Raw genomic sequence first — 42,834 nt, forward strand, 5'->3', positions numbered from 1 at the left:
GCGGGCCTTCGTCGTTTTCGGGCTCGCGATCCGCGCGGATTCGCGCGCCCATCGCGAAGCGGGCACGGAGGCCTGCTTCAACCGACCCATGCGGGCAGGGAAGGCCGCAGAGGAGACCCACCATGTGTTCGATATTCGGCCTGTTCGACCTGCAACCCGGCGACGATCTCGCCGGGCTGCGCGCGCGCGCGCTCGAGCTTTCGCAGCGGCAACGCCACCGCGGCCCGGACTGGAGCGGTGTCTACGTCGACACCGGCGTCATCCTCGTCCACGAACGACTCGCGATCGTCGATCCCGCGAGCGGCGCGCAACCGCTGCGCTCGCGCGACGACACGCTCGCGCTCGCGGTCAACGGCGAAATCTACAACCACGGCGAATTGCGCGCGGAGCACGCCTACGACTACACGAGCGGCTCCGATTGCGAAGTCATCAACGCCCTGTATCGCGCCGCTGGCACGCAGTCGCCGGCGACCTGGCTCGGGCAGCTCAACGGCATCTTCGCGTTCGCGTTGTGGGACTCGGCGGCGCAACGCTATCTCATCGCGCGCGACCCGGTCGGCGTCTGCCCCCTGTACTGGGGTCATGACGCCGAAGGACGCCTGTGCGTGGCCTCGGAGATGAAGGCGCTCGTTGGCCTGTGCGCCGACATCGCGGCGTTTCCTCCCGGGCACGTCTACGACAGTGCCGATGGCAGCCTGCACCGCTGGTACGAAAAGCCGTGGCGCGAGCACGCGTACACGAGTGGCCGCCGGGTCGAGCCACGGGTGTTGCGCGATGCGTTCGAGCGCGCCGTGCATCGCCAGCTCATGACCGACGTGCCGTACGGCGTGCTGCTCTCGGGCGGCCTCGATTCCTCGCTCGTCGCCGCGTGCGCGGCGCGCTACGCGCGTCAGCGCATCGAGGACGGCGACCGCAGCGAGGCGTGGTGGCCGCGCCTGCATTCGTTCGCGATCGGCCTGGAAGGCTCCCCCGATCTCGCCGCGGCGAAGATCGCCGCCGACGCGCTCGGTACCGTGCACCACGGCTTCGTCTATTCGTTCTGGGAGGGACTCGACGCATTGCCCGAAGTCATCCGGCACATCGAAAGCTACGACGTCACCACCGTGCGCGCATCGACGCCGATGTACCTGCTCGCGCGGCGCATCAAGGCGATGGGCGTGAAGATGGTGCTGTCGGGCGAGGGTTCCGACGAGATCTTCGGCGGCTACCTCTACTTCCACAAGGCGCCGTCGGCGCAGGCTTTCCACGAGGAAACCGTACGCAAGCTCGACGCGCTGCACTGCTACGACTGCCTGCGCGCGAACAAGGCGATGATGGCGTGGGGCGTCGAGGCGCGCGTCCCGTTCCTCGATCTCGAATTCCTCGATGTCGCGATGACGATGGACGCGAGCGAGAAGATGGCCGGCATGAACGCCGACGGCAGCCGGCGCATCGAGAAGGCGGTGCTGCGCGAAGCGTTCGCGGGCGCGCTGCCCGACGCGATCCTCTGGCGCCAGAAGGAACAGTTCAGCGACGGCGTCGGCTACGGCTGGATCGACGGGCTCAAGGCGCATGCGGAGCAGGTGGTCGGCGACCGCGAGTTCGCCGCAGCCGCATCGCGCTGGCCCTCAAACGCGCCGGTGACGAAGGAGGCGTACCTGTACCGGCGCATCTTCGAGCGCTATTTCCCGGGCGAGGCGTGCGCGGCGACCGTGCCGGGTGGCAAGTCCATCGCGTGCTCGTCGCCGGCCGCGCTCGCCTGGGACCCGGCGTTCGCGAAGGCGGCCGATCCCTCTGGCCGCTCGGTGGCCGGCGTGCACGAGGCCGCCGTCGCGGCCGCCTGAGCGCCGGCCGACCTGCGGCCGCTGTGGCCGGCGGCAGCGGATCGGCCACCGACAGCCGCAGCGGCCGTGCCCGGCGTGCGTCAGCGCTGGCGCATGCGCTCGATCACCGCGAGCGTCGCGCGGGCGCGATTGAGCGTGTAGAAGTGCAGGCCCGGCGCGCCGCCGGCGACGAGACGGTCGCACAGTTCCGCGACGACCTCGGCGGCGAATTCGCGAATCGACTCGACGTCGTCGCCGTAGGCGTGCAGGCGCTTGCCGAGCCAGCGCGGGATCTCCGCGCCGCAGAGGTCGGAGAAGCGCTTGAGTTGCGAGAAGTTCGCGATCGGCATGATGCCGGGCACGATCGGCAGCGTGATGCCCGCGCGGCGCGCGGCGTCGACGAAGCGGAAATAGGCGTCGGGGTTGTAGAAGTACTGCGTGATCGCCCCGTTCGCCCCGGCCTCGACCTTGGTCCTGAAGTGGCGCAGGTCCGCGTGTGCATCGTCCGATTGCGGGTGCACTTCCGGATAGCACGCGACTTCGATGTGGAAGCGGTCGCCGCATTCCTCGCGGATGAAGGCGACGAGGTCGCTCGCGTAACGGAAATCGCCGTAGCTCGCCATGCCCGACGGCAGGTCGCCGCGCAACGCGACGATGCGCCGGCAGCCCATTTGCGCGTAGCGCTCGAGGAGGGCGCGGATCTCCTCGCGCGTGCCGCCCATGCACGAGAGGTGCGGCGCGGCGTCGAGGCCATGTTCCTCGCGCAGGTGGCGGATCGTCTCGGGCGTGTAGCTCAAGGTCGAACCGCCGGCGCCGAACGTGCAGCTGACGTACTCGGGCGCGAGCGCCTTGAGCTTCGGCAGCGCGGCTTCGAGCGTCGCGCGCTGCTCGTCGGTCTTGGGGGGGAAGAACTCGAAGGAAATCGGAGCGGGGCTGGCCATGAATTGGATCGGCGACGGCGGATGCGCAACTATATCTCTTTGTCCGGATAGAGAGATAGATGGCCGGATGATGTGCGTCCAGCCGACCGTGATCTCCGGCCTGTGCGCGCGCGCCATGGCAGCGGGCAGAATGGCCGCTTTGGCGACGGCGGGGGAATCACGATGCGGCAGGTCGTGCGAATGGCGGGCGGGATCCTGGCGGCGGTTTTCGCGACGGCGCTGCAGGCGGCGCCGTCGCCCGCGGACAAGGCGGGCGGTGCGGTCGCCGGTTTCACGGTGGCGACGCGCGGTCTGTCGTCGGTGCCGGGCTTCTTCGACGTGTATCGCGACGAGGCGAAGGGACGCGTGCTGCTCGGCGTGCGCGCGTTCGGCCAGCCGTTCCTCATGACGAGCTCGCTGCCGTGGGCGCTCGGCTCGAACGACGTCGGGCTCGACCGCGGCCAGAGCAGCGACTCGCATCTGGTCGAATGGCGCCGCGTCGGTGCGCGCATGCTGCTGGTCGAGGACAACACCCGGTTCCGCGCGGTGTCGGACAACGCCGATGAGGTGCTCAGCGTGCGCCAGGCCTTCGCCGAGTCGGTGCTCTGGGCCGGCGATATCGTCGCCGAACGCAAGGACGCGGACCCGGAGGTGCTCGTCGACGTGAGCGCGCTGCTCGTCTCGGACCGCCACGGCATCGCCGAGCGGCTCGAACAGGCGAAGCAGGGGAAATACGAAGTCGACGACAAGCGCAGCGCGCCCTCGCTCGCCGACGCGAAGAGTTTTCCCGACAACACCGAACTCGAAGGCCTGCTCACGTTCCGCGGCCCCGCCGAGGGCGCGTTCGTCAAGGACGTCGCGATGGACCCGCGCAGCCTCACCGTGCGCCAGCACCTGAGTTTCGTGCGCCTGCCGTCGCCGGGCTTCGTGCCGCGCGCGTACCATCCGGCATCCGGCGGGCTCAGCGTCGGCTGGTACGACTATGCGCAGCCGCTCGCATCGGCCCTCGATCGCCGCGTGCAACCGCGCTTTCGCCTCGAAAAGACCGATCCCGCCGCGGCGTCGAGCCCGGTGAAGAAGCCGATCGTGTTCTACCTCGACCGCGGTACGCCCGAGCCGGTGCGCTCGGCGCTGCTCGAAGGTGCGAACTGGTGGAAGAGCGCGTTCGAGAAGGCCGGCTTCAAGGACGCCTACCGCGTCGAGCTGCTGCCCGAAGGCGTCGACCCGATGGACGTGCGCTACAGCCTCATCACCTGGGCGCATCGCCACACGCGTGGCTGGTCGTATGGCCAGCCGATCGTCGATCCGCGCACCGGCGAGATCATCCGCGGCAACGTCACGCTCGGTTCGCAGCGCGTGCGCCAGGACATCCTGATTGCCGAAAGCCTGCTCGCTCCGTACGACAAGCCGAACGCTGCCGAACTGAAGGACGAGGCCGAGCGCATGGCGCTGGCACGCCTGCGCCAGCTTGCCGCGCACGAAGTCGGTCACGCGCTCGGTTTCGCGCACAACTTCGCCGCGAGCCGCCACGGCAACGGCTCGGTGATGGACTACCCGCATCCGCTGCTCGCGCTCGGCGCGGACGGGCGCCTCTCGCTTGAGCATCCCTACGGTGTCGGTGTCGGCCCATGGGACGACTTCATCGTCGCGCATGCGTACGCGCCGTTCGCGCCGGGCAGCGAAGCGGCGTCGCTGGCCCAGCTGCGCGCGGACATCGCCAGGGCGGGCTTCCGCTACGTGAGCGACCAGGACGCGCGCAGCCCCGGCGATGCCGAGCCGGACGGCCTGCTCTGGGACTCCGGCCCCGATGCGTTGAAGACGTTCGATGCGCTGATGGCCGCGCGGCGCGCGGCGCTCGCGCACTTCTCGATCGGCGTGTTGCCGCCGGCGCGCCAGGTCGGCGAACTCGAAGCGCGCCTCGTGCCGGTGTACCTGCTGCATCGCTACCAGACCGAGGCGGTCGCGCGCCTGCTCGCGGGTGCCGCCTACGCGTATTCGGATGCGGGCGATCGCAGCGCGGGTACGACGCCGGTCGCCGCAACGACGCAGCGCGCGGCGCTCGATCGCCTCGTCGCCAATCTCGGTGCGCACGAACTCGCGCTGCCGGCGAACGTGCTCGACCTCGTCACGCCGCCCGGCAATGACTACGCGCGCAACCGCGAGTATTTCGCGACGAAGGCGGGTCCCGTGTTCGATCCGCTCGCGGCGGTGGAAGCCGCAGCGGCGCAGACGACGGCGTTCCTGTTCGCGTCCGAGCGCCTCAACCGGCTCGCCTGGCAGCACGCGCGCGACGCGCAGCAGCCCGGCGTCGCCGACGTGCTCGCGGCCGTGTTCCGTGGCACGTGGCAGCAGGATGTGCGTGGCGCCGACGCGCCGGGCGCGGCCGCGGTGCAGGACGCCGCGAACTGGGTCGCGCTCGATACGCTGCTGCACGTGCTCGACGACGGCGGCCTGCACGCGCAGGTCGATGCCGAAGTGCGCACGTCGCTGCAGCAATGGCAGGACTGGCTTCGCAGGCAGGCCGGCAACGACTCGACTGGCGCAAGCCGCGCACTCGCCGCGGAAACCATCCGCAAATACCTCGCCGACCCCAAGTCGGTGAAGCTGCGCCCGCTACCCACGATCCCACCCGGCGCGCCGATCTGAGCGCGCAAGCGCCACCCTGCGGCCCTCGGACCTCAGCCCTCAAGAAGCATGACCATCGCCCTCACCGCCTTCGCCCGCCGCCGCCTGTTCCCACGCGATCGCCGCATCACGGCGATCCAGGACTGCACCGCCGAGGCGTTCGTGCAGCACCTCAACCGGGAGCCGCCGCTGCGCGTGCTCGACGGCTACGCGCCGTTCTGCAAGCTGCACGTGCACCGCAACTGGACTTCGACGCGCTGCTCGGTCGTCGCGATCACCGACGACAACCGGCACCGGCTGCGTTCCGCCTACGAGGCTCGTTCGGATGCCGAACTGCCGGTGCTCGTGCGCTGGTTCGAGGGCATCGAGCCGCCGGTCGCGCGCTACCTGCTGCCGATCCTCTACGACCGCGCGCAGCTCGCGAGGGAGGGCACGCCGATCGACGCCGAGTGGGGCATCGTCGGCTGTCTCTACACGATGGAGCCGCAGGAAATCCCGATGGTGCCGATCACGATGATGCGCAATGCGCTCGGCGTGGAGGAGGGCGGCTCCGGCGTGCCGATCGATCGCGATGCGTATCGGCGCAGCGTCGACTTCTGGGAGCGCCACGCGAACTGGCGGCCGTGATCGCTTGCCAGCCGCGGGCGCAATACGGAATTTCGTCGATGCGTGCTGCCATCGCGCGTGCGCCGTCGGCAGTGACCGGGCGCCCGCGCATCTGCGCTGGTGAAGGGTAGCGGCGATGACGCCGCGACGCTCAGAAGACGGAGGCGCTGCGCGCCTCCGCCAGGCCATCAGAAGCTCATGTCCAGCGTCAGCACCACGTTGCGGGGTTCACCCGGCATGATCTCGAAGTGCTCGCGGTCGGAAATAGTGGCGATACGACACGTTGTCGAGGTTGAGCCGCACGCTGAAGCGTTCGGCGTGGTCGTACGACATCAGGTCGGGCGCGCGCGTTCTTCGAGCCTTCGCTCGGCAGCGCCGGGTTCTCATTGAGCGCATGCGTGAACCGCGTCGTGAATGGCCTTACGTGGCCCACCGGCAAGTCCTGGTCCGGCGCGCCGAAGAACGTGCCGCGCGGAACCCGATGCAGTCGCAGGGTGCGGATGCGAGTCGCGCCGCCTACCCCGTCGGCTACGAGGGCGTCCCCCAGTTCACGCGCGAGTACGGCCGCATGTTCGGCAAGCCTCCGGTCACCGACGCGCGCGAATCGAGAGCGCGCGTGGGGGATGCCGCGTGAAACGAAACGGGCGCCTCGCGGCGCCCGTTCCGTTTCCCGTATCGGCCAGCACGCCGCTCAGTAGCGGTAGTGGTCCGGCTTGTACGGGCCCTCGACCGCGACGCCAAGATAGGCGGCCTGTTCGGCGGTCAGCGTGGTGAGCTTCACGCCGATCTTCTCGAGGTGCAGACGCGCGACTTCCTCGTCGAGCTTCTTCGGCAGGATATAGACCTTCGGCTCGTAGGTGTCCTTGTTCGCCCACAGGTCGATCTGCGCGAGCGTCTGGTTCGAGAAGCTGTTGGACATCACGAAGCTCGGGTGGCCGGTCGCGCAGCCGAGGTTGACGAGGCGGCCTTCGGCGAGCAGGAAGATCGAGCGGCCGTCCTTGAACGTGTACTTGTCGACCTGCGGCTTGATGTTGGTCCTGACTGCGCCGGACGCGTTGAGGCGATCGACCTGGATCTCGTTGTCGAAGTGGCCGATGTTGCAGACGATCGCCTGGTCCTTCATCGCCTGCATGTGCTCGAGCGTGAGCACGTCCTTGTTGCCGGTGGTCGTCACGTAGATGTCGCCGCGACCGAGCGTCGACTCGACCGTGTTGACCTCGAAACCTTCCATCGCGGCCTGCAGCGCGTTGATCGGGTCGATTTCGGTGACGACCACACGTGCGCCGTACGCGCGCAGCGAGTGCGCCGAGCCCTTGCCGACGTCGCCGTAGCCGCACACGACCGCGACCTTGCCCGCGAGCATCACGTCCATCGCGCGCTTGAGGCCGTCGGCGAGCGACTCGCGGCAGCCGTAGAGGTTGTCGAACTTCGACTTGGTGACCGAGTCGTTGACGTTGATCGCGGGCACGAGGAGCTTGCCGGCCTCGGCGAGCTGGTACAGGCGATGCACGCCGGTGGTCGTCTCTTCGGAAACGCCCTTCCATTCCTTGACCACGCCGGCCCAGAAACCCGGACGCTCCTTGGCGACGCGCTTGAGCAGGTTCTTGATCACCTGCTCCTCGTGGTTCGACGAGGGCGTGTTGACCCAATCCGAGCCGTTCTCGAGCTCGTAGCCCTTGTGGATCAGCAGGGTCACGTCGCCACCGTCGTCGACGACGAGCTCGGGGCCTTTGCCACCGGCGAAGCTGAGTGCGTCGAGCGTGCAGTCCCAGTATTCCTCGAGGGTCTCGCCCTTCCACGCGAACACGGGCGTGCCCGACGCGGCGATCGCGGCGGCCGCATGGTCCTGGGTCGAGAAGATGTTGCACGAGGCCCAGCGCACGTTGGCGCCGAGATCCTTGAGCGTCTCGATCAGCACCGCGGTCTGGATCGTCATGTGCAGCGAGCCGGTCACGCGCACGCCGGCGAGCGGACGGGCGGCGGCGTACTTCTTGCGGATCGACATGAGGCCGGGCATCTCCTGCTCGGCGATGTCGATTTCCTTGCGGCCCCAGTCGGCGAGGCCGAGGTCGCGCACTTTGTGGTCGTGCGCAGGCGGGTTCTTGGCGACAGCGTTCATTGGTCAATCTCCGGGTTTTTTCGCAACGCCGCGCGCGCACGCGCAGCCGTGGCGAAGGATTCGCGTCGGCGAACCCGGGGCGCCCTTGCAATGGGATGCATGCCCGCCGAGCGTCGCGGGAAACCCGCTGCAGCGCCCCTCGGCGGAAGGCAGGGGCGGATTATATCGCTTGTTCCGGATAAAGAGATACGTGGCGCGCGAAGCCGCCTGGGGCAGGCGGGCGCGACGTGTGTCGGGGCGGAGAAACTCGGAGCGTCGAAAAAGAAACGGGCCGCGCAAGGCGGCCCGTTTCCCTGGAACAGGTCAGGCGATGCCATTTACTGGCAGGCTTCGACCTTGACGTTGTCGATGGCGAGGCCGTTCGGCGCAGCCGCCGCGGTATTCGAGTCGGTCACCATGCGGAAACGCAGGTTGATCGACTGGCCGGCGAAACTGTCGAGATCGACCACCGCGTGCGACGGCGCCGAGGTGCCGGCCGGGCCCGGGAAGCACCAGCTCAGGCGACCGGCGAGCGGCGCGCCCGGGGAGGACGTACCGTTGTACGGGTCGGTGAACATGCGGCTCGCGTCGAGGTAGTCGAACGTGGTGCCGTTCGTGCTCGCCTCGAGCGAAGAGCTGTCCCAGCAGCCGCTCGGCGGATCCTGCTCCGACTTGTGGTACGCGTCGTAGGACAGGATGATCGACTGCGCACCGGCCGGCAGCGCGATCGCCGGCGAGGTCAGCGTGCGGTCGCTGTTCACGGTGTTGTTCGGCACCTTCCAGACCGGCGTGGTGAAGCCCGTGCCGGCCGGGGCCGCGCCCTGGGTCCAACCCGTGCCGCCGGTGCCCGCCGCGGTCCAGCCGCCGGCGCCTGCATCGAAGTTCTCCTGGTAGACCGTGTTCGCCGTCGTGCCGGCCGGGCAGGTGCCCGGGGTGCCGGTCGTGAACGAGAACGTGGCCGACGGAACGCTCGGGCCGCAGTAATTGCTCGGCGTGACGCGCCAGTAGTACGTGGTCGTGCTCGACAGCGTCGTGTCGACGGTCCAGGTCGTGCCCGTCACCGTGGCACTGGCGATGATGTTGCTGAAGCCCGAGTCGCTGGCGACTTCGACGAGGTACTCGAGCGCGTCGCTGCCGACCACGATCGGCGGCGGGGCCACGCCGTCGAAACCGTCGGCGAAGATGCGCTCATTGGCAGCGACCGTGCCCCAGTTGAGCTGCGGGCGCACCTTGACGCCCGCCGCAGCGTCGGCCGGCGCGATGAGCGTGACCTGCGCCGGGGCTGCGGCCGAAACGCCGAGTTCGAGCGCGATGCTGCGCGAGAGCGAACCGCTCGTCGCTTCGACGCTGAAGTCGTACTCACCCGACGGCAGGGTCGACCCGCCGGCGAGCGTCAACGTGGTGGAGCCCGGCGCATTGACGGGATTGCTCGAGAACTGCGCCGTCGCACCCGCGGGCAGGCCGTTGGCGACGAGGTTCACCGGACCGCTGAAGCCATTGAGGACGCCAACGCGCAGGCCGTAGCTCGGATCGCCGCTGGCGGTCGCCTCGCACATTTCCACGCGCTTGGGCGTTTGCGCCACGAGCGCGTAGTTCGGATCGCCGCAGTTGTCGAACTTGAACGAGCACACGCGCGTGTGCCAGGTGCCACCGGCGGTGGTCGGGTAGTACTCGGTCGTGAAGTAGAACGTGCACTGGTCGACCGGGTCGACCGACATCGACGAGTAGTCGCCCCAGCGCGCGCTCGTGCTGGTCTGCGAACCATTGGCGATCGTGTCGGTGCAGCTCGATTCGTCACGCAGCGTGCCGGCCGGATCGTCGAGCGTGCGGCCGGTGATCTCGATCTGCGGATGGATCGACGAGCTCGACTTCGAGAAACCGACGCCGATGTTGGCGCTGCCGTCGATCGCGATGCCACCCATCCAGCGCGTGTTGCTGTCGGGTGCGTACACGCCCTCGTCGACGATGTGACGGTCGAGCGGCGTCGGCGTCGGCGGGTTGGCGCCGTGGTCGTCGAGGTCGAAATGGACCCAGTTGATGCCGCCCTGTTGCACGTCACCCTGCACGACGTGGTTGACGACGAGCGAGACGCGCGTCGGCGCGTCGGCCGGGAACGCTCGCGCATTGGCGCGATACATGATGTGCGTGCCGAACGAATCGAGGCCGGACGCGGTGCCCTGCTGCGGCACGTCGTCGAAGAACGGCACGAACGGCGCGCCCTGGATGCGCGTCGGGTTCGAGGTGATCGTCGAACTCGCGGGCGTCGCCCAGTTGATGCACATGTCCCAGAACAGGTATTCGCTCGAGACCGAGTCGAAGTGCACGAAGCTCGGGCAGGCGTTCGTCGGGGCGTTCAGCGTACCCATGAGGTTGATCGGCTCGACGCCGTAGGCATCGAAACCGGGGAAACGCACCGCTGCCGCCGTCGGATCGCCGGCGAGCATCTTGTCGCGCTGGAACGCGATCATCGACGCGCCGAGGAATGCGTTCGAGCCGGAAAATTCGTGCGTCGTGAGCAGGTACGCGTTCTGGCTGCCGCCGTCGGTCGTCCACACGCCCATGTGCGGGTAGTCGCCGAAGTTCGGCCAGTTGAACTCGTAACGCGCGTAGGTGCCGAACGGATCTGACGTCGTCGACACGGCGACGCACTGCGCGAACGGCGAGCTCGTCACGAACTGGCTCATGACCCAGCGCTGCGCGCGCGGATCCCACACGGCCAGCGGGTCACCCGAATTCGTCGTTTCGCACTTGCCGCCGAAACCGACGAAGAACGAGTTGCCCGGACGCGGCGTCAGCGTGTTCGGGTCCGGCACGCCGGTGACCTTGTTGAACGCCTGCCAGGAGGAGTTGACCCACTGGATGTAATGCGTGTCGCTGACGTCGCCGTTCGTATCCGGCGGCAGGCAACCGCAACCGGAGGTGATCGAGCTGATCGCCTCGAAGCTGAGGTCGACCGTCGGGGCGGGCACGCCGGTCCCGTGCGTCTGCATGCGCGAGTAGTCCGGCACGAAGGAGCTGGCGCGGCCCGCGGGCTTGAGCAGGATGTTCGGGATCTCGAACGGCTCCTGCTCGGTGCCCATCGGCGAAGCCGGCGGCATGTTGCGCAGGATGTCGCGCAGCGGTGCGGAGATGTCCGCGCGGGCCGCGTGCATGACGGTCGGAAGGATTTCAGGTGCGCTGGTGGTCGGCGTGGTCACCGACACCGGCGCGGCCGTTACGCCGAACGCAGCGCAGACGGCCGTGCCCAGCGCAGCGGGCAGGATACGCGATAGAACCATGATGCAACTCCCCAAGACGATGGCGGCTCTTTGCTTCTCCGCTGCGGCAGGCGGCCGTCACCTGCCCCGGGAATGGACGATCAGTCGGCTCCGCCTTTCCGCGCCTTCAGCTTCGAGTCCATGATGTCGAGGCGGCGCAGATGATCGTTCAAGAATGTGCGTGTCCGGTCCGCCAGCTCCGGTTCGGCCAGCGCGGCGCGTATCGCGTCGCGTTCGTCCGAAGCGGAGTGTTTGCGCAGGATCAGACAAGCCCGCTCGGCCACCGGCGGAGTCGGACTGCGCACCCAATGCGAAAGTGCATCGGAGGGCACCGCGACCGCGTGCTGGTCGAGCTCCTCGAGCGCCAGCAGGATGAGTTCCGCCAGCGCCGAAGAATGGCCAGAATATCCGCCTGGAGGCGTAGTTGTCACTACGTCGAGCGCGGCCGCGCGCCACCAGTCGCCGAGGTCGCCGGGGCGTTCGGCGGCCGACTTCAGCAGGGAGGCGCGGACATTCGGCGGCGTATGTTCGTCGCGGGCGACCTTTTCCACGAGCGCGCGCGCGCTCGAGTCCTCGAGCCGCTCGCCGATTTCGCGTTCGAGCGCGATTTCCCCGGCCGCGAGGTTCTGCAGGGACGCATCGCCACCCGCGAGCCCCTGCATGAGCAGGTCGAAGAAGCGCCGCGACTCGCGGCCGTGCTCGCTGCGTCCGGCCTTGAGGATCGACCGCGCCAGCGGCGTATCGTCGAACAGCGCGGGGTCGAGGCCGATGCTGGTCAGGAGGATCGCGCCGCGCGGGTCGGCCACCGTGCGCAGCGGATCGCGCGCGTCGGCGCGGGCGAGCGAGTAGCCGAAGATGTAGCGGCCACCCGGCTTGACCCGCGCGATCGCGGAAGCGGACGCGCGCACATCGATCTGTTCGGGCGGGCGCCCCTTGCCGAGCACGTCCTTGCGCTCGAACACGATGCGACCCGCCTGCTCGTCGACCTCGAGCACCTTGCCGGCGACGAGGAAATTGCCCGGCGCATACAGCAGCTCCACCGGCGGTTCGACGCGCCCGGCGCTGGCCGGCGGCGCGAACGAGGCCATGAAGGCGAAAAGGAGGGCGAGGGCGCGTGGCGGATGCAGCGAGAGGCTGGGCGGCATGGCGGAGTGCTTTCGGTACGGGGAGGGAGGCTCTGCGTCCGAGCGGCCGAGCCTTCGGACCAAGGCTACCGGACTCGTCCGGATGCGTGAAGCCGCTGGGTCCGGTCGCCGCCGGGTTTCGGGGATCGCCAGCGAAACCACGTAGTGGATTGACGCAGACCGATCCACGACCCGGGAGTCCCGAACATGAATGTCGCACCGATCCTCCGCACGCAAACCTGCGCGCTCGCGCTGTGGAGCATGGCCATGCTGGCCGGTCCCGCCCACGCCGAGTTCATCTACGCACGCCTCGTGCCCGGCGCCGGCATGCAACCCGATGGCGCCTCCTCGGCGGTCGACCTGTCGTCGAACGGCAAGACCGTGGTCTTTTCCAGCGCGGCGAAAAACTGGATCGCCGGCGACACCTACAACGGCGACCGCGCGGTCGCGATCGACATGGACACCGGCCTCGTCGAGGTCGTGTCTGCGACGCTACAGGGCGAGGTCATTCGCGGCGAGACGCCGGCCGCGTCCGGCGATGGGCGCTACGTTGCCTTCCTGACCCTCGGCGGCCCGCTCGGCGCCAACTGGCAGGTCGCGCGCAAGGATCGCCAGACCGGCGCGCTCGATCTCGTCAGCGCGACCGCAACGGGCGAGGCGGCCAGCTCGGGCACCGACGACGATACCGTGTCGATCTCGGCGGACGGCCGCTACGTCGCGTTCGAGACGTCGGCGGCGAATTTCGGCGTGCCTTCCGGCAGCTGGCCCGAGACGTTCGTGAAGGACATGCAGACCGGACAGGTCGAGATGGCTTCGGTCAAAGCGGACGGCAGCCCGTCGGGCGGCGAGTGCGCGATTGACCCGCACGCGCTGTCGGACAGCGGCCGCTACCTCACGATGATCTGCGGCACCGCGATGGTGCCCGGCGCGACGACTGGCCAGGTCTACGTGCGTGACCTGCAGGCGAACACGACCGAACTGGTGAGCCGCGGCGCCGCCGCGGCGAACGGTTCGAGCGCACTCGCATACCGCGCGGCGATCTCGCCGAGCGGCCGTTTCCTGAGCTTCCAGAACCGGGGCTACGGCGGCCTCGGCTATGCGAACGGCGTCGACAGCACCGGCAACAGCGGCGTTTACCTGCACGACCGCCAGACCCAGACGACGATCGCGATCCCGCGTCCGGCCCTGGTTCCCGCCGACGAGTACGACAACTGCTCGACGTCGGCCGTCTCGGACATCGGCTCGGTGCTCGTCACCTGCTCTCTCGAGGTCGGCGCGAGTTGGGTACCACAAGTGTTCCTCTACGTGCCCGGTGCGGGCGCGCCCGGCCTCCTCAGTACGAACGCGGTCGACCAGCCCGGCAACCAGCCGTCGGGCTATTCGCTCGCGGCGAAGGCGGGCGGCCTGTCGATGGCGTTCGAATCGCAGGCGAGCAACATCGATCCCGACGACACCAACGGCTTTTCGGACATCTTCGTGCTCGTCGAATCGTCGGTGCTGACCGGTGTGATCTTCGCCGACGGCTTCGACGGCTGAGCAGGAGTCGATCGACCGACGGCATGCGATCGCCGCAACGCTGCTGCCGCGGATGCAACCGGACGGCAGCGCGCCAAAAAAGACGGGCCGCATCGCGGCCCGTCGTACCCATGCCCGTTTCCCGAGGAAAGGGCGAACGCGTTACTTGATGCCGGCGGCCTTGCGCAGTTCGTCGGCCTTGTCGGTCTTCTCCCACGAGAATGCGGTGAACTTCGTGCCGTTCGCGTGCTTGACCTCGTACGGCGTGCGGCCGAAGTGGCCGTAGCTCGCGGTCGCCTGGTACATCGGGTGCACGAGGTCGAGCATCTTGATGATGCCGTACGGGCGCAGGTCAAAGTGGTTGCGGATGAGCTTCTCGATCTTCTCGTCCGGAATGCGGCCGGTGTCGAATGTCGTCACCGAGATCGAGGTCGGGTGGGCGACGCCGATCGCGTAGGACACCTGCACCTCGCAGCGGTCGGCGATGCCGGCTGCGACGATGTTCTTGGCGACGTAGCGCGCGGCGTACGCGGCCGAGCGGTCGACCTTGGACGGATCCTTGCCCGAGAACGCGCCGCCACCATGGCGCGCCCAGCCGCCATAGGTGTCGACGATGATCTTGCGGCCGGTGAGGCCGCAGTCGCCGACCGGGCCGCCGATGACGAACTTGCCGGTCGGGTTGATGTGGAACTTGGTGCCCTTGTGCAGCCACTTCTTCGGCAGCACCGGGTCGATGATGTAGGCGCGCACGGCCTCGATGAGGTCCTTCTGCTTGACCGACGGGTCGTGCTGGGTCGACAGCACAACGGCGTCGCTCGCGACCGCCTTGCCGTTCTCGTAGCGCAGCGTGACCTGGCTCTTCGCATCGGGGCGCAGCCACGGCAGCGGCGAGTTCTTCTTCTTGCGCACCTTCGCCTGCTGTTCGACGAGGCGATGCGACAGGTGGATCGCCGCCGGCATGAAGCTGTCGGTCTCGTTGGTCGCGTAGCCGAACATCAGGCCCTGGTCGCCCGCGCCCTGTTCTTCCGGCTTCTTGCGGTCCACGCCTTGGTTGATGTCGGGCGACTGCTTGCCGATGAGGTTGAGCACGCCGCAAGTCGCGCCGTCGAAGCCGACGTCGCTCGAGTCGTAGCCGATGTCGAGGATGACCTTGCGCGTGAGCGCTTCGAGGTCGATCCATGCGCTCGTCGTGATCTCGCCGGCGACGATCGCGACGCCGGTCTTGACCATCGTCTCGCAGGCGACGCGCGCACGCTGGTCCTGCGCGAGGATCGCGTCGAGGACGGCGTCGGAGATCTGGTCGGCGACCTTGTCCGGATGGCCTTCGGAAACCGATTCGGAGGTGAACAGGTAGTTGCTCATCGCTGCGTATATCCTTCTATACGGATGAATGGATGCCATCCGGGGGCGCGCATCATACACGACCCCTGCCGCAGACGGAGGCGGCCACCGCGGACCAGACTATATGATCGGGAAGTCGTGCTCCACCGCGGCAGAGACGTCCACTCATCCGTTCGGGGAAATCAATGAAAAATCGTGTCAGGCGCAGCGTACTCGCTGCAGGCGTGCTGATGGCATTTTCCGGCGTCGGCGCATGGGCAATGAGCTCGGTTCCGGCCACCAGCGGGTCGCTCAGTCGGGGCGTGGTTCCGCCCGAATCGGGTACCAGCTTCGGGGGCAACAGGTACCGCGCCGACGGCGTCGCGATCACCCTCGGTCGCCCCGCGTTCCGCGCGCGCCCGGCCGATGCGGAGTCGATGGCGCGTGAGTTCGTGCACGCGCGCCTCGGCGTGCTGGGGCTGACGAAGGGTGATGCGTCCGAGCTCGTGCGCACGACGATGCGCGACGGCAGCGCGCTCTCGGTCGTTCGTTTCCGCCAGCAGCAGGAAGGGCTGCCCGTCTACGGCAGCGACATCGCGGTCAGCGTGGCCGCCGACGGCACGATCGTGCACGTGGCCAATGCATCGGTCGCCGGCGTCGGTGCGTTCGTCAATCGCGTCATCCTGTCCGCCGACGAGGCCGTGGCAGGCGCGTTGGCCTACCTGCGGGTCGCCGAGGCGCGCTACGCGGACACCACGGCGATGGCCTACGTCGCGGACGACGGCACGCGCCATGTGTGGCGCGTGCGCCTGGCGGCGCGCGAAGGGCTCGCGGGCGCGTGGGACGTCGTCGTCGACGCGCAGACCGGCGAAATCCTGCGTGCCCAGGATCGCGCCGCCTACGCCAACGGCACCGGCAAGGTGTGGACGCCGGATCCGCTTTCCTACGCGAAGGTCGCCTACGGTGCCACCGGCTATGTCGACGGCAACAACGCCGATACGACGCAGCTCACCGCCGCGCTCGTGCCCGTCACCTTGAACGACATCACACAGGAAGGCAGCAATTGGGTCCTCAAGGGACCTTACGTCGTCTGCGCCGAGATCGAATCGCCCACCGACGCGGCATGCCCGTCGCACCCGTCGACCGATTTCACGGTGACCCGATCGGCGATCACGTTCGATGCGGTGATGGCCTATCACCACATCAGCGAATACATGAAGTACGTCAACGTAACGCTCGGCGTGCCTGCGATGCCGTTGAACCATCCGGGCGGCATCCACGTCGATCCGCACGGCTTCGGCGGCGACGACAACTCGCGCTACGACTCCGGTGCGGAGGATCTCTCGTTCGGCGAAGGCGGCGTCGACGACGCGCAGGACGCCGACGTGCTCATCCACGAGCTCGGTCACGCGATCCACGATTTCATCACCGGGGGCAACCTGTCGCAGAACGAAGGCCTGTCCGAAGGCTTCGGCGACTACACCGGCGGTGCATGGAGCCGCGACTACCCGAACCAGTGGACGCCGAGCGACCCCGCTTACTTCTGGATCTACAGCTGGGATGGCCACAACCCGTTCTGGCCCGGCCGCGTCCTGAATTATCAGGTCAGCAACACGTATGCGGCAGTCCAGAACCAGGAAATCCACTCTGCCGGCCAGTACTGGTCGTCGTGCAACCTCGTCGCGCGCGATGCGTTCGTCGCCGCCGATCCCGCCAATGGCGCAAAGCGGTTCGACAAGGCGTATTTCACCGGCTTGTCCATGACGGGCAGCAACACGAACCAGAAGGACGCGGCGCAGGCCGTCATCGATGCCGCCGCGACACTCGGCTACACCCAGGCCGAGATCAATCGCATCGGCAGCGCGTTCAACGACGGCAACTCCGGCCCGGTGAAGAACTGCACGTACGGCGTCGAGGTGCCGGTCGTCACCGACGATCCCGTCGCGCAGGTTGCGCCGGGAGCGCTGGACGAATCGGTCGAGACCGGCAACGCGACGTCGACCTCGCTGACCATTTCGAATCCCGGCGGCGCCGATCTCAGCTGGACGCTGCATACGTCCGACGCGGCGACCTGCGCGACGCCTTCGACGGTGGCGTGGGTCGCACTGGCACCGACCAGCGGCACGGTCGGCGCACACAACGGCACGCCCGCGACGGTCGATGTCGGCATCGACGCGTCGACCCTCGCGCCCGGCTCGTATTCGACGTATCTGTGCGTGCACAGCAACGATCCCGCAACGCCGGTCGTGGCCGTGCCGCTGTCCCTCACGGTGGACCCGCACCCGGACCTCATCTTCCGCAGCGGTTTCGAGTTCCCGGTCGATCCGAACATCGTCGACAGCGGCATCGTCAATATCGCGCTTCCGCAGACGCCGGTCGGCGTCTACATCAAATGGCTCGATGCCACGACCTGCACGACGAGCGACTCGGTCTGCCAGGCCGGTACCTACAACTTCAACCCATGGAACAACAGCGGCTTGTCGTTCTTCTGGCCGAGTGGCGGTGGTACACCGAACGGCGCGGTGACCAGCGCGGGCACGTATGCGGTGCTCTCCGCGGGTGCGACGATCGGAGCGGCATCGACGTTCGCGACGAGCGGAACCCCGACCGCGTGGCGCGCGGGTGCCGATGGCTATCTCGGTTTCCGCTTCGACTGCTCGTCGCTGGGCACGTCGACCACGGGTACCTGCTACGGCTATGCCCACATGACGACGACGGCGACGACCGGGTTCCCGGGCACGCTCGTGCAGTACTGGTACGACAAGTCCGGTGCGGACATCACGATTCCCTGAGCGTGGCGTCGCGGGTCTCTCGAAAAGGCCGCCTTCGGGCGGCCTTTTCCTTGGCGTTCGTCCTGCCGGGAGAACGGCGAAATGGCATCCGCAGCGGATGTATCCGGGTGATTCCAGCGCGCGGTGTTCGCCGATCGGAAGCCGGACGACCCCGCCCGGGCCCTGGCAGGCTGTTGAAAAACAGCCTGCGGACGCGATCCAGGGATGGATCGCTCGCGAGTCGACGACGCACGTCGTTGAATCCCGGAAGCGAGTCCGGACATGCGCCGGACTCGCTGAGTTGAAAAAGCGCTGGATAGCGCCTTTTTGAGCATCCTGCTAGTCCACGTCGGGCCACTCGTTGAGGTGCGGGCCGAATGCCTCGCGCTGGCGCCGGACGACGCAGAAGCGGTGCCCGGTCGGCGCCTCCATCACCCACCAGCGCTCGCGGAACGTGACTCGCCGCGCGCCGAGTGCCTCGAGACGGCGGACCTCGGCCTCGATGTCGTCGGTCTCGATGTCCAGGTGCACGCGCGAGGGATGGTCGACCTTCTGCAGCAGGATCTGCGGCTCGTCTGCCGCGGTCGCGAGTTCGGCGTACCTGCCGTCGCCGTCCTGGTCGGTCGTGACGATCGGCTTGCCGAGCGCGCGGCTCCAGAATTCGGCCGCGGATGCGAGGTCGTCGACTTCGCAGTCGATCACGATGTTGCTGAGGCGGCTGTGGTGCATGGGACCTCCGTCACGTCGCAGTGGCGCCGGAACACAAGCTCCGCTCAACGCCAGGGGTTGCGCGCGGCGCGTTCGTCCGCACCGAGCGCGAACGCTTCCGGCAGCAGGTCGCCGGTGCCGCATTCGCGCACGGCGTCGCTGCGGCGGGTGAGCAGGAACACGTGCAGGCGCCGTTCGACGTCGCACTCGTGCAGCCACTGGCGGCAGGCGCCGCACGGCGCGACCGGCTCGTCGGTGTCGGCGATCACCGCGATCGCCGACGGATGCCCGCGTCCCTGCGCGACCGCGGCGAACACCGCATTGCGTTCGGCGCAGATGGTGAGGCCATAGACATCGGACTCGACGTTGCAGCCGGGCACGAAGCGGTCGCCGCGGCCGTCGTCGAACTGCAGTGCGGCGCCGACGCGGAAGTGCGAGTGCGGCGCGTGCGCGCGTGCCATCGCCGCTTCCGCGGCCGCGATGAGGCCGGGATACGCCTGCTCGACCGTCGCTCGCGTCGTGTTCGCTTTCACGGGTTCACTGCGCGAGCGCGAGGTCGTCGAGCATCGCCTTGAGGAAGCGCGCCGCCTCGCCGCCGGTCGCGGCGCGATGATCGAACGTCAGCGACAGCGGGATCACGCGGTGCGATTCGAAGCCGCCCATGACCGGCGTCATCTGGTGGCGGCCCTTGCCGGCGGCGACGATCGCGACGCACGGCGGCACCACCACGGGCGTCGCGTAGCGGCCCGCGAACACACCGAAGTTCGACAGCGAGATCGTGTAGCCGGAAAGCTCCGACGGCGGGATGCTGCGGTCCTCGACCTGCGCACGCAGGCGGTTCACCGCAGCGCGCACGCCGGCCGCATCGAGCATGTCGGCGTTGCGCAGTGCAGGCACGAACAGGCCGTCGTCGGTATCCACCGCGATGCCGATGTCGACGTGCGGATGCAGCGTGCGCGTGAGGTTGTCGCCGTCGAACCACGCGTTCAGCGCAGGCACGGCCTTCGCCGCGCGCACGATCGCGCGCACGAGCCGCCCGGTGATGTCGTTGCCCGGCAGCCAGGCATGGATGTCGGCGTCGTCGCTGAGCGTGGTCGGCACGACCGCGGCGTGGGCGGCCGCCATCACGCGCGCCATGTTGCGGCGTACACCCTTGAGCTGTTCGGGCTGGCCGGTCGCGGCGACCGTCGGCGGCGTCGTGCGCATCGGCTTGCCGGCGGCGGACAGCGTCGTGCGCTGCGCGGCCGCCGGCGGCGACGGCGTGGACCATGCCGGCGCCGCGCCGGCACGTGCCGCCGCGGGCGTCGCTGCCGGCGCCGCGCCGACCTTCGCGCTGCCCGCCGCCGCCGCGGACTTCACGTCCTGCAGCGTGACGACACCCCCCGCGCCACTCGGCGACACGCGCGCGAGATCGACGCCGAGCTTCCTGGCGAGTGCGCGCACCGCCGGCACCGCCTTCACGCCGCCGATGCTCGTCGCCTGCTCGGCATGCACGCGGTCGCTCGACTGCATCGCCCCGACCACGGTGCCTTCGTCGGCGCGCGGCGCCTTGCCGCCGCTCGCGATCTCGCCGCCTTCGTCGGAGGCGACCACGCCCCGGTGGTCGGGCGCTTCGGCGCCGACGCCTTTCGCGGGCGCGGCGGCGGCCGCTTTCGGCGGACCGTGGTGGTGACCGGTGGATTCCGCTTCGGCGCGCTGCGGCAGGTTGGGGTCGAGTTCGAATTCCGCGAGCGCGGCGCCGGTCGCGATCACGTCGCCGCTGTCGCCGTGCACCCTGACGAGCTTGCCGGAGAACGGCGACGGCACTTCGACCACCGCCTTCGCGGTTTCCATCGACACCATCGGCTCGTCGAGCCGCACGATGCCGCCGACCTTCACCAGCCATTCGACGATCGTCGCGTCGGGCAGGCCCTCGCCGAGGTCGGGAAGATGGAACGTCTTGATGTCGGCCATGGCAGTGTGTTCCTGTCTCGGCGCGTCGGCGCCGTCAGTGGAAATGCAGCAGAACGAGCGCGGCGATCGCCGGCAACGCCTGCACGTAGAGGATCTTGCGGCTGACCGTCCATGCGCCGTACAGGCCGGCGACGACCACGCAGGAAAGGAAGAACAGCTTGATGTGGAATCCAGCGGCCCCCTCCAAGAGGCCCCACGCAAGGCCCGCGGCGAGGAAGCCGTTGTAGAGGCCCTGGTTCGCCGCGAGGGTCTTGGACGCCTGCGCGAACTCGGGCGTCGTACCGAACGCGCGGCGACCGGTCGGCGTAGTCCAGAGGAACATCTCGAGCACGAGGAAGTACAGGTGCAGCAGTGCGACGAGGCCGACGAGGACGTTCGCGATCGTGGTCATCGTGTGGCTCCCGGGCCTGCTCAGCTCGCGGCAAGCGTGCGCTTCGCGGCGGCGACGATGCGCTCGACGCTGGGCAGGTACTTCATCTCGAGCCGGTACAGCGGGATGTGCGTGTCGTAGCCGGTGACGCGCTCGACCGGTGCGACGAGGTCGTACATCGCGTGCTCGGCGAGGCGTGCGGCGATCTCCGCGCCGAAGCCGGCGGTGCGGGGCGCCTCGTGCACGATCACGCAGCGGCCGGTCTTGCGCACCGATTCATGGATCGTGTCGAAGTCGAGCGGCTTGAGCGTCGCGACGTCGATGACTTCGGCGCTGATGCCTTCACTGGCGAGTGCATCGGCGGCTTCGAGCGTTTCCTTCACCTGCGCGCCCCAGGTCACGAGCGTGACGTCGCCGCCGTCGCGGAGCACGAAGCAGACGTCGAGCGGCAGCGCTTCGCCGTCGTCGGCGACTTCTTCCTTGTACTGGCGGTAGATGCGCTTGGGCTCCAGGAAGATGACCGGGTCCGGGTCGCGGATCGCCCCGAGCAGCAGGCCGTAAGCGCGCCCCGGCGACGACGGCAGCACCACGCGCAGGCCGGGGATGTTGGTGAACAGGTGCTCGTTCGCTTCGGAGTGGTGCTCCGGCGCGCGGATGCCGCCGCCCCATGGCGCGCGGAACACGGCCGGGCAGGTCATGCGGCCGCGCGTGCGCGTGCGCAGGCGCGCCGCGTGGCAGGCAATGTGCTCCATCATCGGGTAGATGAAGCCTTCGAACTGCGCTTCGGCGACCGGCTTCATGCCTTGCGCGGCGAGGCCGACGGTGAGGCCGGCGATGGTCAGTTCGTCCAGCGGCGTGTCGATCACGCGCTCGGCGCCGAATTTGTCCTGCAGGCCGACCGTCGCGCGGAACACGCCGCCGTTGACGCCGACGTCCTCGCCGAGCACGACCACGCTCGGGTCGTGCTTCATCTCGTATGCGAGCGCCTGGGTGACGGCTTCGATGAGGGTGATCTGTGCCATTCCGCTGGATCCGTGGTCGTTGGTCGATTCGGTGGGAGCGGTTTCAGCCGCGATGCCTTGGCTTTCGGCGCATCGCGAAGAAGGGCATCGCGGCTAAGCCGCTCCCATGCCCATGATCAGTGCGCGGGCTCGTCCGCGGCGAGCGCCGCGGCGCGCTGCGCGGCGAGGTCCGCCGGCAGCTCGCCCCAGGTGTAGTCGAACATCGCCCCAGTCGGTTGCGACTTCGTTTCAAGGTAGGCATTGACCTCGGCGTCGACCTTCGTCGCGCACTCGGCCTTCCAGCCTTCCTCTTCCTTGTCGGTCCACGCATTGAGCGACATGAGGTAAGCCTTCATGCGCTTGAGCGGCTCGCGCGCCCAGGCCGACTTCACTTCGTCGTCGGGGCGGTAGCGGCGCGCATCGTCGGCGGTCGTGTGGTCGGACAGGCGATAGGTGACCGCCTCGATGACCATGCCGCCGTGGGCGTGGCGCGCACGCTTGATCGCGTGATCCATCGCCGCGCGCATCGCGATGAGGTCGTTGCCGTCGACCTGCAGGCATTCGAGGCCCGCGGCGATGCCCTTCTGCGCGAGCGTCTTCGCGCCGGTCTGCATCTTGCGCGGAACCGAGATCGCCCACTGGTGGTTGACGATGACCGCGACGAGGGGCAGCTGCATCGCGCCGGCGACGTTGATCGCGCCGTAGAAGTCGCCCTTCGACGAACCGCCGTCGCCGACGACGGTGACCGCGACGCGTGGCTCCTTGCGCACCTTGAAGGCGAGCGCGGAGCCGGCCGCGTGCAGGCACTGCGTCGCGATCGGCACGCACCAGGCGAAGTCGTGCGCGGGTCCGGAGAAGTCGCTGCCGCGCTCGTCGCCGCCCCAGTAGAGCAATACCTCGCGCGGCTTCACGCCGCGATGGAATTGCGCGCCGTATTCGCGGTACATCGGCGCGAACACGTCGTCTTCCTGCATCGCGCTGCCGATCGCGACATGGGCGGCTTCATGGCCGAGGCACGAGGCGTAGGTGCCGAGCTTGCCGGTGCGCTGCAGCGCGACCGCCTTGGCGTCGAACACGCGCACGAACAGCATTTCCTTGTACAGCTCGACCAGCTGGCGGATGTCGCGTGCGATCGCGGGCAGGTCGTCGCGGACGAGCTTGCCGTCCGCGTCGAGGTATTGCAGGAATTCGATCTCGAAGGTGGCGGCGATGGACAAGACAGCCTCCGTTGCGGTGTCGCACGGCGCGAGTGCGCTCGGAAATACGGTGCCGGATGGGCCGGCGTGCGGCCGCGGCGACGGGAGCGGAACAGTAAGCAAGAGGCCGCCGCGACCGCAAGGCCCGGCGCAGCATCGCCGATGCGGGTTACACTGGCCTGCTCTCACGATCGTGGCTGCCGATGAACGACCCGCACAACCTGCGCCCGCTCGAGCAGGGCATCGAGCTCGACCTGCGCGACCGCACCACGTACGGCGGCTACCTGCAGCTGCCGGTCCTGCTGTCCGCACAGAAGCCGCTCAGCGATCCGCCGCATCACGACGAGATGCTGTTCATCGTGCAGCACCAGGTCGCCGAGCTGTGGATGAAGCTGATGATCCACGAACTGCGTGCGGCGGTCGCACGCCTGCGCGCGGACGACGTCGACAGCACGCTCAAGGTGCTCGCCCGCGTGAAGCAGGTGCAACAGCAGCTGTTCGCGCAGTGGGGCGTGCTGGAAACACTGACACCGTCGGAATACCTCGAGTTCCGCCACGTGCTGGGGCCCGCGTCGGGGTTCCAGTCGCAGCAGTACCGCACGATCGAGTTCCTGCTCGGCAACAAGAACGCGGCGATGCTCAAGGTGTTCGACCATGACCCGGCCGCGCAGGCGGAGCTTCGCCGCGCGCTGGTCGAACCGAGCCTTTATGACGAAGTGCTGCGTTTCCTCGCCCGGCGCGGCCACGCGGTGCCGGCTGCGAGCCTCGAGCGCGACTTCAGCCGGCCGCACCAGCGCACGCCGGAACTGGTGCCGGTGTTCAAGCGCATCTACGAGCGCGCGCGCGACTTCTGGCCCGAATACCACCTGTGCGAGCAGCTCGTCGACATCGAGGAAAGCTTCCAGCTGTGGCGCTTCCGCCACATGAAGACGGTCGAGCGCATCATCGGCTTTCGCCGCGGCACGGGCGGCTCGTCCGGCGTCTCGTTCCTCAAGAAGGCGCTCGATCTCACGTTCTTCCCCGAACTCGTCGACGTGCGCACCGAGATCGGCGTGGCCTGACGCCTCCCGGCGCGGTGCGTCACGCCGGATCGGGCGCGACCGGAGCCGGGCATCTGAACGCCGGTTCGAGGGCCGCCGGCTGGCCGCCGATGCGCTCGTTCCGGCGAATCCCGCTGCGCTGCGGTTTGACGCGGCGGGCGCCAGCGGTTACACGTTCGCGATACGTCACTTCGAGGGGAATCCATGTCCACCGCCAGCCCCGGCGCGCCCGCCGCGCTCCCGAGCTTCCCGCAGCGCCTCGGCCACCCGGCCCCGTTGTGGATGCTGTTCATGACCGAGTACTGGGAACGCTTCGCGTTCTACGGCATGCGCTGGGCGCTGACGCTGTACATCGTGGCGCAGTTCTACGGCGGCTCCGGCACCGGCGAGGCGCCCGCGAACGACGTCTACGGCGCGTACCTGGCGCTGATCTACGCCGCTTCGCTTTTCGGCGGCTACGTCGCCGACCAGTTGATCGGCTACCAGCGCTCGATCCTCATCGGCGCGGTGATCATGGCCTCGGGCCTGTTCGTGATCATGATCCCGCACCAGGAGGTCTTCCTGTTCGGCCTCGCCCTCGTGATCGTCGGCAATGGCCTGTTCAAGCCGAACATCTCGACCATGGTCGGCCAGCTCTACGGTCCCGAAGACCGGCGCCGCGACGCCGGCTTCACGATCTTTTACATGGGCATCAACCTCGGCGGTTTCCTGTCTCCGCTGGTCACCGGCTGGCTCGCGAGCGTCATCACCGACACGCCGCTGCAGCAGAACTACAAGGTCGTGTTCCTCGCCTCCGGCATCGGCATGATCCTGAGCTTCATCTGGTTCTGGATCGGCCGGCGCCAGCTCAAGGGCATTGGCCGCCCACCCGCCGACGTGCCGCAGGCGCGCGGCATCGGCATCGTGCTCGGCTGTGCCGCGATCGGCGTGCCGCTGGTGTACTTCCTCCTGTCCAAGCTCGGCGCGACCGCGCTGATCGTGATCCTCGGCGTGCTGTTCATCGGTCTCGCCGTCATGCTGCTCGTCGAAGGCATCCGCGAGGGCAAGGTCGCGCGCGACAAGGTCGTCGCGATGCTGATCATCTTCGTGTTCAACGCGCTGTTCTGGATGTTCTTCGAGCAGGCCGGCAGTTCGTTCAACTTCCTCGCGCAGAACATCGTCGACCGCATGTTCGGCAGCTGGGAATTCCCCGTCGCGTGGTTCCAGTCGGTCAACTCGCTGGCGATCATCGGCCTCGCGCCGATCATCGCGGCGATCTGGATCTGGATGGGCAAGCGCAACGTCGAGCCGTCGATCCCGCGCAAGTTCGGCCTCGGCCTCGTCGGCAACGGCCTCGCGTTCCTGCTGCTCATGTACGCGCTCACCTACCTCGTCGATGCGCAGCAGAAGATCCCGTTCTGGACGCTGTTCATGGTGTACGTGATCCAATCGGTGGGCGAGCTGTGCCTGTCGCCGGTCGGCCTGTCGATGGTGACCAAGCTCGCGCCGCCGCGTTACGTCGGCTTCGCGATGGGCGGCTGGTTCCTCTCGATCGCCAACGGCAACAACATGTCGGGCGTGTTCGCCGCGTGGGTGAGCGGCGAGACGGGCATGACCACGGGCTCGGCGCTGAGCGGCTACACGCTCGGCTTCTGGGCGCTCGCGGGCGCCGGTGTCGTGTTGTTCCTGATCGCGCCGTTGATCCAGCGGCTCATGCACGGGGTGCGCTAGGGGGCAGGGATTGGGGATGGGGATTCGGGATTGGAAAAAGCCGGCAGGCTGGTGCCTGCGGCGAGTCCCCAACCCCGAATCACCAATCCCCGCCTCTCACACCGGCGCGAGCTTGTCGAGGATCGCGAGCAGCGCGCGTCGTTCGTCGGGTTCCAAGCGGGCGAGCATCGAGCGCTCGTGGGCGCGGGCGAGTGGGGCGACCGTGTCGTGCACCTTCCAGCCTGCCGCGCTGAGGCGCAGCACCGAGCGACGCTTGTCGCCGTCGTGCGCGCGCCGGGACACGCGCTTGGCCTCGACGAGGCGCGTGAGCGCGCGGCTCACCGCGACCTTGTCCATCTCCGTACGCGCGGCGACTTCGCTCGCCGAGAGGCCCTCGCCGTCATAGCGCGCGAGCACCGCCATCACGCGCCATTCCGTCATCGAAAGATCGAAGCGGTCCTGGTACTCGCGCGCGATCGCCTGGCTGACCCGGTTCGACAGGATCGACAGGCGGTACGGCAGGAAGCGCTCGAGTTCGAGCGGGGCGTGGTCGGCCATGGCGATGCCGCTTGAATTAAGTTTCAGATGAAACTATCTTAGCACGTCTCAGTACCGGAGGCCGCCATGAACGCCCAACCCAACCTCGGCATGCAGGTCACGACATTCGACAACCCGATGGGCATCGACGGGTTCGAATTCGTCGAATTCGCCGCGCCGGCCGGCCGCGGCGCGGAGCTGCATGCGCTGTTCGAGCGCATGGGCTTTTCCGCCGTGCTCAAGCATCGTTCCCGCGCGATCACCGTGTATCGGCAGAACGGCGTCAACTTCCTCGTCAACGAGGAATCCGATTCCTTCGCCGCCGATTTCGCCGCGCAGCACGGCCCGTGCGCGTGCGGCTTCGCGATCCGCTTCAGGAAACCCGTGGCGGAGGTCGAGCAGGCGGTGATCGCGAACGGCGGCGAGCGCATCGCGCACAAGGCCGTCTCGCGCGCGATCGACGTGCCGGTGGTCAAGGGCATCGGCGACTGCATGCTCTACCTCGTGCCGCGCGACGGCGATGCGTACGCCAACGACTTCGTCGCGATCGAAGGCGCGGACATGAACCCGGCCGGCTTCGGCCTCACGTTCATCGACCACCTCACGCACAACCTCTACTTCGGCAACATGCAGAAGTGGTCGGACTACTACGAGCGCTTGTTCAACTTCCGCGAGATCCGCTACTTCGACATCAAGGGCGCGAAGACCGGTCTCGTGTCGAAGGCGATGACCGCGCCCGACGGCATCGTGCGCATTCCGCTCAACGAATCGAGCGACCCGAAATCGCAGATCAACGAATACCTCGACGCCTACCACGGCGAGGGCATCCAGCACATCGCCTGCTTCACCGACGACATCTATTCGACCGTCGAACGCATGCGCGCGGCCGGCGTCGAGTTCCTCGATACGCCCGACACGTATTTCGACGTCATCGACATCCGCATCCCGAACCACGGGGAGGACGTGCCGCGCCTGGCGAAGAACAAGATCCTCATCGACGCCGACCCGGAGACCAAGCAGCGCAAGCTGCTGCAGATCTTCACGCAGAACGCGATCGGCCCGATCTTCTTCGAGATCATCCAGCGCAAGGGCAACGAGGGCTTCGGCGAGGGCAACTTCCAGGCGCTGTTCGAGTCGATCGAACGCGACCAGATGAAGCGCGGGGTGCTGTGACGAACCGAGCTCCTCTTCCGGCGGGAGAGGGGCTCAAGAACGACGAAGGCGAGCCATGACGATCGCAAGCAACGGCTACCAATCCGGCTTCGGCAACGAGTTCGCGAGCGAGGCGGTCGCCGGCACCTTGCCGGTCGGGCGCAATTCGCCGCAGCGCGTCGCACACGGCCTCTACGCCGAACAGCTGTCCGGCACCGCGTTCACCGCGCCGCGCCATGCGAACCGGCGCAGCTGGCTCTATCGCATCCGGCCCGCGGCGATGCACAATGCATTCACGCCGTTCGAACAGCCGGGCTTCCACAACGATTTCGGAGACGGGCCGGTCACGCCGGATCAGCTGCGCTGGAGTCCGCTGCCGCTGCCGCAGCAACCAATCGATTTCGTCGAAGGCCTGTACACGATGGCGGGCAACGGCTCGCCCGCCGCGCAGGCCGGTGTGGGCATCCACCTGTACGCGGCGAACCGCGACATGCAGGGCCGCTGGTTCTACGACGCCGACGGCGAACTGCTCATCGTGCCGCAGCAGGGCGGACTGCACGTCGAAACCGAACTCGGCGTGCTCGACGTGGTGCCGCACGAGATCCTCGTGATCCCGCGCGGCGTGCGCTTCCGCGTTGCATTGCCCGATGGCGCCGCGCGCGGTTATGTCTGCGAGAACTTCGGCGCGCTGCTGAAGCTTCCCGACCTCGGCCCGATCGGCAGCAACGGCCTCGCCAACCCGCGCGATTTCCTCGTGCCGCAAGCTGCCTACGAGGACGTCGATGGCGAGTTCGAACTCGTCGCGAAATTCCAGGGGCACCTGTGGCGCGCGTCGATCGGGCACTCGCCGATCGACGTGGTCGGCTGGCATGGCAACTACGTGCCGTACAAGTACGACCTGCGCCGGCACAATACGATCGGTTCGATCAGCTACGACCATCCCGATCCCTCCATCTTCCTCGTGCTGCATTCGCCGGGTGAGCACGAAGGCGTCAGCAACATGGATTTCGTGATCTTCCCGCCGCGCATCCTCGCGATGCAGGACACGTTCCGCCCGCCGTGGTTCCATCGCAACGTCGCGAGCGAGTTCATGGGCCTGATCCACGGCGCGTACGACGCGAAGGCGGAAGGCTTCGCGCCGGGCGGAGCCTCGCTGCACAACAGCTTCACCGGCCATGGGCCGGATGCCGCGACGTTCGAGAAGGCGAGCGCGGCGGACACGTCGAAGCCCGACTACATCAAGGACACGATGGCCTTCATGTTCGAAACGCGCGCGGTGATCCGGCCGACCGCCCAGGCGCTCGCCGCGGCGCACCGGCAACGCGATTACCAGGCGTGCTGGAGCGGCCTGCAGAAGCACTTCCGCGCGCGCTGAGCGAGGGGCAGCGCGCGCTGGCGCGTGGCGCGGTTGCGCCACTGCGTCGAGCGGCGGGGCAACCGGGCGGGCGCGTGGCATGGAATACTTACGCCGACGCGCGCGCGTGCGCGCCGGTCCTGCATCCCAGTCATATTCGGAACGTCAGAACCATGAAACTCGGATCCCTCAAGGAAGGCGGCCGCGACGGCACGCTCGTCGTCGTGAGTCGCGACCTGTTGCGTGCGGTGCGTGCGAGCTCAATCGCACCGACGCTGCAGTCGGCGCTCGACGACTGGTCGAACACCGCGCCGCGCCTGAATGCGCTCGCCGCGGAACTGGAAGCCGGGACCGCCGCCGCTGCATTCGCGCTCGACATGGCGCAGCTCGCCGCGCCTTTGCCGCGCGCATACGAATTCGTCGATGGCTCGGCCTACCTGCCGCACGTCGAACGCGTGCGCCGCGCGCGCGGCGCCGAGGTGCCCGAGAGCTTCTACGTCGATCCGCTCATGTACCAGGCGACGAGTGCGGGCTTTTACGGGCCGCGCGACCCGATCCTCGCCGCGAGCGAGGAATGGGGCATCGACCTCGAGGCCGAAGTCGTCGTCGTCACCGACGATGTGCCGATGGGCGCCTCGCCGGCGACCGCGGCGGCGCACATCCAGCTCGTCGGCCTCGTCAACGACGTCTCGCTGCGCGGATTGATCCCGGCCGAACTCGCCAAGGGCGTCGGCTTCCTGCAGTCCAAGCCGCGCTCGACGCTGTCGCCGGTGCTGGTCACGCCGGATGAACTCGGCGACGCCTGGCGCGGCGAGAAGCTGCACCGGCCGATGCGCACCTGGATCAACGGCCAGTGGTTCGGCGAAGCCGAGGCCGGCGTCGACATGCAGTTCAGCTTCGCCGACCTCGTCGCGCACGCGGCGAAGACGCGGCCGCTCGTCGCAGGAACGATCGTCGGTTCGGGGACGATCGCCAACGAGGACACCGGCAAGGGCGCTTCCTGCCTCGCCGAGCAGCGCACGGTCGAGACCCTGCGCGACGGCAAGCCGAGCACGCCGTTCCTCAAGTTCGGTGATACGGTACGCATCGAGATCACCGACGATGCGGGGCGGAGCATCTTCGGCGCGATCGAGCAGACGGTCACGCGGCAGGCGCCGCGCGGCTGACGCGAGGCATCCGGCTGCAGGGGAGGGCGCGCATGTCGAACCATACCGATCTCGTGCTGTACGACTACTGGCGTTCGAGCGCGTGCTATCGCGTGCGCATCGCGTTGAACCTCAAGGGGCTCGCGTATGCGCTGAAGCCGGTGCACCTGCTGAACAATGGTGGCGAACAGCACGCGCCCGCCTACCGCGAACTCAATCCGCTCGAAGCCGTGCCCGTGCTCGTCGACGGCCAGCGCGTGATCCGCCAGTCGATGGCGATCATCGAGTATCTCGAGGACGTGAACCAGGATCGTCCGCTGCTGCCGGCGATGCCGCGCGATCGCGCCCATGTGCGCGGCCTCGCCCAGGTGATCGCCTGCGACGTGCACCCGCTCAACAACCTGCGCGTGATGCAGTACCTCGAACGCGAACTCGGCATCGATGCGGGTGCACGCGAGCGCTGGACGAAGCACTGGATCGAACTCGGTTTCCGCGCGTTCGAGGCGATCCTCGTCGACGACGCGGCGACCGGCGAGTTCTGCCACGGCGACACGCCGGGCCTCGCCGACGCCTGCCTCGTGCCGCAGGTCTACAACGCGAAGCGCTTCGGCGTCGACCTCGCGCCGTATCCGACGATCGCCGCGATCAATGATCGCTGCCTCGCGCTGCCGGAATTCGAGGCGGCACGGCCGGAGAACCAGCCAGGCGCCGCGGCGTGACGGCGCGCAGCGCCGTGCTCAGCCGGCGATGTAGCGCTGCAACTGCTCGATTTCCTCGCCCTGTTCACTGATCACCGCCTTGACGAGGTCGCCGATCGATACGACGCCGACGACCTTCGCGCCTTCGACCACGGGCAGGTGCCGCACGCGGCTGTCGGTGCATAGGCGCATGCAGGTATCGACCGTGTCGGTCGGGTTCACCGTGATCACCGGCGACGTCATGATGTCGCGTACCGGCGTGTCGCTCGAGGAGTGGCCCTTGAGGATCACCTTGCGCGCGTAGTCGCGCTCGGAAACGATGCCGACGAGCTCTGCGCCGCGCATGACGAGCAGCGCGCCGACATGGCGGTCCGCCATCGTGCGGATCGCGACGAGTACGGGTTCATCGGGGGCGACGGTGTAGATGCGGTCGCCCTTGTCCGCGAGGAGATGCTTGACCTGGAGCATGTGCGCCTCCGCTCGAGCGCGACGTCGCTGCCGCGGATGCGAGTGTAGCGCCGGCGCGCGACGGCTGCTCGCCGCCGCGCGATCCGTCCCGGCGTCGATCGACGCCGGCACGTGGAGGGGCCATCAACCGCAGTCGAAACCGTCCGCGAACAGCGACAGCACGAGCGGCGCGGTCGCGCTCGCGTCGTTGTTCCCCGACGACGGATCGCCCGTCGCGGAGGTCACGCTCGCATTGAACGCCACCGGGTCCGGCGCGGTATAGCTGCGCGGCACGCAGATGTCGGTCGTCACCGTCACCGATCCGCCCGCCGGAATGGTCGGGAATGCGCAGGGATAACCGGTCGTGCAGTCGCCGCTGTTGTGATGGAACGCGATGCCGGCCGGCAGCGTGCTTTCGAGCTGCACATTGGTCGCGTCGTCGGGTCCGTCGTTCGCGACCGTCACCGTGTAGCGCTGCTGCAGCCCCGGCGTCACGCCCTGTGGCGGCGTGATCGTGACCGCGAGGTCGGCGCCGCCGGCCCCGGCCGGCAGCGGCCACGCCCAGGCGCCGCGCGAACGCGTGAACGCGGCGAGGGTGGTGAAGCCGCGGTCGATGTTGAGGCTCCATACCATCACGTGCGGCAGGCCTTCGAACCGTTGCCATACCGGCGTCGCCGCGCTGATGTCGTCGGTGTAGTACAGGCCCCAGTCCATGCCGACGAACACCTGGTTCGGGTTGTGCGGGTTGGCGACGATCGCGTTGGCCGGGATATCCGGCAGGTTGCCGCTCTTGTCGGCCCAGGCGAAGCTCGCGCACTGCGCCGTGCAGGTGACGCGGAACACATGGCCGGGCGTCGCGGCGGTATTGGCGGCGAAGCCGCCGACCGCAGCGTAGCCGACCAGCGGATTGGCGGGATCGGTAGTGACGTCGAGGATCGGCCGGTTCGGCAGCACCGCATTGCCGCCGGTCACGTTGACCGCGGTCGCGGCGCCGGCGACGCCGAGGCCGAACACGTACTGCACGTTGCCGTCGTTCGTGCCGGCGATCGCCACGGTCGGATCGCTGACCGAATAGTGGATCTGGTTGATGTAGGAGCGGTTGTCCGAGCCGACGATGAGGTTGTTCTTGGTCAGGTCGCCCGTCTTCGCGCTCCACGAACTCGTCGGCAGGCCGCCGCTCAGCGACTCCCACACGCGCTGCGTGCCGAGGATGATGTGCTTGCAGCCGGCTGCGCTCGTGCACGCGCTGCCCGGCACGTCGAGCTCGCCGTAGCGGTAGAGGTCGAACGGCGTGAAGAAGCTCGCGCGGTCGCTGCCCCAGTTGCCGGAGATCGACTGCTGGCTGCCGAACGGCCCGCTCGTGCTCACGTACAGTGCCGCGTAGTAGATCGACGTGTACCAGTACTGGCCGAGCACTGGCTCGATGCGCGAGACGATGCCGTCGCCGCCATTGGTCGATTCCCACGCGGCGGCCCCCGGCGTGCCCGAGAACACGACCGATGCGCTGCCGTTGTCCTGGAAGCCCGCGGTAGCGCCCGCGTTCGCCGAGGTCGCGAAGTTCGCGGTGATGTCGCCGTGGTAGATCTCGATCGTCGGCAGCTGCTTGTTGAGGTCGGTCCAGTTCGCGTTGAACGCGCTCGTCGCGGTGAGGGCATTGTCGACGTAGTAGATGCCGCCGTCGTTGCCGTTGAGCACGTGGTTCGCATCGTTGCCGACGATCGCGGTCGCGTGGTTGTCCGGATGCACCGGACCGCCGCTGTAGGCCTGCGTCAGGTTGACGTACGACGTGCCGCCATTGGTCGAGCGGTAGAGGTCGACCGCGTTCACGAACAACACGTTCGGATCGGTCGGCGACACCTTGAGGCCGGCGTCGTACCACATCTGCGTGCCGGCACCGCTCGGCGTGCCGACCTGGGTCCAGGCGTCGCCGCCGTTGGTCGTCTTCCAGATGCCGAGGATACCGTTGCTGCTCACGCTGGAGAACATCGCGTAGAGCGTGAGCGGGTCGCTCGGTGCGACCGCGAGTTCGAGCCTGCCGCGGCTCGTGTTCGGCGTGCCGTTGCCGGTGCCGGCCGGGAAGCCGTTCGCGAGCAGCGTCCAGTCACCGACCGCGGGACATCCGCTCGCGGGCATGGTCGTGCGATAGACGCCGTTGGCGCCGTTCTTGTTGAGGTTCGGCTGCACCGGCGTCGCATTGCCGCGCGTACCGACCGCGGCGTAGAGATAGGTCGTGCCGCTGCGGTTCACCGCAAGCAGGCCGGTCATGTCCTGGCGCTGTTCGCCGGCACCGCTCGTGAACGCGTTGGTGTAGCACGGGCCGGTCCAGTTCGTGCCCGCATCGTTCGAGAAATACAGACCCGTCTTGGTGCCGACGACGACGTTGTCGGCGTCGTTCGGATCGACCACGACCTTGCCGATCGCCTGGTACTGCGGGAAGCTGCCCGCCGACGGACCGTACATCGGGTTGAACACGTCCGCACCGAGCAACTGCCACGTTTCGCCGCGGTCGCTGCTCTTGAGCACGCCGGCGGCACCGAACGACATCGAGCCGTAGCGCAGGTCGCCCGTGCCCGCGTAGAGCACGTCGTGGTTGGACGGGTCCATCGTGATGTCGCCGATCGCCATGCTCGCGATCTCGGGGAAATCGGTCTTGACCGTCCAGGTCGTGTCGGCGGTGCAGCAGTTGGTCGTCTTCCAGACGCCGCCGCCATCCGAGCCGAGCCAGGCGACGGCCGGATTGTCCGGGTCGCTGACGATCACGTTGGTGCGGCCGGCGGCGCGGTCGGCGCCGAAGCCTTCGCCGGTGAGCGGCTGCGGACCGAGCAGGGTGAAGGCGTCGGGATCGAGCGCGACGGCCTTGTCGGCGGATGGCCGATAAGTCTTCCTGCCGGCCGGCACGCCGCTCGCGATCGCCTTGTCCTGGCGCGCCGAAGCGAGCAGCCAGGCCGGTTCGAAGCGCAGGTGCTGCGCATCGCCGCCGTAGCCGACGCGAATCGCCCAGTAGTCGCCTTCGCTCGGCGATCGACCTTCCTCGCGTTCCTCCGCCTCGCCGTGGAAGAACATCGGCCGCTGGCGTTCGGCCAGCTGGACGTAGCCCACATACAGGCTCACGGCGCCGACCGCGGCGCCCAGCCACGCGTACCCCTTCCTCATCGAGCTCTCTCCCCGCAGGCCGATCGGGACGTCAGCCAACCGGCGGATGATACTCGTCCACGAGATACAGCGGGCGCTGCTTGGATTCGACGTATAGACGGCCGAGATATTCGCCGATCACGCCGAGCGCCATCAGCTGCAATCCGCCGAGGAACAGCACGACCACCATCAGCGAGGGATAGCCGCGCACGGGGTCTCCGAAGAGCAGCGCCTTGCCGAGCACCCACAGGGCGAACACGAACGCGACGAGGGAGGCGGCGAGGCCGATGTAGGTGGCGAGCTTGAGCGGCGCGCCGGAGAACGAGGTGATGCCGTCGATCGCGAAGTTCCAGAGCTTCCAGTAGTTCCACTTCGTCTCGCCCGCGTGGCGCGGATCGCGGTGGTAGACGACCGCGATCTGGCGAAAGCCCACCCAGGTGAAGAGGCCCTTCATGAAACGCTGGCGCTCGCGCACCTGCTTGAGCGCGTCGAGGGCGCGTCGCGACAGCAGGCGGAAGTCGCCGGTGTCGCGCGGGATCGGCGTCGAGGACAGGCGTTCCATCACGCGGTAGAAACCGGACGCGGTCATCTTCTTGAAGCCGGTTTCGCCGGCGCGCGAGGCGCGCGTGCCGTAGACCACGTCGTAGCCTTCGCGCCAATGCTGCACGAAGGTCGGGATCAGTTCGGGCGGGTCCTGCAGGTCGGCGTCGATGACCACCGCGGCGTCGGCATCGACGTGGTCGAGGCCGGCGGTGAGTGCGAGTTCCTTGCCGAAGTTGCGCGAGAGCTTGAGCGTCGACACGCGCCGATCCCCGGCGCGGAGCGCCGACATCACCGCATAGGTGTCGTCGCGGCTGCCGTCGTCGACGTAGAGCACTTCCGTGTCGAGGTCGAGGCGGTCGAGCACGGCGGCGACGCGCGCGTGGAAATCGCGCAGGCCCTCGCTCTCGTTGTAGGCAGGCACGACGACGGTGAGCTTGGGCATGGCGTTTCCGGAGAGCGAAAGGCGAACGGGCGAATGCTAGCGGAGTCGGCAACGCGACGGATGACGGCCATTGCGGTCCGGTTCAGCGCGGAAGGTACGCGGCACCGCCGAGCTGGTTCGCCTGGCGCTGGATCCACGCCGCGCGGCGCAGCACGTACGCACTCGGCTTCTCGACGTGGAAGCGCGCGGGATTCGGCAACACCGCGGCGAGTAGCGCCGACTGCCGCGCATCGAGGTGCTCGGGCGTGCTGCGGAAGAACTGCTCGCTCGCCGCACCGACGCCATAGATCCCATGGCCGAACTCGGCGATGTTGAGATACACCTCGAGGATGCGCCGCTTGGGCCAGAGCGTCTCGAGCAGCACCGTGAAGTACGCCTCGAAACCCTTGCGCACGAAGCTGCGGCCATTCCAGAGGAACAGGTTCTTGGCGACTTGCTGGCTGATCGTGCTCGCGCCGCGCAGGCGTTCGCCGTCGTCGGCTTCCTCGAGGGCGCGCTGGATCGCCTCGAAATCGAAACCGTGATGCAACGGAAAGCGCTGGTCCTCGGCCGCGACGAGGGCGATCGGCAGCGCGGGCGAGACGCGTTCCCACGGCGTCCAGCGATGGCGCAGCACGAAACCGCGATCGCCGGTCGCCTTCGCCTCGAGCCAGTCCGCCGCCATCACCGCCGACAGCGGCGGCGGCACGAAGCGCAGCAGCAGCACCAGCAGCACGCTGCCGGCGAACCAGGCCGCGGCGGCGAGCAGCAACCAGCGGGCGAGGCGCCTGGACCAGCGGCGGCGGGGACGAACGGGCACGGCGACTCCTGAAACGACACCGGCGCGGGAGTCCGCGCCGGTGTCTTACAGCTTAGCCCGCTCGCGCGGTCAGTGGTACGTCACGTCACGGCGTGCACATGTAGCTGCCCGTGCCCGGCGTGCCGCTGATCTGCACCTGGTCGAGGAAGAAGCCACTGAATGCGGACGCCGGATCCGACGAGAAGCGCCAGCGGATCTTCACGTTCTGCCCGGTGAAGCCCGCGAGGCTCGTCGTGAACGGCTTGAACACGGCGGTTGCAGTGCCGTTGTTCGGATCCGCGTTGGAGCCCGCCGTGGTCACGCCGTTGAACGCGCCATGGCTTGCCGCGTATCCGCAGGCATTCACCGGCGGGGCGCCCGTCTGCGCGAAGCTGCTCGGGTAGCCGCCGGTCGGCGGCAGGTCGACCCAGGTGTTGCCGCCGTCGGTCGAGATCTCCTGCACCACGCCGTCCCACTGGAACTCGAGGTCGTACTTCGCCTGGAAGCTCAGCGTCGCGCCGGCCGTGAGCGCCAGCGTCGGCGTCGTGATGCTCGCGCAGGTGTTGTCGAGGTACGGTCCCGAATCGCCGCCGTTGTGATAGCTGTAGCTGCCGGCGGACGCGGCGACGTTGGTGATCTGCCACGGCGCCTCGAGCGTGAGGTAGCTGTGCGTGTCGACGTCGTCGAGGTAGTTGCCCGGGTCCGGACCGTCGACGCCGCTCGGCGTCGCATTCGCCACCTTGGACGTCGCCGACGCATTGCCGATGCCGTCGACCGCGTGCACGCGGTAGTAGTACGGCGTGCCGTTGCTCACGGCCGTATCGGAGAACGTCGTCGCCGCGAGCGCGCTCGCGACCGTCGTCGGTGCGGTGAAGTACGGGCTCGTGTCGCGCTCGACCGTGTAGGTGACCGTGTTCGCGGCCGGGCAGTTCGACGCGCCGGCGGTCCACGACAGGTTCACGCTGCAGCTCGCGTTGGACGCATCGGTCGCGAGCGAATGCACGTCGAAGTCCGGCTGCAGCGTGCAGTCGTCGAGGGAGACGACGTCGACGCACTGCGAGGCATCGCCTTCGATGTCGTTCTGCACGCCGCGCAGCTTGTACGCGTAGCTGTAGCCGCCCTGGCTCGTGTCGTCGTTGAGCGGCAGGCTCGGTCCGTTGGCGACGAGGTGGAAGTCACCCGCGGCGGCGGTCGCGCAGGTTCCCTCCGCACGATAGAGCTGCCAGCTCTGCGGCGTACCACCGGCGGTGGCGTTCACGCTGATGCCGCCGGTGCCGTTGCTGCCGATCGTCGGGGCGGACGGCGCCGCGAACGGCGCGGCGTCGGGCAACGCGAACTTGCCCGAGACGGCGAGGCCGTAGCCCTGGCGGTCGCTGCCGGGGCGGCCGTTGCCGGGGATCGACGTCCCCTTCACGCGGATCGTGTAGCTGCCCGCCGCCGGCGCGGTCAGGCGCACCTGTTCGACCGTGTCCTTCGCGTCGGGGCTGCCACCGGTGACGGAGACGTTGCCGGAGAAGCGGTTGCCGAGGTAGGTGCCGCCCGGACCGACGACTTCGAGGTCGAGGTTGTTCACGAGCGTCGAGGCGACGCCGATCGCCGCATCCGGATCGAACCACGCGAGCGTGACGCGCAGCTCGACGCCGGCGCCGACATTGGCGATCGTGTACTCGTTGACGTCGCCGGTCTCGAGGCCGGATGCATTCGTGCGTTCGAACACGCGCAGGCGGCGGCTGTCGTCGCCGTTCGGCATCGTGTTCTTGAACCACAGGTTCGAATCGAGCCACGGACGACCCCAGCCCGTGCCCGTGTTCGGGAACGTGGCCGGGCTCGTCGTCGGCACGGTGCCGTTGAGCAACACGGCCTTCATCACGGCGCCGGTCGGGTTGTACGCGTCGAGGCCGGCCTCCGTGAACGGCGAAACGCCATCGAAGCCGTCGGCGAAGATGAGGTCGGACGGGATGCCCGACCCGGTCGTGCCGCGCGGATAGAAACCGTCGGCGAAATACTGGCGCAGGAGCACGGCGTTGCCGGCGATCGTCGGCGTCGCCATCGACGTTCCGGAGTTGGAAATCGTCTGCGGCGCGGTGATCGTGGTGGTCACGCTCGTGCCGTTACGGGCCGAGATCGTGCCCGAGCCCGGCGCGGCGACGTCGGGCTTCTGGCGCCCGTCGGTGGTGGGGCCGGCATTGGAGAACGATGCCTTGGCCAGGCTGCCGGCGTGGCCGAGCGCGGCGACGGTGACGGCGTTCTTCGCGTTGCCGGGCGAGCCGACGGCCATCGCGCCGGCCCGATCGTTGCCGGCGGCGATCACGACGAGCAGTCCTTCGTTGTTGCGCGTCGCGCGATCAGTGTTCGCGTCCTCGGTCGTGTACTGGCCCGAGCTCGACGAACCCCAGCTGTCGCTGTGGATGCGCGCGCCGCCCGCATACGCCTGTTCGAGCGTGCCTTCGAAGTCCTGCGTGATGACGGCCGTGGCCTGGTTCGGGCCGATGTCATGGAACAGCAACTGCGCGTTCGGCGCCATGCCGTCGGCGAGTTCGTGGTTGGGTGCGTACGGCGTCGACGGCATGTAGGTCGTCGCGCCGAACGTGCCCGCGGCGTCGCCAACGACGGTACCGGTCGTGTGCGTGCCATGTCCGGAGACGAAGTCGTAGTCGGTCGGTCCGCCCGGCTGCGTCCAGTACGCGATGATCTTGTTGTCCGGATGCAGCGTGCCGATCGCCGGCAGTACCGGCGGCGGATTTTCGGCGAACGTGACCTCCGTGTGCGGACCGTTGCCCTTGTCGAGCGTGGCGAACCAGGCGGCGTTCGGCGTCGTGCCGGAATCGGCCACGGCGACGATCTGGCCGCCGCCCGTGATGCCCTGGTCGAACATCGGCGTCGGCCCGCAGACCGCTCCACTGCCGGCGCAGGCGCCGGTGAGGTTGCCCTGGATCGCGCCGATGCCGCCCGCATTGGTCGTGTGCGGAGCGATCCACGGCGACACGAACGCGACGCCGTCGATGCCGGTCGCGACCTCGATGAGCCGATCGAGCGCGGCCGTCTCGACCTTCGCGCGCACGTACGGCAGCGCCTCGGCGCGCACGCTGCGCATGGTGATCTCGACGCCGGGCACCTGCTTGACGAGCTGGCTTTCGATCGCGGCCGAAGACACGCCGTCGAACGCCTGGATCATGAGCTCGTAGCCGCCGTCGTTCTGCAGCGCGGCCGAGCCGAGGCGCGATCCGCTCCAGAGGGCCGGATCGAGCTTCATCGCGGGCGCCACCATGCCCGCCCAGCGCACCGACGTGTCCTGCGCGAGGGCGTCGAGGCGCGTGACGTTGAGGCGCACGTAGTAGGCGTTGTTCGGCACGTAGCCGAGGATCTCGATGCCGCGTGCGACGAGGTCCTTGCGTGCCTTCAGCTGGCCCGGCTTGAACTGCACGATGGCGTAGTTCGAATCGGTCGCGGCGGCGGCGCCGACCGCGCGCGTGTCCAGCGTTTGCCGCGCCGGGTCGAACACGCCGGCGCGCAGGAGGATCACCTCCGGATTTCCACGCGCGCCGTCGATCGCGTCGAGCGACGGTTGGCCGGCGATCACGCTATCGACGGCGGTTGCGTTCGGCGCGGCGGCGCCGAGCGCGATCGTGAGTGCTGCAGCCAGGGCAGTACGAGTGGGCAGGGAGTTCATGCGGGTTCTCTCGACGAAGGAGGACGTACAACCGGCCGAATATGCCCCCAGCGTCCCTGTGCGACAACTGCCGAAGGGCCCAGTCGCCCTCCCGCTGCAGACCGAGGCCGGCCTGCAGGCGGCGACGGGATCACTGGTTGGCGAGGCTGAGGTCCACGAGCAGCTTCCAGCTGCCGTCGCGCCAGCGCCACGCACGCATGTAGCTGCCGCATTCCATGCAGTCCGGGCTGCCGCCCAAGGTGTAGGCGAAGTCGCCGCTGGCGGCGAGATCGAGCGCGCGCCGCGTGCCGCGGCCGAGGCCTTTCGCGTCCTTGCGCACGAGCTCGAGCGCGGGGGCGCCGTCGGCCGGCAGCTCGCCGTCGCGCATCCCATGCAGGCCGGCATCGGCGATGGTGTCGTAGGCGTGCGCCGGGTCCTCGGCGAGCGCCGCGCGCAGCGCGTCGTCGGCGTGCTCGAGTGCGGCGCGGCGCTGTTGCAGTTGGGCCGCGTCGATCGGTGCGGCCGCCGAGGCGGCGGTCAATGCGCCGATACCCGGAGCGGCCGGCGCCGGCGACGCGTGGCCGATGCCGCCATCGGCTTGCACGCGCCAGATGCCGTCCGCCCCGCGTTTCCAGAACGTCAGGAAGTGGCCATGTGCATATTGCGCGGCGCCCGCTGCATGCGCGGCCCAGGGGCCGGTCGACACCGCGAGTTCGCCGCTCGCGGCCACGCCCACCTGCTTCGGACTCCATTCCAGCAGGCGGCCGTCATCCGGATCGCGTGCGAGCGCCTGCAGCGCGGGCACCGGCGTCGGCCGGAACAGCCAGCCGTCCGCGTCGAAATGGGCGAGGAAGGCGAGCCGCGTGCCGAATCGATGTCCGTCGAGGGCGAATCCGCGCTCGGCGGAGACGACGGCGGCGAGGTCGGGCGACAGGCCGGTGGCGCCGAGCGCGCCGGTGACGAGAAGGGCTGCAAGCATGAGGCGGGTATCCACGAAGATGGGGGTGCGTATTGCAGCAGCGCCGGGCGCCCCGGGATCGCCGGCAGGCGGCGCGCCGGCTCGCCCCAGTCACGGCTCGTCGAAAACGCGACCATCGCGCACGCTGGCGCGTCCAGTCCGGAAGCGGAGGCGCGGCCTGTGAACGGATCGACGCTCCGGGAGCGTTGCAGGGCTGTTAGTTTTTCGTGAATCGCGGTATCCTGTGAGCGTGCAGGAATGCGCGTTGGAGGAACTCCGATCGCGCGTCCGTGTCCCAATCCGACCGAATGTTTCCACTCGCCCGTCCACACGCCCGCGCATGAAATTCCGCCTCGCCACGCTGCTGCTTTCGCTGCTCCCGCTCGCGGGAATGGCGCAGCCGTTGCCGTCGCTGGCGTTGCAGACGAAGGCGACGCCGCTGGTCGAGCAGTTGCTTGCGCTCGATCCGTCGGGCAAACCGCTCGACGGTGCATCGGTATTGCCGATCTGGTCCGGCGCGAATGGCGAGTTGCTCGCCGTCGTCACGCTGCCGAATGACTGGGTTGCTTCGCCGGTCGATGCCACGCCCGGCTATCGCGGCCCGTCGTCGTGGGCGCTCGCCGGCAGGCAGGGTGCGGCCAACGGATTGGTGTGGGGGTTGTCCGATGGCCTGCGCATCGATGCGATGCTCGGCCAGTACCTGCCGGCCACGTCGATGCCGTGCTCGCTGCCCGGCTGCAGCAACGGCGCGTCGTGGTCGCGCGGCACGCTGAGCGGGGCGCTCGGCATGGGCTGGTCGAGCGCCGATGGCGGCCTCGATCTGTCCTACGGCCTCTCGTGGCTGCAGGCGCCGACGAACAGCCCGAACCTCGGCGGCTTCGCCGTCGCGGCGCTGCCGACGCTCGCGTTGCCGGACGCGCCGCTGTATTCGCTCGGCAGCGAAGCCTCGGTGTATGCACGCGGTCGCTGGCGTTTCGAGCAGGGTGCTGCGCTCGACATCGCTGCGAGCTACGGACATGGCCGGCTCTCATCGATCGACAGCCTCGCCGGCCCGCTCGCTTCGGCGATCGATCTGGACCAGTTGTCGTTGAGCCTTGGCCTCGATGCCGGTTCTTTGCGCGGCGCGATCGTCGGACACGTCCTCAGCAGCGACGATCCCGCGCTTGCGGGCAAGCGCTGGACCACGCTCGATCTCGGCGTGTCGTGGCGTACGCCGTGGAGCGGCGAACTCAGTGTCGGCGCGCAGAACCTCTGGTCGGCGCCGCTCAATTCGCCGCGCGACAGCGACAACCAGGCGCGCACCCCGTACATCCAATACCGTCAGGATCTCTGACGCGTCCCCGGTGTGGCGGCTCGCCTGCGCCCGCCCCCCGAACCAGTCCCGATGATGCCGATCCTGCGGCCGCCGATGGCAGCGGCTGCTTTTTTCGCGTGCCTGAAATTGCGGGCCCAGCACGTCGCGCGTGCTCGCGCAAGTGTCCTTCCACTGCGCTGCCGCAAAATTATACTCTCGCAACCTTTTGATTATAAAAGGTTTTTAGAGGATGTTAAGGCGGCGCTCAGGGATTCCCATGGCGTAAGAATGTTGTTAGTATCGCCCACTGCCGAGGGTTTTGGTGGACCGTTTTGGTCGTTCCCAGGGATGGGAGAGCACATGTCCCGAGCTGTGACACAACTCTGACGTTGGAGAGTGTAATGAATCATACGAGCAACGAGCTTTTCAAAGCCGTGCGCTATGCGTTGTACGCAGGCACCACGGCGGTGGTCGGTTTGTCGGCCGCGCCTGTGCTTGCGCAGGATGACACCAGCAGCCAGAAGCTGGAAACGATCACGGTGACGGGTTCGAACATCCGTCGCGTCGATATCGAAACGTCCAACCCGGTCGTCACCATCGATCGCGCCGCGATCGAGAAGACCGGCAAGCTGACCCTGGGCGACCTCGTCCAGCAGCTCCCGGCCGTCACCGGCCCGAACACCAACCCGCAGGTCAACAACTCCGGCGGT

The 42,834-nt window shown here is 68.3% G+C and carries 31 protein-coding genes, 1 pseudogene and 1 riboswitch; of the genes and pseudogenes, 14 read left to right on the top strand and 18 right to left on the bottom strand.

Annotated elements, in window-relative coordinates; genetic code table 11:
- The first annotated feature begins 122 nt into the window (after nt 1–122).
- A complete protein-coding gene (gene asnB / locus ACTHK2_RS06245; RefSeq protein ID WP_440244837.1) occupies nt 123–1,823 on the top strand; it encodes an asparagine synthase B in 1,701 nt (566 codons plus the stop codon).
- A gap of 80 nt (nt 1,824–1,903) precedes the next feature.
- On the opposite strand, the gene metF is transcribed toward asnB, so the two are convergent.
- The gene (metF, locus tag ACTHK2_RS06250) at nt 1,904–2,743 is read right to left on the bottom strand and encodes a methylenetetrahydrofolate reductase [NAD(P)H] (protein ID WP_440244838.1); all 840 of its coding nucleotides are present in this window, start codon (nt 2,741–2,743) and stop codon (nt 1,904–1,906) included.
- A 180-nt stretch (nt 2,744–2,923) separates the two neighbouring features.
- On the opposite strand from metF, the gene ACTHK2_RS06255 reads away from it, so the two are divergent.
- The 3 genes from ACTHK2_RS06255 (at nt 2,924) to ACTHK2_RS06265 (ending at nt 6,587) form a co-directional block, all read left to right on the top strand.
- Entirely contained in the window at nt 2,924–5,368 is a 2,445-nt protein-coding gene (locus ACTHK2_RS06255; protein WP_440244839.1) for a zinc-dependent metalloprotease, read from the top strand.
- 48 nt (nt 5,369–5,416) lie between these two features.
- Complete coding sequence (locus tag ACTHK2_RS06260; RefSeq protein ID WP_440244840.1) at nt 5,417–5,974, top strand: DUF3228 family protein; 558 nt, start codon at nt 5,417–5,419, stop codon at nt 5,972–5,974.
- A 271-nt stretch (nt 5,975–6,245) separates the two neighbouring features.
- Entirely contained in the window at nt 6,246–6,587 is a 342-nt protein-coding gene (locus ACTHK2_RS06265) for a hypothetical protein (protein ID WP_440244841.1), read from the top strand.
- 57 nt (nt 6,588–6,644) lie between these two features.
- On the opposite strand, the gene ahcY is transcribed toward ACTHK2_RS06265, so the two are convergent.
- The 3 genes from ahcY to ACTHK2_RS06280 form a co-directional block, all read right to left on the bottom strand.
- Nucleotides 6,645–8,072 carry an adenosylhomocysteinase gene (gene ahcY / locus ACTHK2_RS06270; protein WP_440244842.1) on the bottom strand — a complete coding sequence of 476 codons (1,428 nt, stop codon included), beginning with the start codon at nt 8,070–8,072 and terminating at the stop codon, nt 6,645–6,647.
- A gap of 70 nt (nt 8,073–8,142) precedes the next feature.
- Nucleotides 8,143–8,219: riboswitch (S-adenosyl-L-homocysteine riboswitch) on the bottom strand.
- A gap of 170 nt (nt 8,220–8,389) precedes the next feature.
- Entirely contained in the window at nt 8,390–11,329 is a 2,940-nt protein-coding gene (locus ACTHK2_RS06275) for a hypothetical protein (RefSeq protein WP_440244843.1), read from the bottom strand.
- 80 nt (nt 11,330–11,409) lie between these two features.
- A complete protein-coding gene (locus ACTHK2_RS06280; RefSeq protein ID WP_440244844.1) occupies nt 11,410–12,594 on the bottom strand; it encodes a hypothetical protein in 1,185 nt (394 codons plus the stop codon).
- Nucleotides 12,595–12,639: 45 nt separating this feature from the next.
- Between ACTHK2_RS06280 and ACTHK2_RS06285 the strand changes: the two genes are divergently transcribed.
- Complete coding sequence (locus ACTHK2_RS06285; RefSeq protein WP_440244845.1) at nt 12,640–13,968, top strand: hypothetical protein; 1,329 nt, start codon at nt 12,640–12,642, stop codon at nt 13,966–13,968.
- 141 nt (nt 13,969–14,109) lie between these two features.
- On the opposite strand, the gene metK is transcribed toward ACTHK2_RS06285, so the two are convergent.
- On the bottom strand, nt 14,110–15,309 hold the full coding sequence (gene metK, locus ACTHK2_RS06290) for a methionine adenosyltransferase (protein WP_440244846.1): 1,200 nt from the start codon (nt 15,307–15,309) through the stop codon (nt 14,110–14,112).
- Between the two features lie 281 nt (nt 15,310–15,590).
- On the opposite strand from metK, the gene ACTHK2_RS06295 reads away from it, so the two are divergent.
- On the top strand, nt 15,591–18,059 hold the full coding sequence (locus tag ACTHK2_RS06295) for a BACON domain-containing protein (RefSeq protein ID WP_440244847.1): 2,469 nt from the start codon (nt 15,591–15,593) through the stop codon (nt 18,057–18,059).
- A 318-nt stretch (nt 18,060–18,377) separates the two neighbouring features.
- Here the strand turns inward: ACTHK2_RS06295 and ACTHK2_RS06300 are convergent, their stop codons facing one another.
- The 6 genes from ACTHK2_RS06300 to pdhA form a co-directional block, all read right to left on the bottom strand.
- A complete protein-coding gene (locus ACTHK2_RS06300) occupies nt 18,378–18,767 on the bottom strand; it encodes a VOC family protein (protein WP_440244848.1) in 390 nt (129 codons plus the stop codon).
- A gap of 44 nt (nt 18,768–18,811) precedes the next feature.
- Nucleotides 18,812–19,279, bottom strand: a complete 468-nt coding sequence (locus ACTHK2_RS06305) for a cytidine deaminase (RefSeq protein ID WP_440244849.1) — start codon at nt 19,277–19,279, stop codon at nt 18,812–18,814.
- A 4-nt stretch (nt 19,280–19,283) separates the two neighbouring features.
- Nucleotides 19,284–20,699 (bottom strand): dihydrolipoamide acetyltransferase family protein, encoded by a 1,416-nt coding sequence (locus ACTHK2_RS06310; protein WP_440244850.1) that lies wholly within the window; start codon nt 20,697–20,699, stop codon nt 19,284–19,286.
- A gap of 34 nt (nt 20,700–20,733) precedes the next feature.
- Nucleotides 20,734–21,090: a DUF1304 domain-containing protein gene (locus ACTHK2_RS06315; protein WP_440244851.1), complete on the bottom strand. Its 357-nt coding sequence runs from the start codon at nt 21,088–21,090 to the stop codon at nt 20,734–20,736.
- Nucleotides 21,091–21,110: 20 nt separating this feature from the next.
- A complete protein-coding gene (locus ACTHK2_RS06320; protein WP_440244852.1) occupies nt 21,111–22,091 on the bottom strand; it encodes an alpha-ketoacid dehydrogenase subunit beta in 981 nt (326 codons plus the stop codon).
- 116 nt (nt 22,092–22,207) lie between these two features.
- Nucleotides 22,208–23,287: a pyruvate dehydrogenase (acetyl-transferring) E1 component subunit alpha gene (gene pdhA, locus ACTHK2_RS06325; RefSeq protein WP_440244853.1), complete on the bottom strand. Its 1,080-nt coding sequence runs from the start codon at nt 23,285–23,287 to the stop codon at nt 22,208–22,210.
- Nucleotides 23,288–23,469: 182 nt separating this feature from the next.
- Between pdhA and ACTHK2_RS06330 the strand changes: the two genes are divergently transcribed.
- Together ACTHK2_RS06330 and ACTHK2_RS06335 are read left to right on the top strand one after the other, a co-directional pair.
- Entirely contained in the window at nt 23,470–24,327 is an 858-nt protein-coding gene (locus ACTHK2_RS06330; protein ID WP_440244854.1) for a tryptophan 2,3-dioxygenase, read from the top strand.
- A gap of 183 nt (nt 24,328–24,510) precedes the next feature.
- Entirely contained in the window at nt 24,511–26,016 is a 1,506-nt protein-coding gene (locus ACTHK2_RS06335) for a peptide MFS transporter (protein ID WP_440244855.1), read from the top strand.
- A gap of 96 nt (nt 26,017–26,112) precedes the next feature.
- Here the strand turns inward: ACTHK2_RS06335 and ACTHK2_RS06340 are convergent, their stop codons facing one another.
- Nucleotides 26,113–26,553: a MarR family winged helix-turn-helix transcriptional regulator gene (locus ACTHK2_RS06340; RefSeq protein ID WP_440244857.1), complete on the bottom strand. Its 441-nt coding sequence runs from the start codon at nt 26,551–26,553 to the stop codon at nt 26,113–26,115.
- Nucleotides 26,554–26,619: 66 nt separating this feature from the next.
- Here ACTHK2_RS06340 and hppD point away from each other — a divergent pair, with 66 nt between their 5' ends.
- The 4 genes from hppD to maiA all read left to right on the top strand — a co-directional run bounded on the left by hppD (nt 26,620) and on the right by maiA (nt 30,902).
- A complete protein-coding gene (gene hppD, locus ACTHK2_RS06345) occupies nt 26,620–27,705 on the top strand; it encodes a 4-hydroxyphenylpyruvate dioxygenase (RefSeq protein WP_440244858.1) in 1,086 nt (361 codons plus the stop codon).
- A 55-nt stretch (nt 27,706–27,760) separates the two neighbouring features.
- A complete protein-coding gene (hmgA, locus tag ACTHK2_RS06350) occupies nt 27,761–29,059 on the top strand; it encodes a homogentisate 1,2-dioxygenase (protein ID WP_440244859.1) in 1,299 nt (432 codons plus the stop codon).
- Between the two features lie 152 nt (nt 29,060–29,211).
- Nucleotides 29,212–30,204, top strand: coding sequence for a fumarylacetoacetate hydrolase family protein (locus ACTHK2_RS06355; RefSeq protein ID WP_440244860.1), 993 nt, complete (start codon nt 29,212–29,214; stop codon nt 30,202–30,204).
- A gap of 32 nt (nt 30,205–30,236) precedes the next feature.
- Nucleotides 30,237–30,902, top strand: coding sequence for a maleylacetoacetate isomerase (gene maiA, locus ACTHK2_RS06360; protein ID WP_440244861.1), 666 nt, complete (start codon nt 30,237–30,239; stop codon nt 30,900–30,902).
- 18 nt (nt 30,903–30,920) lie between these two features.
- On the opposite strand, the gene ACTHK2_RS06365 is transcribed toward maiA, so the two are convergent.
- The 6 genes from ACTHK2_RS06365 to ACTHK2_RS06390 all read right to left on the bottom strand — a co-directional run bounded on the left by ACTHK2_RS06365 (nt 30,921) and on the right by ACTHK2_RS06390 (nt 40,851).
- Nucleotides 30,921–31,349 (bottom strand): CBS domain-containing protein, encoded by a 429-nt coding sequence (locus ACTHK2_RS06365; RefSeq protein ID WP_440244862.1) that lies wholly within the window; start codon nt 31,347–31,349, stop codon nt 30,921–30,923.
- A gap of 123 nt (nt 31,350–31,472) precedes the next feature.
- Nucleotides 31,473–34,481 carry a hypothetical protein gene (locus ACTHK2_RS06370; protein ID WP_440244863.1) on the bottom strand — a complete coding sequence of 1,003 codons (3,009 nt, stop codon included), beginning with the start codon at nt 34,479–34,481 and terminating at the stop codon, nt 31,473–31,475.
- Between the two features lie 31 nt (nt 34,482–34,512).
- The gene (locus ACTHK2_RS06375) at nt 34,513–35,445 is read right to left on the bottom strand and encodes a glycosyltransferase family 2 protein (RefSeq protein WP_440244864.1); all 933 of its coding nucleotides are present in this window, start codon (nt 35,443–35,445) and stop codon (nt 34,513–34,515) included.
- Nucleotides 35,446–35,527: 82 nt separating this feature from the next.
- The gene (gene mtgA / locus ACTHK2_RS06380; RefSeq protein ID WP_440244865.1) at nt 35,528–36,244 is read right to left on the bottom strand and encodes a monofunctional biosynthetic peptidoglycan transglycosylase; all 717 of its coding nucleotides are present in this window, start codon (nt 36,242–36,244) and stop codon (nt 35,528–35,530) included.
- 85 nt (nt 36,245–36,329) lie between these two features.
- A complete protein-coding gene (locus tag ACTHK2_RS06385; protein ID WP_440244866.1) occupies nt 36,330–39,893 on the bottom strand; it encodes a S8 family serine peptidase in 3,564 nt (1,187 codons plus the stop codon).
- A 130-nt stretch (nt 39,894–40,023) separates the two neighbouring features.
- A complete protein-coding gene (locus ACTHK2_RS06390; RefSeq protein ID WP_440244867.1) occupies nt 40,024–40,851 on the bottom strand; it encodes a hypothetical protein in 828 nt (275 codons plus the stop codon).
- Nucleotides 40,852–41,170: 319 nt separating this feature from the next.
- Between ACTHK2_RS06390 and ACTHK2_RS06395 the strand changes: the two genes are divergently transcribed.
- Both ACTHK2_RS06395 and ACTHK2_RS06400 read left to right on the top strand, forming a co-directional pair.
- Nucleotides 41,171–42,163 (top strand): hypothetical protein, encoded by a 993-nt coding sequence (locus tag ACTHK2_RS06395; protein WP_440244868.1) that lies wholly within the window; start codon nt 41,171–41,173, stop codon nt 42,161–42,163.
- Nucleotides 42,164–42,525: 362 nt separating this feature from the next.
- A pseudogene (locus ACTHK2_RS06400) lies at nt 42,526–42,834 on the top strand (TonB-dependent receptor plug domain-containing protein); the annotation flags it as partial.

Source organism: Dokdonella sp. (assembly GCF_051958935.1).
Classification (GTDB): domain Bacteria; phylum Pseudomonadota; class Gammaproteobacteria; order Xanthomonadales; family Rhodanobacteraceae; genus Dokdonella_A.

Bases quoted from the DNA above. Each gene is read 5' to 3' on its own strand.
- metF (WP_440244838.1), bottom strand. From the start codon at position 2,743: ATGGCCAGCCCCGCTCCGATTTCCTTCGAGTTCTTCCCCCCCAAGACC.
- ACTHK2_RS06385 (WP_440244866.1), bottom strand. From the start codon at position 39,893: ATGAACTCCCTGCCCACTCGTACTGCCCTGGCTGCAGCACTCACGATC.
- hppD (WP_440244858.1), top strand. From the start codon at position 26,620: ATGAACGCCCAACCCAACCTCGGCATGCAGGTCACGACATTCGACAAC.
- hmgA (WP_440244859.1), top strand. From the start codon at position 27,761: ATGACGATCGCAAGCAACGGCTACCAATCCGGCTTCGGCAACGAGTTC.
- asnB (WP_440244837.1), top strand. From the start codon at position 123: ATGTGTTCGATATTCGGCCTGTTCGACCTGCAACCCGGCGACGATCTC.
- ACTHK2_RS06375 (WP_440244864.1), bottom strand. From the start codon at position 35,445: ATGCCCAAGCTCACCGTCGTCGTGCCTGCCTACAACGAGAGCGAGGGC.
- ACTHK2_RS06370 (WP_440244863.1), bottom strand. From the start codon at position 34,481: ATGAGGAAGGGGTACGCGTGGCTGGGCGCCGCGGTCGGCGCCGTGAGC.
- ACTHK2_RS06275 (WP_440244843.1), bottom strand. From the start codon at position 11,329: ATGGTTCTATCGCGTATCCTGCCCGCTGCGCTGGGCACGGCCGTCTGC.
- ACTHK2_RS06300 (WP_440244848.1), bottom strand. From the start codon at position 18,767: ATGCACCACAGCCGCCTCAGCAACATCGTGATCGACTGCGAAGTCGAC.
- ACTHK2_RS06260 (WP_440244840.1), top strand. From the start codon at position 5,417: ATGACCATCGCCCTCACCGCCTTCGCCCGCCGCCGCCTGTTCCCACGC.
- ACTHK2_RS06340 (WP_440244857.1), bottom strand. From the start codon at position 26,553: ATGGCCGACCACGCCCCGCTCGAACTCGAGCGCTTCCTGCCGTACCGC.
- metK (WP_440244846.1), bottom strand. From the start codon at position 15,309: ATGAGCAACTACCTGTTCACCTCCGAATCGGTTTCCGAAGGCCATCCG.
- ACTHK2_RS06395 (WP_440244868.1), top strand. From the start codon at position 41,171: ATGAAATTCCGCCTCGCCACGCTGCTGCTTTCGCTGCTCCCGCTCGCG.
- ACTHK2_RS06355 (WP_440244860.1), top strand. From the start codon at position 29,212: ATGAAACTCGGATCCCTCAAGGAAGGCGGCCGCGACGGCACGCTCGTC.
- ahcY (WP_440244842.1), bottom strand. From the start codon at position 8,072: ATGAACGCTGTCGCCAAGAACCCGCCTGCGCACGACCACAAAGTGCGC.
- ACTHK2_RS06320 (WP_440244852.1), bottom strand. From the start codon at position 22,091: ATGGCACAGATCACCCTCATCGAAGCCGTCACCCAGGCGCTCGCATAC.
- ACTHK2_RS06315 (WP_440244851.1), bottom strand. From the start codon at position 21,090: ATGACCACGATCGCGAACGTCCTCGTCGGCCTCGTCGCACTGCTGCAC.
- ACTHK2_RS06365 (WP_440244862.1), bottom strand. From the start codon at position 31,349: ATGCTCCAGGTCAAGCATCTCCTCGCGGACAAGGGCGACCGCATCTAC.
- ACTHK2_RS06310 (WP_440244850.1), bottom strand. From the start codon at position 20,699: ATGGCCGACATCAAGACGTTCCATCTTCCCGACCTCGGCGAGGGCCTG.
- ACTHK2_RS06285 (WP_440244845.1), top strand. From the start codon at position 12,640: ATGAATGTCGCACCGATCCTCCGCACGCAAACCTGCGCGCTCGCGCTG.
- maiA (WP_440244861.1), top strand. From the start codon at position 30,237: ATGTCGAACCATACCGATCTCGTGCTGTACGACTACTGGCGTTCGAGC.
- ACTHK2_RS06255 (WP_440244839.1), top strand. From the start codon at position 2,924: ATGGCGGGCGGGATCCTGGCGGCGGTTTTCGCGACGGCGCTGCAGGCG.
- ACTHK2_RS06335 (WP_440244855.1), top strand. From the start codon at position 24,511: ATGTCCACCGCCAGCCCCGGCGCGCCCGCCGCGCTCCCGAGCTTCCCG.
- ACTHK2_RS06390 (WP_440244867.1), bottom strand. From the start codon at position 40,851: ATGCTTGCAGCCCTTCTCGTCACCGGCGCGCTCGGCGCCACCGGCCTG.
- ACTHK2_RS06330 (WP_440244854.1), top strand. From the start codon at position 23,470: ATGAACGACCCGCACAACCTGCGCCCGCTCGAGCAGGGCATCGAGCTC.